The sequence below is a fragment of the Clostridioides sp. LIBA-6822 genome (assembly GCF_056688955.1).
In genome coordinates this window covers 1423773-1481443 of sequence record NZ_CP196995.1, presented here as the reverse complement: position 1 = coordinate 1481443, position 57671 = coordinate 1423773, and the positions used below count along the sequence as shown (strand labels likewise).

Sequence of the window (57671 nt, the reverse complement as noted above, 5' to 3'; positions counted from 1 at the left end):
CTTCTTCACTGCCAATAGTTACATCTTTTATTACTACAAATAGTAAATCTCTATATGATATTACTGTACCATTAGTTATTACAGTTCCTTTCTCTCCAATAAATTCAACTTCTCCATTTGACTCAGTTCCCAACTTTCTATATACACCAAACTCATTGACTCTTTTATCAAGAAATTGGTTATATGTGTCTTGTATAAAAGCCATTTTATGTATTTTAGAAAGTTCTATATACATTTTTGCAAGTTCTAGATTATTTCCAGATACCATGTTGTTTATAAAAGAACCCTCACCTTTATAAATATCAAGCTTGATATTTTCAAGAGTTCTATTTTTTATTACTTCATATGTCTGGTCACTATACATTTAATTCCACCTCCCCATAGATAGTGGATACTTTTACATTTGCACTTAATATATCTCTGTTAAAGTTAGAACTTTTTACATTTACTTCTAATATATATGGATTTATTAAAAGAGCTTCTTTTATAAACCTGCTAGCTTCACTTTCTGTAAGACCTTTTGTATACTTTTGTCCTATAAGTTCTGAAAGCTCTGTACCATACTCTAAAGAGTATATTTCATGTTCATACCTATTTGTTTTTATGCACTTGTATATCCAAACTTTTAAAGCTTCTTTTTTCTCAACTATTTTAAAATCACTTTTTTCTAAAATAGGTTCATCTTTTTCAAAATCCCATGCCACTTCATGAAATATTGGCAATTCTTCTGTTTTAGGTAAGATATAATCTTCTGGTACACCTATAAAAGGGAATATTGTACTCATTATAAGCTCACCAACTTACTTACAATAGCAAATTTCTCGCCTATTCTAAACATTATTACTGTGTCTCCAGATTCAAAAGTATCTATAAAGGGATTTTTTATTTCATGTTTATGTTCTTGACTTGTTTCTGTATCAAATAATTCTATCTGTCTATCAAGCATCCAACTATCTATTAAGATATCTTCTTTTTCTAATATAATGTTATTTGTTTCTATTTTTAAATCTGGTAATTTACTTTTAACTTTTCCAATAAAAAAAGAAGGTTGATTATGATACTTTCCTTCTTCTCTTATTATTCCTATAAATTCATTAATCGGATTTGCCATTATATCACCACCTTTTTATAAATACCTTCTAGCTGTTACATAATTTTTATTGTAATAGCTACCATTTAGGCTAGATACTTTAACCACATCACCAGTCTTTGGCGAGTGAATAAACTCTCCATTACCTATAAATATACCAACATGATTTATTGTACCTTTAGGCCCTTCACTAGAAAAGAAAACTAAATCTCCTGGTTGTAAGTTTTTCTTTTCAACTGATTTTCCTAAACGACCTTGTTCTCTAGATACTCTAGGTATCTTTATTCCCAATGCATTTTTATAACACCATTGAGTAAACCCGCTACAGTCAAATGTATTTGGGCCAGTAGCTCCCCAAACATACTTACATCCTTTTTTAGAAAATGCAAGATTTATTAATTGTTTAGCTTTTCCAGTTATATTAGATGAAGAACTTCCACCAATAATTATTTTTCCATTTTCCTTAAAATTATCAGATTCTTTTTGGTTACCAAATAAAATGTCTATATGATATTTTCCATTTTTCTCTATGATTATTTTTGGTCCATTATCATTTACTGTGTAAATTCCATCACGGTTTTTAGTACCTATTATTTGTATCTTATCTCCATATTTTAACCTTGGATGTTTAGAAAGAAAGTCTTTACTATAATGAGGTTGGTCATAGACATCTACCATAGGTGCTGCACAAGTTTTTTTAGATGGGTCTAATTTTTTTTCTCTACAATCTGTCTCTCCACCTTCTGCTTTGGTAGGACAATAACCTGTAAATACAGCTGAGAATTCTGTTCCTCCTGTATAATCATCTCCTCCTAAATTACTTTCTTCCTTAGGTTCATCCTGTCCTGCTGACTTTTCATCCATAAGATTTTGAAAGTTAAGTTCAAGTTCAATTTGATATTCTCCATTTTGCCATGTATGTTTATCTGTATCTATATAAAACAATCCTACAAGCTTCGTATAAGAGTCTTTAACTTTTACACCTCTTCCAGTTCTACAACTTACATTTCCATAACCTCTAAGAGAACAGCTTTTTTCTATCCCTTTAAATTCACTATCCACATCTACATCTTGATTTTCCTGTTGCTGAATTACTTTTTGCATTATTACATTTACTTCTTTAAAAACTTCATTATCTATTTTTTCACTAATTTTACTTCCATATTGGTCTACTACTACCACCTTATTTTTTACATTTTCCATACTTTCTGAAAAAGTAGTATTTATAATATTAAATCCCTCTTCAAACATAACACTTAAAGTTATAGCCCCTTTTTCAATAACATTAAACTTGTCTAAATTAGCTTCTATCATGTATTTTTTCTTAGTTTTCTTACTTGCTTCTGTATATGCACTCATTATGGTATCATAACCAGTTACACCTATAAACATCTTTGTGTACTTGACATTGGTTTTTACTATTGTTCCAACTGCAAGTCTATTTTCAGCAAACACTTGCTTTGCTATATCTTCAACCAACTTGTCTTTAAAATTACATGATACTTCACTTTGTGTAAGTAAAAATCCCATGTCTTTAGATACAAAACTAATTTCATTACTACTTGAATCTTTAGACCTATTAATTATCATTCCTCTAAATAGTTCTTTCTCATCTACATAGAAACAAATCGTACTAGCTATTGGTATATCTATCTGTTGAAAATTTACATCAAAAGAAGATTGGATTATTGAAAATTCTAGTGTTCTTGATGGAGATTTATAATCACCTGACCAAGAGACTTTATCTACTATATCAGTGATATCATAGATACTTCCATTTTTTATGTGTACCCAAATTTTAATAATAAAAAATCACCTGCCTTTTCATTTAACTCTGTCAGCAGTTATTTATAACTTATTATCCATAATAGTTATTGTTTTGGAGTTACTTTTGGTATTTTTATCCTTTTATATTCCTTTAAATCTAATGTAAAATATACATCTCTAGTTCCATCTTTTTCTTCATAACTAAAACCCTCAATTATGACTTCCATATTTATATTGGTTTCTGTAATTGTAAATCTTAGTATAAAGCCTTCCTTCATCCATTTTTCAATCTTATTTACACAGTCATAAGGTGATGGAAAACCTGTATAACCACAAAAAGTATAGTCTTTATTTGGAAAAAAACTAGATATTGAAATACTTTTAAGAGCTACACCTCCAAAAGTGGCTATTTCACCTATTTTGAGTATACTAGAGGAATTTACAGCAGCTTTTCCATTAATACTAAAAGATGATGGAAATACTGGAAATCTAAATCTATCTTCTGCTTGTCTAAGCCACATTTCCATTATAATACCCCTCCTAATTGTGCTATTTTTATACTTGAAACTAATTTTGAGGTAACTTTTTCTATATCAGCTTCTTCTCTAATTACTATTGTGTCAGCTAATTTTGCTATACTTATGTTTCCACCACTTTTTCCACTTCTATATTGATTTGCTTCTTGTTTAGTTAATACCATCTCACCCTCATGAAGTCTTGTTTGGTAATTATTGTAAGGTACATAGTTTAATCCAAATGCTTTTCCAAACAATGAATTTATATCAGGATTTGTACCTGAATCATGAGCTAATCCACTATCCATTCCTTCTTCTTTATATTTATTTCTTCTTTCTGTAACATATTTACCTATTTTAGCTGTTATAGGACTTTCATTTATGGACTTAACCATCTTCTTCCATAAATCACAAATTAAATTTATAAAATCAGATAAGTTTTTTAATGCATCAAGAAAAGAGTCTAAAAGTGGTTCTAAAAACTTCCATGCCTCTTCTAAAATTGGACCTAATGTTTCCCATACGGTTTTCCATACATTGCCCATAGTTTCAATAAAATAATTTATTTGTGGTGCATGCTCTCCTAAAAAAGTAAAAATTCTTGTAATAATAGGGCTAACAGCCTCAACTACAGGTCCTATTAATTGAAATGCTGTAGTTACTATTGTCCCAAATATACTTATTAAACCTTGTGCAATTGGTGATTTATTGTTTATGTTATCTAATAAATTGTTTACTAAATTTACTACTGGAAATAATGAATCTATCAATGCAGTAAAGTCAATATTTTGCATTAACATACTTCCTGTATTAACAATTGCTTTTGGTGCATTTCCTATCATCATTGCTGCATTATTTTCAAAACTTTCTTGTTTATTTTCAGCTAACATTTTACGTTTTTCAAGTTCACTAGAAAGTCGGTATTGAGTAGAATCAGGAAGTGATTTTTCACGCTTCATACTTCTAAATTTCATTTGTTCATCTTTGTTAGCAGTAATTCCTATACCATTTACTACATTACCTATCTTTGGGGCCATTCTTTTAGTAACATTAGTTAAACTTTTTAAACCACTCTCGATAAAACTTTGTATTTTTTTTATTCCTTGCCCCAAAATGGCGTCAAAGGGTCTAACAAGATTCTTTAAACCATTATTAATACTTGTCTGAGCAGCCGATATTATACCTGGTATTGTTCCACTCATTTTTTTAGCTAATCCCATTTGCTTTATACTTATACCATCTAATGCTTCATCAAAAGTTTTATAATTTTCTCCTACCAAAGTATTAAGAGATTCCATATTTCCTTTTGCTGCACTTAAGAAAGCTGCTGATACATCTTGCTCACTACTTGTATTCATATTTAAAGCTCTAACATCTACCATAGCCTGAGTTATATCTTTTTCTTTTTTCCCACCAGTAATATTACTAATCATTTTAGCTTTAGTTCCCATTGAAACAACATCTTCGGGATCAAAAGGTGTATCATTTGCTATCTTTAATAAATCATTATAATAAGTATCAACATCTTTTTTTCTAACATTTCCAGTATTTCTCTTCATTACACTTTCTAGGACAACTTTCTGATTTTGCTCTTGACCAAGTAAGTCAACACCCTTTTTAACAGCAACATCTATAGTAGCTCCATTCGTCAAATCAGATATCTTCCCCTTTATTGAACCAAGTATGCTACTAGCCATATCCTTTACAGCTATTGCACCTGTCCACACCTTACCTGCAAATAATCTTAATTTAGGAAATACTCTACTTATAATGCCACTTGCCATATCTTTTACAGCTATTACACCTCTCCAAAGAGAACTTTTAAATAACATTAACTTAGGTAAAATTACACCTATAACACTACTTACCTTATCTTTTGCCCCTATTATGACATTCCATACTTTACCACCTTTAAGCTGTTTCAAGTATTCAATGGCTTTATTTATACCTTTCTTTACACCAGAATTTTCTATCCCTAACCTTATATTAGAAGCAGTTCTCTTTAAGAAACTTATTTTTGAATTAGTTTGTTCTATTTCATTATTTTTAACTTTAAATATTAATATAATTATAGGATTTGAATTAAATTCATTTTTCTTTTGAATCAATTTACTAAAATAATTAATAATCATAGCTATAGTTACTGCTAATCTCATAATACTACCGTTTAAACTCCCAATAGCTCCTGAAACAGCATTAATACTAGAACTTAATTTTGTTATAGTAGAACTTACACTACTAGCAGTAGCCTGAACTTTTCTTAAAGAAGAATTTAAACTGTTTACTCTACTACTTGCACTTCCAACAGAATTATTTATACTATTAGCCATTACATTAGTTGAAAGTGAAACAGCCACAGTTGCTCTCCTAAAATTATCAGTTACTGATATAATCTGATTCATTTTTGGTGTGTAATTATCTGTAAGATACATATTTATACCTTCTTCTTTTACATTCCCCACTATATATCACCTCCTGTCAAAGGACAAACTCCATATCCATGTTTCATTTTTTCAACTTCTTCCTCAATTTCCAAGGCGAAAAAAGCTTCAATAAGCTTTAATTCGCCTTTATCCATTGCATAAAAAAGGGACGGTCTAATACCTCTCTTCTTCCAATAATAATACATTATTGTAGTCTTGGTATCCGTCCCTATTAGTTTTTTACCTCTTCTATTACTGCGTTTTTACCATAACCCATAATATCTTGAAGTATTCTGTATAAGTTAGTAATTTCACCTGGCAGTAATAATTTTCTTGCCAATTCTTTTGGAGTTGGGGCCTTAAATTTCTCCATTAGCTCCTTATTTTTAAATAGAAGTTTTCCATCTAAATCACAAACACCTTCTATTACTGTAAGCATCTGCATCTCTGGTAAATCTATATCTGTTTTCATATTTTCATCAATTTTAAGACAAGTGTTTTGTATTTCCTCATCCTTACTTATTGTTAAAGCTCTACACATTACCTTAAACTCTTGACCAAATATATTAGATAATCTCTTAAGTTCAACTATCGTACTTGGTCTTTCTAAATTTTCTGTATCTGTGTTTAAAAGTAAATCTACTATATTTACATTCTTTGGTAATCCATTTTCACTCATTATTATTTACTCCTTTATCAATCAATTTCTATTAAATAACCACATGTATCAATTAACTAAACATATTTAATAACTGTCTATATTTAACAATTACCCAAGTAAAACTAAATTATATCAAGGAAGTCATATTCAGTAAATGTGAATGGAGCTTCTATCTCTCCTTTTACTCCAACTTCCCAATCAGCTAAAGTTAAATCATCAAATGCTATATTCTTTACTGCTATTCTTTCTGCCCCATAAGAATCTGGGTCATTCAATTTTGATATAGCAACAAATCTAGGTTCAGAACCTCTCTTTATCTTTTCTCCAATTAATTTGTGCATTCTTGAACTAACATGGTATAAAGTTATTGAACCTTTTCCTTTGTATCCCATATACTTTGTATCAGTACCCATTTGACCTGCTATTATAATATCTTCTTTTGTAAATTCCATCTTTGCTTGAAACTTCTTTACTTCTGCTACTTTATTCCCATCAAGCCAAAGCTCTCCCCAAGTACCACTCATTACATTTCTAGCTTCCATATTTGCCATATTAATAATCCTCCTATATCTCTATTGATAAATCTATATCTTCCATAGCATCAAGTGCCTTTATTTTCGCTTTTAAAAACACTTTAGAACCTGTATTAGCTTCTTTTATTTCCTGTAAAGTCATATAAGATAAATCTACTCCCTTTGATTTCAAGTATGATTTTTGTGCTTCAAAATCTATTTCGACAGTAGAATTAGATTCTACAAGTACAGATTTTTCTAGTTCTTCTAAATAACTTTTTATAGCCACTATCAGCAAACATTTGTTGTCATAACTGTTAGTAATCTTTCCTATATAGTCATCTATTATTACTTTTCTTATATCACTTTGTATAATATCTAAAGTATCAACTATTTTTATCTTCTGGAACATTTCTCCTTTTTCTTCTGTTAACTCAGTTAAAGAATTTACTCCTCTAGCAATTCTTATAGCCCCTGCTTCCTTAATAAGTATAAGCTCTCCTTTATTAACCTTTGATTCCGCATCAACTTTAGTCATCTTAGGTATATCAACTACATCACTAAGCTTAGTATAAGTTATTGATTGACTTAAAGGTGTTCCTGCTATAAGACCTGCCACTCTACTTGTAAACTCATCAACACTGTATTTCTTTTCTCCAACTAGTACATCTTCTGTAGTAAAATTAATTATACCTTCATGATTTCCTACAACTTTTCCTAATACAGCCTTAACTTTCACTTTATCTGTGTCTCTAAGTTTAATTATCCAATTTTTTATAGCAGTCTTATCAGCTTCTACTGCTTTTGGCATACATAGATAATTAAATTCCTTAGTCTCTAGGAAGTCTAATGCAGTTTGAATATCTGCCTCTCCCTCTATTACATAAGCTAATAACTTATTTGGAGTATTAACATTTCCCATCAAAGCCAAATTTATATATTCTTTATTTTCAGCAGATAAATCAGCTGGTATATCCTCTTTTTCATGTATCTCATTAAGACCTAGTGCCTTAGTATCTTTAAGCACCATTGCGATTATTCCTCTAGCTGAACGTTCTTTAACAGTTGTAGCTAACTCCTTAAATGATATATTGATACTTGGTAATCCTATAGCCATACTATCACTCTCCTAAATTCAAATTGATTTCTTCCATATTTTCATATACTACTTCTTCTTCATATACACTATCAAGATAGTTTAATGTGATTGAAAAGTTCAATGTATAAATTGACTCCTCTTTTTTGATACTCTGTTCTAGTTTTGTTATATTTAATTTTCTGTCTGTTACCTTTATATTTCTGTTGAATAGCTTATTTAATTCGTCTGAGACTTCATACATTCTAATACTGTTTGATTGTGACTTTGGTAAATATTTTATAGATATAATAATATCTTTGTTATTTGTATTTAACATTATAGGTGTACAAATAACTGACAATATACTTACAAAAAAACAAGACCCTTCTGAGCCTTGCACACTTTCATCATCAATAAAAACATTTTCAGTAAAGTTTTTTTTGAGAGTCTCAATAATTGTTTCTATTATTTCTTTGTATTTAAGCAAACAATCACCACTCTATCACTAAATATTTTTGCTTAATCTGATAATCTTACTATAAATGATATAAGTCATTTTTAAATACCCATCTCATTTATTCCTATCAAGTATCTTCTATATTTTTAGGTAATATTATTCTTTTCAATTCATCACCTCCTTCAATATGGATTTCTTTCACAATAACATTATCTCACATATTTTATAGCCTATTGTTGCAATAGTGTATATAAAGTGTTTAAAATTTGTCCTGTTTTTTATAATATCTCATTTAATTTAAATATCATCTTTTTCTTTAAATTGTAACAAGAGGTTCTATCTAAATGTAACTTCATAGAAATATAAGTCATATTGTTTTTTGTCTTACTATTGTAGAAAAGATTAAAAAACTCCGTTTCCATATCATTTAGGCATGTTAGAGCATTTTCTATCTTTTCTTTTTCTATTTCTATATCTTCTTTTTCCATCTTTAATTTTCTTAATCGCTCTTCTTTTTTTATAACTTCATTTTCAACAGAAGAACTTATATTATATGTAGCACTAATCTTTTCTGTATACACCATTGCTCCACACCCAGCGTATTCATTTTCACATCTTTTTATATCCAAATTAATGTTCTTTATCTTTATATCCAAATACTTATAATTATGTAATCTTTCATCTGTTTCTTTAAATAATATATCTTTTTTGTTTTCCATAGTATTTCTCCTTTTTTATATGCTTATATTAGCTTTAAATTCATAATAATCTCTTTAATGTACAGTTTTTACTAATCTCATAACTTTCAAGAACATATTGTTCTATAATTACATAAAAAAAACTTCATCTATATTTTGTTCTAAAATATTAGAAATTTTTTTAGCCATAAGAAGTCCAGGATTTTTTATACCTCTTTCTATTTGAGATATATAGTCATTTGTAATACCTGCTTTTCTAGCAAGTTGAATTTGTGTCATACCTTTACATTTTCTATAATATTTCAAATTGTTTTTAAACATAATTTTCATACCTCCACCACTTTTAAGAATATTTTGTTCTTCTATATCCATATTATATAGAATTATTTGTTCTTTATCAATAGATTTTAGAAAAAAATATTCTTTTTATACTTTCATAGTTTTATTTTTTAGAACAATTTGTTATAATCTATACATAAGGTGGTGTTATAATGTTTGCCAAAAGATTAAGAGAACTTAGAAAGGAATTTGGATTGACTCAAAGAGAACTTGGTGAAAAAGTAGGAGTTTCCCAAAGAGTCTTAGGATACTATGAAACAGAAAACAGATTTCCTGATGAACACATTTTAAATAAGTTGGCTGATGTGTTTAATGTATCAGTTGATTACCTTCTTGGAAGAACCTTAGTTAAAGAAAATATTGATACAGTAGCTGCACATAGAAAAAATCCACATGAAGAATTGCCTGAAGAGGCACAAGAACAACTTAATGATTATATAGAATTTTTACTAAATAAATATAAAAAAAAATAAACCATATGATGAGCAGTCTATTTTCTGCTCCTTTAATATAATTTCAAAGCAAACATACATTCTATTTTAGGGGGATTTTTATGAATAATTTGGATAAACTCTTTGAATTAGCATCTCAGGAAGAGATAATAATTCATTATACTACTTATATTGCAGGTGATTTAGAAGGACTCTATATAAATAAACATGGTATGAAAATCATATCATTACTCAGTAATTTAAAACAAAATACAAAAAAACTTACATCTATCTTGGCCGAGGAGCTTGGGCATCATTTCACCAGTCTTGGATACTATGTGTCTTCTTATAACGATTATTATACAAAAATCATTATAGACAAATGTGAAAATAAGGCTTTAAAATGGGCTTGTGAATTCTTAATTACTGAAGAAGATATAATAAATATAATTAATTCTGGTATCACTTGCGTTTACGAAATGGCAGATATACTTAATGTTGATATTAATTTTTTTCAAAAAAGACTAGAATTCTTATCATTAAAAAAACAATCTTTATCACTTGGAAGTAATAAATATCTAATATTAACCAACTTGCCATATTTCTACATATTTGATCCAATTTCATAATAAAAATGGTAGTATTTTCAATTGACCTAACAGTAAAATCTATATATTTATTTTAACAAATTTTGGTTTCTATAAATTCAATATTAATATATAATAATGGTATCACATTATTTAAAATTCTAAAAATAAATACATGCTTTTGTTAAGAAAGGTTGTTTGATGAATGTATAAAGAAAAGTTGTTTGATAATTATTTTAAGTTCTTAGCATTATTTTTTTGGCCAATTATGTGGTATAAGTGGATAGTAATTTCAAATGGAACTATTGAAAATATATTATTTACTGTATACGCAATTGTAGCAATTATTTTCATCATTTTATATTCAGTGTTTATGATAAAATATAAGGACGTTACACAAATAGATTTCTTTTACAGAATAAGTACTCTACTTGCTTTTATATTTACTCTTTTCAGCTTTTTAATATATCCTAAAAGTTTATCTTTCCTATATCTAAAGATAATTTTTACTGGGGTATATTTTTATTATTCGATGGTAAAAACACTTAAATTTAAACATGAAGAAGGTGTAGTAGGTATTATGAGCTCACTTTTATTGATTGTAATAACTTTGTTCTACTAAATTTAATTCTATTTGACTTAATATGGGTTTAAATGTTAGACATCTACATTGTTTTCTGATATTATTTAAGATGGTAGTTTTTATATTAATAATGAAATACACTATAAAGGAGTTAACTATTATGGAAAAAAAAGTTTTAGCAACAGTTGGAGAAAAAGAGATAACTAATATTGATATTGAAAATGCATTAAAGTCATTAGACCCTTATCAAGCTATGCAATTTAAAACTGAAGAAGGTAAAAAACATTTATTAAATGATTTAGTAAACCAAGAATTATTCTTATTAGATGCTAAAGAAGAAAAATTAAATGAAGAAGAAATATTCAAGTCAGAAATGAAAAAGATAGAAGAAAATGTATTAAAGCAATTTGCTATAAATAAAGTTTTATCTAGTGTTGATGTAACAGAAGATGAAAAAGTAGAATTCTTTGAAGCTAATAAGAGCTCTTTCTCTAAACCAGAAAGTGCAACTGCTAAACATATATTAGTAGATAGTGATGAAAAAGCTAAAGAAATACTTGCTCAAATAAAATCAGAAGAAATATCTTTTGAAGATGCCGCTGTTAAACATTCTTCTTGCCCATCTAAAGACATGGGTGGTGATTTAGGAACATTCGGTAGAGGACAAATGGTTCCTGAATTTGAAGAAGCTGTATTCTCTATGGCTAAAGGTGAAGTAAGTGAGCCAGTTAAGACTCAATTTGGATATCACATAATAAAATTAGAAGACCTTCAAGAAAGCACAGAATCTTCATTTGATGAAGCTAAAGCTGAAGTTGAAAAAAGTTTATTATACCAAAAACAAAATGAGGTTTATGGAAATAAAATAAATGCTCTTAATGCTAAATACGGAAACCTTGTAAAGTACAACGATTAATCACAAAATGATGTATAAAAAAAGCTGTCTTTTCACAATTTTTATTGTAAAAGACAGCTTCTTATATTAAAGTTTAAATTTTTAATTTCAGATTTTTATTCTTTTATTATAAAGAACACAGCTTAAAAAGTTTCAATAAAATTTTTAATTATCATTAGCTAGATTTTTGTATCCTCGTATTATCTCATAACAATAACCTATAACATCTCTTCTTTTTATTATCCCAATAAATGTGTCTTGGTCATCTATAACAGGAATAAAATTTTGATTTAAAGATTTTATAACTAAATCTTCTATATCTGCATTGATGGAAACAGGAGAATTATCCATTTTTCTATTAATATCTGTCACAGGAACATCTTCCAATCCTTTTAAGTCCAGATTTAAGTCGTTTTTTAATGTCCATAAAAAATCACCTTCTGTTATAGTTCCAATATATTTACCATCCTTACTTATTATTGGAATTGCAGAGTATTTGTGATATTCCATTTTTTCTAGGGCTTGCCTTATAGTGTAGTCTTCATATATATATGCTACTTCACTTTTTGGTGTTAGAAAGAATAATATGTTCATTACACTACCACCGTTACCGAAAAATTATAAATATTATTGAATATTTATAATGTTACTTTTTGCAGTAACTTTCTCCTTTCTTATTTTCTAAGTATTATTACATACTATACGCTGTAACAAGCGTTTTTCTTTTGGTCATTTTAATCTTGTTTATGCTTTATTAATATTTTTATATGGTCTATCAGTATCACTTATTCTCTTTTTAGCAAAATTAACTAAAAATTAATTGACTTAAACTTAGCCATAATAAATTTACTCTACAATATTAATTTTAACATATTTATCTTATTATTAATGCTTTTATTTTAATTTATTTATTAATTTATTTTGTTTACAAAAAATGAAAAAACCGCTAAACGATTAGCGGCTTATCTCTCATATTACTAGAACACTAATATATATGAATTTTTAATTATAATCTAACTACGTTAGCAGCTTGAGGACCTTTAGCTCCATCTACTACTTCAAATTCTACACTTTGTCCTTCTTCTAATGTTTTGTATCCGTCTCCAGTTATAGCTGAGAAATGTACGAAAACATCTCCTTCACCTTCTACAGATATAAATCCAAATCCTTTTTCGTTGTTAAACCATTTAACTACACCAGTTTTCATTAATAAATCCTCCTAAAAAAACACAATTATTTAGCTACTCTTTTCTGTAACCTTAGTACTACTCTATCATATATAGCTATGTTTGTCAATTATTATTATTTTTATACATTAATAATCATTTTTTTTACTTTATAATATTAAGCCATTATTCTCTTTTACACTTTATTTTTCTTTATAAATTTTTAATAATTTATCTTTATTATATGGAACCTTATAGATTTATCACTCCAGCCTAAATCCCATGGAACCAACATTCTATCAGTATTGTGACAAGTTACCAGAGGGTATCCTCTTGAATCTAGTCCTGTTACTGTTGAAACATGTGTTATTCTGCCTTTTTTCTCATATCCGACAAAATCCCCTGGACGTAGATTATAAGCTTCTTTGTATACTTCTTCATAGGAACCTTTCGCTATTAATGAACCTCTTCCACTATACAATGAATAATTTTTAAAAGCTTGTGCATTTACCCATGCTTTTGTACCTGCTCTTTCACTATAATTCCAAATTGAGTTCTTCTTGAATCTCCCACTTTCAAACATTATCTGTGATGCAAAATTCGCACAATCTCCACCTTCTGGATTATAATCTCTATAGTTTGGATTAAATTTCATACCATGTTCCTCATTAGCTGCTGCTCCACAGTATTTATGTGCATAATCTATAGCCTTCTTTTGTTCATCTGTAAGCTGTAACTCTACACCATTTTGTTGACCAATATAGTTTCTTATATCATCAGATTTTATGTTTTCTAAATTTAAAGAATCTGCAAAAGGGTCTGTATACCACTCTTTAGTTATGACATATTGATTATCCATAATTTTTACATTTAGATAATGATATGTACCTATTCTAAAGACATTTTCTTTGTCCTTTTGATTTTCATATGAATATTTATACTCAGTCGATACAGAGCAGATTATACCATATAGGTCTTTTTCTTTTTCTTTTATTTTTTTAATCTTAACTCTTGTTTTTATGTCCTTAAATTTTACTCCTTGTTTACTAGACCAATTCTCTAAATATTTCATCTTTTTTACTTCATTTTCATAAGCCCAAAGACCAAATTTTTTATCTGTCTCATAAAGACCTTTTAAAATATTTTCATTTTTCTCTAATATTGCCTTATTTCTGTAGTCAAATAAGTTTTCAAGCAATAGCTTATATTGGTCTTTTACATCATCACCTTCAACATTTGCAGATTCTATGACTTTTTCCTCCATATTTTTCATGCTTAAATCATTGACTAAAAATACACCTGCTGTAGTAGCTAAAGATAAAAATACAAATGCCATTATACCTTTGATGTACTTATTCTTATTTTTCAGCATTTTCAAAGCTACACCTCCCAAATAGTACACCTTACAAATGAAATTACAAAGAATATTCTGTCACATATAATAATTTTCATATTTGATAATTCTTTATTTTATTATGTCCAATATTAAAAATTAATTGTATTGATACACTGTTTTTTTTACAATTTTTTATTTTATAATCTACTTTTTTCTTTTTTTTATAGTAATATATATGTATATAAATATTTTGGCATCATTATAATTAATACATACTAATGGAGGGTTTTTTATGCAAAAAAAAGTCGCAGCAATTAATGACTTATCTGGAATAGGAAAATGTTCATTATCAGTTGCTATACCTATACTTTCAGCATTAAAGGTTCAATGTTGTCCATTTCCAACAGCTATACTTTCAAGTCAAACTGGTTATCCTGAATTTACTTTTTTAGATTGTACTGATGAAATGGTAAAATATTCAAATGTTTGGAAAAATTTAAAAGTCAACTTTGATAGTATATATAGTGGTTTTTTAGGTTCAAAACATCAAATTGAAATAGTGGCTAATTTTATAAATGATTATCCCAATGCTTTTATCGTAGTTGACCCTGTTATGGGTGATAATGGAGTCATGTATCCAATCTTTACAGAAGAAATGAGACAAGAAATCAAAGAACTAGTTAGACATTCAGATTTAACTACTCCTAATTTAACAGAAGCTTGTTTTTTGACTGGGAAGGATTATACCAAAAGTGATTACAATAGAGATGAACTTATATCTATTGCAAAAGCTGTATCTGATTTAGGACCTAGCAAGGTTGTTATTACTGGTATATTAGAAGAGGACAATATATTAAATTTGGCTTATGATAGAGATACTGACCATGTATTTTTTACATCAGTTAAATACAATAATTGCTCTTATAGTGGAACAGGAGATATATTCACATCTATCCTTTGTGGTATGTTAGTGAATAAACATGATTTAGGAGTGGCAGTTAATACAGCAACAGATTTTATATATAAAACTATAAATTACACATCTCAATTTGATACTGATAGAAATGATGGAGTTATGTTTGAAAACTTTTTATCAGATTTGACTAGTATATAAAATTTCAAAAAATTATCCATTTTATAAATACCTATAAACTACAAAATTTAGGTATTTACAAAATGGATATTATTTATTAAACCATTGGTATTTCAATTGTTACCATAGCACCACCAGTTTTTATAGAGTTTTCAATATGTAAAATTCCATTATGTTTTTGTACAATATTATTTACAATATATAGACCCATTCCATAATGAGATTTAGAATTTCTACTCAAATCACCTGTATAAAATTGTTCTGTAGCTTTTGACAAATCTGCTTTAGAAAAGCCACTTCCACAATCTGTAATTACAAATTTTAAGTATCTATTGCTTGTTGATACACTTATGTATAGTTTACTCTGGCTTGGTGAGTAGTCTATAGCATTTGAAATTACATTCATAATAGCTCTAAATAATAATTCTTTATCTACAGTTATATTCTTAGGCAAATCATCTTGTTTAGAAAACTCAACATTTAAGTTTTGTGTACTAGCTAATGCTTCTATTTGAATCAAGATATCTTCTATAAATTCACTTACATTAATTACTTCTTTATTTAATATATAACCAGCCTCTTTTTTTGATATGTCTATTAGTGTATTAATATATTTTTCTATTTGGGTAACACCTTTTGCTATATATTCCATGTACTCTGATAACTCTGGATTTTCATTTATTTCAATTAATAAATCAGTATTTCCATGTATAATAGTCAATGGTGTTTTTATATCATGTGCTAATGCAGATATCTGCTCCTTACGATTCTCTTCTAACATCCACTGTTTTTCTAAAGAATCTTTTAAAGCTGACTTCATTTTATCCATAGAAAAAAGAACATTATTGATTTCACAAATTTTACTAGATTCTACAACAAAATCTAAATCCTGCTGTTCTATTTTTTCTGTAGTATTTTTTAAAAGTTCCATTTCAGCATTTAATTTTTTGCCAAATAATTTTGATAGTATAATAATTTCAATAAGAAATATTATACTAAAAATAATCATTCCTAATAGTTCTGGCTTTGGTAAATATGTCCTTAAATTTGGAGAAACAAATTCTACTACTATACTATAACGTATTATACAAACTTCATTATCTCTGGACAATTTGATATAGTTTTTTGATGACTTGATCGTCCTTCTTTCAAAACCTCGCATCAAATCCCATACTTCTTTTGACTCATCTTTATTGAAAGTTCCTGAAATTACTTTGCCATTTAAAGTATACACTCCATACTCACACGACTCTGGAATTAAATCTTTAGTTACTTGTTTACTTGAAATAATCTTATCTTTATTTTCATAGATTTGTTTTTCTGTATAATTAGCAGGTAATATTATATTTAATGATAATAATATAGGAAATGATAATATCAATATAGATACTAAGACAACGGTTATAGCAAAGAATAAAGATAAATATCTTACAAAAACGGTTCTAAGTGTTACAATCTTTTTATTATTAGACTTTTTACCTACAAGTATCCTCACCACATCCTCCAAACTTTAATTAGTTTATAGTTAATTACAAACTAGCTTTTGATTTGATTATTTTTATCACTAAGCTATATTCTAACATAATAATATGAGTAAATAGTAACTTTTTTATTTTTATTCTTCAGACTTTTTACCCTCCCATTTAGAAAACCATATACATAAAATTATAAATGCTAAAATGGTTACAAATCCACATACTAATCCTATTGATTGATATTCTTTAAATGATTCAACTTTAATATATTCAATTGTCTTAGAACTTGAAAAAGATGACCAAATACTTATAAATCTAACACCCCATACACAAGGAATATAAGGCCAAATTCTAGCACCTAATCCAGTTAACAACACTGCTGAGAGTAAAGTTTCTACTATACCCACTCCAATTGAGGCTCCCTTTCCGAATCTTAAACTTAAGAATAAATGTAATATATATACAAATAAATTACTCCCAACTAAAATCAGAATTGAAATCACATAAAAATCTAATGTAAAATAAACCTCATTAGAAATACTAGATACACCAAATTTAAAACCTAATACAGATACTAGTGTTGCTCCAAAACCAAGGCATATCAATATTATATACTTACTTATAAGTGTAAGATATTTTGGATTAGATGATGTTAACATATGTTTATAACTTCCTGAATAATATTCTTGTTCAATACATAATGAACACATAATACTTGATAATAAAGGAAACGCTATTGCTATAACTTGTAAATATGCAGCTATCTTTGATATATCATCAGCACTTGAATACTTATAATATCCTAAACACAATCCCATACCTATCAAAGCAATGCAAAAGTGCATTAGTATTATAAAAGTTCGCTTTAATTTTATTAAATCAGAAAAAAAAATTCTTACTAGTTGTTCCATATTACTTCACCTCTCTATTATTAAACCAAGCATTTGTAGCTAAAGAAAGCACTATAAATAAAACAATAGATATTAACACTCCTGGCAAAATTACATTACTATTTAAAAACTCACTTCCTTCTGGTACAGGAAGTCCATTTGGTAGAATATGTAATACAGGAGCCATCAATCTTGGAGTAATTGAATAGGGGAATATATACCATATTTCTGTAGTCGAAAAAACTGCAACTCCAATCATAGTAAAAAACATGTTTATTATAATTGTAACAAACAAACCAAATTTTGAAGCTAAAAACATACAAAGAGGAATCTGCCACATAAATAATAAAACTAATAATATGGTTCCAATAATATTTTGACTTATTGAAATAACTTCCTTATATACTATCCCAACAAGAACTATACCTATCATAAAAATAATTGATGTTATAAAACAGCATATAATGCAATAAAGTATTTTTCCAGTCCAAACATCTTTTTTTTCAATTGGTAATGATAAAATACCACGATACTTCTTTTTTTCATCTTTTTGTACTATTAGGGAAGAAATCAATGTTAATGCCCCTGGAAGAAACATAGTATACCACCAATTGTAAACACCATTTTGTCCTCCACCAAATAAAAATACAATAATTATAGAAAATACTGGGGCTATCCATATCAATCTAATTCCAAAAGTTCTTTTCATTTTTTGAAATTCTGCTCTAACGAATTTTTCCATATTAATTTCCTCTCTTTCTATTTTCAGCTACTACTTTCATAAAGAGCTCTTCTAAGTTTTGCTCTTTTGATATCTTTCCTTGATAACCTATTACTCCATTAGAAATTATTCCTATTTCATCTACAACCTGTTCAACTTCAGATAAAATATGGCTTGATAAAATAACTGTAATTCCTTCCTTTGGAAAAGAACGAATCAATTCTCTAAGCTCTTCAATACCAATAGGGTCAAGACCATTTGTAGGCTCATCTAAGATTAAAAGCTTTGGGTGATTTAATAATGCAATAGCAATGCCAAGACGTTGCTTCATACCTAGAGAAAATTGACCTGAACGCTTTTTAAAAGTATCTCTTAAATCAACAATTTTTAATACTTCTTCAATACGAGAATCTGGTAGACCTAATAAAGTAGTATGAACTTTTAAATTTTCTCTTGCTGTTAAATTTTCATATATAGCAGGAGACTCAATAAGAGAACCAATATATGCTAAATCTTTTCTAGTCCATCTATGTCCCTCTAACATTATTTTTCCTGAAGTTGGATTTAAAATTCCAGTTATTATTTTTAATAAAGTAGACTTGCCAGCTCCATTTGGTCCTAATAACCCATAAATAGAATTAGGTCTAATTTTTATTGAAATATTATCAACTGCAACCTCATTCTTAAACTTTTTAGTAACTCCCCTTAACTCTAAAATATAATTACTCATGATTTTCATCCTTTCTTTTATTGAACTTGTTTACAAGAATCATTCTAAAACATAAATATAAGGATTTTATAAGGATTAAAAATTAATAAAAAAAATGATGTGTTTTTAAACACATCATTTTTTATATTAACTCTATTAATTTTCCATTATAGTATATTTCTACTTCTTCAATCCAGATACTATCATCTTCCTCTTGGATGACATTTTTTATAATATTGTTTATAGTGTATTTTATATTTTGTTCATTTAAATAATCGTCTTTCCAAGATACCCTACTTTTTTCATCTGGTTCTACTAAACTTATTTTAACGAGATTGTCTTTTTCCTTGACTTCCACTTCCATATCTAAGCCATTAAAATACTCATTTGATAATGTATCTAAGATTAATTGTAGTTTATCTTTAAGTGTACTTTCTTCATCAATCTGTAAGTATTTTACTATTTTCTCATCTTTTGAAATTATCTCTATAGGTATTTTAGTAGTAGTCTTAGGATTAATCATTTTACTAGTTGCTTCTTCTTTTACAACCTCATCCTTCTTTACAACTGCTGACTCTTTAGAGTCAACCAATTCAACTGTGCTGATGTTATAATCCATACATGCTGTACTCGATAAAGTAGTAGCAATTATTAAAAAACTTACTGCTATTTTATTCATAAGTATCCCTCTCCTAATTCTCTTTCGATACTTATTATACCATAGTATAGATTATATTTTTATACTTTTAAATCAATTTATCAATTATTATAGTAAATTATTTACAGTTCTAATCGATTTGAATTTATTTTTATAGTATATTCTTGTTCTAAATTCGACATATTTTTATTCAAAAGCCCTTTTATTTCTCTAATGTCTTTGTATTTGTTACTATGTCCTTCACCATGTTCATAATCAGACGAATCGTTACTATATTCTTCATCACTACTATACTCTTCATCATTATTGAATTCTTCGATTACTTCTTTTGACTTTATATCACAATTAAATTTATACTTATCCACTGGTAAATTAAGACTTACCTTAGAATTTGGAACTTGTATATTTAAATGCTTAGCAATTGGCAAATTAGAATATAAATTAAATTCATTATTATAATGTGAATTTCTACTTATTTTTTCATTTATATTTACATTTTCAGGTATATACTCTTCTATATTATTGATAAATACATCTTCATCTTCTGAAGATATGTCTAATGATTCTGATTCTATATTTACATTTTTGACACCTAAAATTGACTTTGTTGATAAGTCAATATTACTATTAGATATTAAATTCAAAGTTTCCAGTTTATTTACATTATTTTCTGTTATAGCTCTGCTAAAACCTCCATAAGAAGTTTTATATGTTATATTATTTGAAGCTACATTATCATATACGAATAAATATGAACTTATACTTGATGCATTTATATCTACATTATTTGGTACATATATTACAAGCTCTCTATAATCATGTGAAAACATATTATTTATAGATGTATTTAGTAATTGGTCGAAATTTTTAATCCTTTTAAGTTGATTTTCATATTTTCTTTCACCTTTTATAACTAAAGTTTTGTCTTTTAAAGTAACATTATACTTGTAAAATTCATTATTTCCTTTTGTTGTAACACGCACATCTTCACTCGCATGTTTCTTTATCGTAACATTTATATTGTCAACAGCTATATCCAACTTGTCAATATTTACTTTTTCTTGATAAAGTTTATTTTCTTTTTTAAATTCAGCTTCCTTTTCTAGCCCAAAGTTTATTAAGCTTGGCATAACTAAAATCCCTGACCAGGTTGTTCCAATTATACCTATTACCAATAAAACTGCAGCAAATATGGCAAGTTTCTTATTCATGTTTATCTTCTCCTTTCTTATCATCTATATCTTCAAGGTCCTTATACATCGCCTCAAAGTTTATATTATCATCATAGTCGTCAGTTTTTTTGATACTTTCTTCTTTTATATTATAATAGTCATCACTATATGAATCTTCATCAATATCTTTATCCAAGTCTTCTTCTCTTAAAATTTCTTTATTTCTTTTTTCCATCTTTTCATTTGCATTTATATAAATATTTTTTCTCTTTATCCAATTTATATAGCTACCTAGCAATTGTTTACCTAATTTTATAACAAACAGTAAAATTTGCCATGCAAGTATTTCAAGTCCTACAAATCCTATAGTCGCAAATATACAAAACATCGTAACATCTGGAACCATTGTTATAAACTTAATCACAAATGGAATTGATATAACAAAAGCAATCAATGTACACACCAATCCAATGGCAACAGATATAACTGCACATATAAATGCAAAAGCTGGAATAATCAAGAATAAAGATAATACTACTAATAACGCCTTTATAACTTGTCTAGATAAGCCTCCAACACTTTCTTCTATACTTGGTGTGAGTTTATCATTTATATTTTCCTTTGATTTATTGTACTTTTCTTTGGCTTCATCTTTTAAGATAGAATAGCCTTTTTTCATATCTGATTTAAATTTACTAAATTTATCATTTAAAACATCAGTATTTATTATTTTTTCCTCTTCAGTGTCTTTTTCTTTAGTTTGTAATATAAGTTCTCTTGCTATAGATTTTGGTGAGCCAAGTGATGCTATTATCTCCATGTCACTCTTTCCCTCTATAATACCATCTACAAAATACTCTTCATAATCTCTCAATATATCATTAACTTCGCTCTCAGAAAAATCTTTTTTTAGATAATCCTTTAAAATTTCAAGAAACTCAGTTTTATTCAAGTTCATTACCTCCCTCATCTTCACTTATTAAAATCTCAACAGCCTTTACAAACTCTCTCCACTCTTCCATAAGATTGGATAAGTTTTCTTTTCCTAGTGAAGTTATTCTATAGTATTTTCTAGCAGGACCTTCATTAGATTCTAGTATATATGTTTCGAAATACAAATCTTTTGTAAGTCTTCTTAGAATAGGATATATTGTTCCTTCATTTACATCTATCACTTTAGAGATATTATGTACTATTTCATATCCGTACATATCTTTTTTAGATATTAGTGCAAGTACACAAATTTCTAAAACACCCTTTCTAAATTGTGTGTTCATATACTCCATCCTTTCTTTAAATACACAGTATTGTGTTTTACAAGGTACTATGTTAAAACTTCTTATATTTTCATAATAACACAGTACTATGTTTTACACAATAGTTATTTTTAAATATTCTTGTTGATTAAATCCTTCTATAAATGTATAATACTCTAATCAGATATATTTTATGAAAGTGGTGATAAATTGGCTAAAACAAAAGAAGATAAAACGATATTAATCTTAACTGCTCAATTTGGTGCTGGCCATATAAGTGCCGCAAAAGCAGTCAAAGAATGTATTATTGAAAAATATAGTAACTACAATGTTGTTGTACAAAATTTTATAAATGCAAGTATCCCTATGATGAATAAGCCTATGGTAAAACTTTATGAAAACAATACAAAATATACTCCAGGATTATATAATTACTATTATTACTTTAAGAAATCGTTTGATTCAAGACATGATTTCTCTCATAAATTATATACACCTAAACTTTCTGAGTATATTTCTGATATAAATCCAGATTTAATTATCTCTACATTTCCACTAGCAGCAGCTTGTGTAAATAATTTTAAGATAAAAAATCCTGATATAAATATACCAACACTTACAGTTATAACAGATGTTGTAGATAGTATGGAGTGGGTTTTTGAAAACACAGATTTATATTTTGTTCCATCTCCTGAAATAAAAAACCGATTTTTTCAGAAGGGAATAAATCCAGACTCAATAAAGGTTACAGGTGTTCCTGTAGATAAGAGATTTCAAATTGAAAGTAAAGAGCTCTGTCATGATAAATATAGATTACTACTTCTTGGAGGAGGAAGAGGTCTATTCGATATAGATGAGGATTTTATGCATTGGATAGACGAATTTATTGAAGAACATATTGATTCTATAGAAATTACAATAGTTACAGGTAAAAACAAAAAATTATATGACACATTAACTTATAAAAAACCTTTAAAAAATATAAAAGTACTTGGATTTGTAAATGACATGTATAATCTGATAAAAGAATGTGACCTAATGTTAACTAAACCTGGAGGAGCAACCATATTTGAAGCTATTCAATCACAAACTCCAGTCCTTGTAAAAATGCCAAAGGTTGGACAAGAGATTGAAAACGCTAAATTTATAATAGATAAAGGTCTTGGAATGATTTATAGTGATGACTTAGACCTCAAGAATATATTTTATAAATTAGTCTCAAATGAATTTGATTCTATAATAAACTTTATGCAGAAAAATTTAGAAGAATTTAAAACAGTCATTCATCCAGATGAAATTGCTGATTATATCTCGGAATTGATAGATACTCATTACAATTAGTGTTCTATTACAAAACTTAAAATTATAAAACCAAAGGCAATCAAGTATGCTTTCGTATTTGAGATTTTACTCCAAATGACCTAATCATACTCGATTGCCTTTATAATATTAAAATCAAATTATTAATTTATCTTAGTAGATATTTTTCTTGTATTGCATATATAATTGTTGTATTTCTTCCATACTTCTCTTTAACTCTATTTGTAAATCAGAAGCAGTCTGATAATCTTTATTTTCTACAGCTTCTCTTACTCTAGTAAATAGAGACTCTCTAGTTAAAGTATCCTTCATAATGTTGAACTTCAAATCTGAAATTGAATTCCAAACCACTTCATCAAGTGCATCCATATTTTCTTTTGTGTGTATTTTTACAATGCTTCTTATCTTTTGTATTCCTGCTTCTATTATTCTAGTTTTTAATTTTTTTTGCCACTTATCTATTGCCCCAACCTTAAATGATTCTATTATACTATCAGTAAATACATCACCTTGTTTTAAAGATTTTAATTTTGAAGCATATATTTCTAAATTTTTCATATTCTCATAAACTGTAGCTGGTGGAATTCCAAATCTTGCATTTCTTTCTTCTAAGCTATAATGCTCAAATACATCATTTTCATCTCTATATGCTCTATCCTTTTCTAAATAGAAGCCTTCTTCACCTACATTTTTAGACAATTCTTTTTCAAGTTCTTTTGTGCTAAGACCACTCTTAGCTGCTGCTTTTATACCATCTAACATTGTTTGATAACATCCTGCTATTACTAAATACGTGTTAGATAGAGGACTTGGTGATCTTAATTCAAATCTTACAGTCTTTGGATTTTTCATGTCTCTTATTAATCCAACAAGTACTGACCTATTTCTTGATGGAATCTCATAACTATGACCTAAAGATGTAACTATACATACAGGTGCCTCAAATCCAGGAACTAATCTATTAAATCCATCATTAGAAGCTGTTACAATTGGATTTAACACTTCATAATTATAAAGAAGTCCCATAAGAGCTCCATATCCTAATTCACTTAGATAGTCTTCTCTTAAATCTTTTGGAGCAAATAGGTTTTTGATACTTCCATCTTTTAGCCTTGCACTTACTCCTACATGTGTATGCCCACCACTTCCTGCAACTCCATGAATTGGTTTTGCTTTAAATGTAACTTCTAGTCCATGTGATGTAAATACATCTTCTATAACGTCTCTTACTAATAACTCATTATCTGCTGCTTGTAGTGGTGTAGAAAACTTCCAAGAAACCTCTAGTTGCTCCATAGCATGGTTTGTTCTTCCATCTATACTAATAGAACTTTGTATCCCTCCAACCTCTTTATGAGCCATTTCAGGGCTTACACCTAGTTTTTGAAGTATTATTAAACTTTGCTCTAGGCAAGTTCTTATAATACCATGAGTTCTTTTCCAGTATTGCTCTTTTAGGCTTTGTGATACATATAATTTCTCTAGGTCTGCTTTATCCTCAGGAGTATTAACCCAAAACTCAAGCTCTGTAGCTGCTGTCAACATTATTTCTTCTATATCATCTATTGAATCTATTCCTATGTTATTTAGCACATGTGGGTATTCTTTAAATATCTCAAACATAGATTTTTTGAAATACTTATCTGCTTTTTGAAGTACTCCTCTTGAACATACTTTTTTATTATCATGTATTAAAAATGCAGGTATCTTTAATGTTCCAACAGGTAAACCAACTTCTTCGTCTATATATTCCATATTGTAATCTACATACCAATGACAACTTTTATCTGGCATTAAATCAACTTTTGCATTATTTAATGTCGCTATATTATAAAGTTCAACACTTGAACCATCAGTCTGTATAGCTGATTCTAAAAATTTATCTATATCTTCTAAAAATATTTCTACAGGAATCTTTTCGTCTGTTGCATTTCCTCCTAAGTCAACCCCCATTAATGAAACAAATCTTATATTTTTATTGTTTTTTAGGATTTCTCTTATTTCTTCATTAGTATGTTTATCTTTCTCTATTACATATAATAGACTATCCATTTTTTCACTCTCCCATAATTTTTATGTAAATTTTATTTTGTTAAATACAAGATAAAATTCATTTTTGCTTACATTTATGAATTTTTCTTGCAAAATATTCGTGTTTTATTCGTGTTTTTATTTATATTATTATATATCAAGTACAAAAAGTTCGCAATATTTTTTATTGGAAAAAATATTCTCCATACAATAGTTTAACATTTTTATAAATATGGGGTATACTAAAATAAAAGTATTTTTGTTTAAAAATTTAATTTGTCTTATAATATAATCTATAATAGCAATAATAATAAAATTTAGGAGATAAACTTTATGGAATACATAATTTTCGATTTGGAATTTAATCAAGGATTTGATAGAAAGCTTAACAAGACTATATCCAATGAAAAGTGTCCTTTTGAAATCATACAAATAGGAGCAATTAAATTGGATTCTAAATTTAATATAATAGATACATTTAATAGTTATGTGAAACCTACAATATACAAAGAAATACATCCTTTTATTAGTCGTATGACTAATATTAAAGATTCTGACTTTAATTGTTCACCTACTTTTCCTGAAGTTTACAACAATTTCACAGAATTTATATCATCGCAAGACCCTATATTATGCGTATGGGGCTCTGGAGATTTAAAGGAATTGTACAGGAATATTAATTACCATAAGCTAGCATCAAATACCTTACCTAAGTCTTATATTAATATTCAACAACATGCATCTAAATATTTCGATAATCCAGCAGGAAAAAGTATTGGATTACAAAATGCTATTTCCTTATTACAACTCGATGAAAAAATGTCTTATCACAATGCTTTAAATGATGCATATTATACTGCTAAGGTCTTTATTAAGATATACAATCCAAGTATAGTACCAGATATATATATGTATACAAACATCAGACCTAAAACTATAAAATATTCCAGTAAAAAGAGAATTGATTATGATAAGTTATTTGATGAATTTAAGAAAATTTTAAATCGTGAATTGACTAAGGACGAGAAAAAAATCATTAACTTAGCTTATAACATGGGAAAAACAAATCAATTTGCATTAGAAAATGCCACTCAAAGAAAAAACAAATAAAGCTTACTTAGGTTAAAAATAGGCATGTAGATTAAAATATAATTATTTTTAAATGTATATCTACAGCCCAATTTTTATCCTGATTAATCTTTATTTTATCTCTAATTCAACTGGACAATGGTCTGAACCTAATACTTCGGTGTGAATATCTGCACTTATCAATTTATCTTCTAATTTCTTAGATGCACAAAAATAATCGATTCTCCATCCTGCATTATTTTTTCTTGCATTAAATCTATATGACCACCAACTATAGACACCTTCTTTATCAGGATTAAAGTATCTATATGTGTCTATAAATCCACTATCTAATAGTTTAGAGAATTTTTCTCTTTCTTCTTTCGTAAAACCTGCATTTTTCGTATTATTTTTAGGATTTTTTAAATCTATTTCAGTATGAGCAACATTCATATCTCCACATACAATTACAGGCTTATGATTGTCTAATTTAACTAAATAGTCTATGAAGTCATCTTCCCATCTAGTTCTATATTCTAATCTTTTCAACTCAGATTGAGAATTTGGTGTATATACAGTGATAAAATAAAAATCTTCAAACTCCAGAGTTATGACTCTACCTTCTTTGTCATGTTCTTCTATATTTATTCCATACATTACTTTTAAAGGCTCTTTTTTTGTAAATATAGCAGTACCTGAATACCCTTTTCTCTCAGCATAATTCCAGTATTGAAAATACCCTGGTAAATCTAACTCTATTTGTCCTTCTTGTAATTTAGTTTCTTGTAAGCAAAATATATCTGCATCAACTTCTTTGAAAAAGTCTAAAAATCCTTTCCCAACACAAGCTCTTATTCCATTGACATTCCATGATATAAATTTCATATTATACTCCTCATCTAAACAGTAAATTTCTTTTAATTTTTCATTTGTTTTTGTTTTTGTTTTTGTTTTAACAATTTAACACTATAACTTTATCTAAAAATTACTATTTACTTAATACCTTAAAAATATATATTTTAATCAATTTTTAATTTTTTTGCTAACTCTTCAGGGATTATTGAAGAAACATACATGTTTGTTCCAAGTTCAAATCCTCCAAAATTATATTTTCTTGGGATTATATGCATATGAACATTAAAATATGATTTTGTTTCAATATTTGTTGGATGAGTATGAACACATAAGTTAAATGGCATATATCCATTGATATTATATAGTTTTTTAAATAACTTTTCAAATATCATAGAGAGTTCTTTTACATTATTATCATTTAACTCATCAAATTTTATTTTATCTTTAAATATTACTCTTACTTCTCCGCTATATTTAGTTGCATATGGAATAAGTACTATAAAAGCTTCTCCATTATAAACAACTCTTGTATTTAAATTTATTTCATTTTCGATTAAATCATCATACAAAGAGCTATTATTACTATCATAATACTCTTTTGAAACTAGTAACTCATTTGTAATCTCAGGAGGAATAAAAGACATAGACAATATCTGAGCATGTGGATGCATTAAAGATGCACCAGCTTTTCTCAAGAAATTTTTAAAGATACTAACATACTCTACTCTGTCATCTTTCGACATTTCTCTAAACCTATCTCTATACATAAAAAAAACATCTTCAAATTCTTTTTGATTCATGTTATAAAAATTACTATTATGTTTATCACTCTCTATCATTACTTCATGAACACCATATACATCTCTTGCCACATCATCAATTATAGGAAATTTATTATAAATAGACTTCACAAGCCATCCTTCTTCACCCTCTATTTCAAATAATGTATCAGTTGCATAAGACTCATTTCCCTTACAAAATGGGCATCCTTCTTCATATCCATTGCTTTCTTCATCTTCATTTGGTATATCTGCTGTATCCAAAGGTCTTTTTAATCTATCAGTAGCAAATATAACAACATCATTAGTAATTGGATCTATTCTTAATTCTTTCATAATTAACACCTCTTAGTTAATAGCCTTTAATATAATTATATGATATTTATCGTATCTGTTAAATAAATTTATAATATTTTTTATAAATTTACATATTTATCATTATATATTTTTGTCTATAAGTAAAAGATTATAACAAAAATATTACTGCCAATATATCAAAGCATTATCTTACAATAAATCAATTTACTAATACATAATTTATTGGCATGGACATAGGTATTTCACTGTAATTTGTTAAAAGTTTATTTTAGAGCTATATTAATTTTTTTTGATGATTTTTACCTATAAGTATGTTATTATTATCTTGTAAAGATGTCTTGTATTCAAACATACAATTTACATAATACAATATACGTATTTAAATTAAATAGGGGGTATTAAAATGAATTATTCAAACAGAGTTAGTGCAATGCAGGCCTCTCCAATCAGAAAACTTGTTCCATTTGCACAAGCAGCAAAAGATAGAGGAATCAAAGTATATCACTTAAACATAGGACAACCAGACATAAAAACTCCTAAAGGGTTTTTTGATGCTGTTAAAAACTTTGATAGTGAAGTCTTAGAATATGCTACATCAGAAGGTATTCCAGAATTATTAGAAGCACTTCAAAATTACTATAAAACTTATGATATGAATTTTGAAAAAGATGAATTGCTAGTAACTAATGGTGGTAGTGAAGCTTTACTTTTCACTATGATGGCAGTTTGTGACCCAGGTGACAATCTATTAGTTCCAGAGCCATTCTATACTAACTACAATGGATTTGGTCAATGTGTAAACGTAGAAGTTAATGCTGTTACAACAAAAGCAGAAAACGGTTTCCACCTTCCATCTAAAGAAGAAATAATGTCTAAAGTAGATGATAAAACTAAAGCTATAATTCTTTCTAATCCAGGAAATCCAACTGGTGCAATCTATACAAAAGAAGAACTTAATATCCTAGCTGAAATAGCTAAAGAAAAAGATTTATGGATAATAGCAGATGAAGTTTACAGAGAGTTTGTTTATGATGGACTTGAGTACACTAGCTGTGGTAATTTAGAAGGTGTACAAGATAGAGTTATAATAATAGACAGTGTTTCTAAGAGATACAGTGCTTGTGGTGCTAGAATAGGTTCTATAGCTTGTAAAAATAAAGGTCTTATAGCTCAAATACTTAAATTATGTCAAGGAAGACTTTGTGTTCCTACATTAGAGCAAATAGGAGCTGTTGAATTATACAAAACTCCAGTTTCTTATTTCAAAGAAGTTAATGAAGAATACAAAAAAAGAAGAGATGTATTATACAATGAATTAATGAAAGTTGATGGTGTTATATGTAAAAAACCAACTGGTGCTTTCTATATAGTTGCTAAATTACCAGTTGAAAATGCAGAAGATTTCACAATCTGGATGTTAAAAGAATTCAACAAAAACAATGAAACAGTTATGGTTTGCCCTGCTGAAGGATTCTATGCTACTCCAGGTTTAGGACGTGACGAAATAAGATTAGCTTACATCCTAAATGAAACTGACCTTCATAGAGCTGCTACATTATTAAAAGAAGGTTTAGAGCAATATGTAGCTTTACACAAATAAATTCTTAAAATATTAATTTATATAAATTTAATGATATAAAATATCCCCTTTTCATATATTATTTGAAAAGGGGATATTTTTTCTATTTAAATTCTTCTTTATTTAATATATATTGAAGAGTATTTATTGCCTCTAAATACTTTTTTCTATCTTCTTCAGTCAATTTAGAAAGCTTTTCTCCTAGACCATCACTCAATTTATCCATAAAATCAGAAGCTATCTTGCCTCCTTCTTCAGTAATATCAATTAGATACTTTCTTCTATCAACTAAGTCTCTTTCTCTTGTTACATATTTCTTATCAGTTAAATCATCAACCATACTAGTTAAACTGCCTTTTTCTATATTTAACTTAGAGCATAAATCAGTCATGCTTATTACTCCATAGTTTTTTATAAATACTAATGCTCTTAATTGTGTTTTATTTACATTATAGTCTGGTGCAAATTTTTTTAGGTCTTCTAAGTATAGGCTCGAATAAATCTTAGGAAATGTTTTTACTAGAAAGCTTATGGTATCTTTTACTACGTAGTTCATACAATCACCTCGGTTGTTTTAAAATTTATTAAATTATCTAAATAACTTTATTTCAGTTTACATTAAAAATATTGCAAGTACAATAGTTTTTGCTGAATGTTTAAATTTAATTAGTAATCTTATTATTTTGTTTATTTTTATTTATATTATTCTTATTAAACACTATTTATATAGCTATTTTCTTTAATTCATGGTATAGTAAATAAGGAAGAACTCTTCATAGCGATGGAGAGCAGACGCTAGCCCATTAAAATGGCTATCTTATTTATAAATAAGATAGCCATTTTTAATTATATTTTATCTGTATACTTCTATACTCTCAAATCTACATCTATTTTTCCTAAATCTTCTTTATAATCTTTTATAGCTGGTTCTATAACTTCGTTTGCAAACTCTACAACCTGCTCTGGTGCTCTACCTATAAAGTTTTTTGGGTCCATTATAGACAATATTTCTTCTTTGCTCATTTTAAATGAATCATCATTAATTATAAGCTCAATTAGATTATTATCCTTACCTTCATGTTTAACCCTATATGCAGCTTTCATAGAATATTCTCTTATTATCTCATGTAATTCCTGTCTATCTCCACCTCTTTTTACAGCTTCCATAAGTATTGTTTCTGTAGCCATAAAGGGAAGTTCCTCATTTACGCGTTTATTTATCATATTCTCGTATACTACTAAACCATCAGTTACATTTATACCTATCTCAAGTATTGCATCTGCTGCCATAAAGGCTTGAGGTATAGCTAATCTCTTATTAGCTGAATCATCTAATGTTCTCTCTAGCCATTGAGTAGCTTGTACCATTGCAGGGCTTAAAGACTCAGAAATTATATATTTAGATAAAGATGCTATTCTCTCACTTCTCATTGGATTTCTCTTATAAGCCATTGCTGATGAACCTATTTGATTTTTTTCAAATGGCTCTTCTAATTCTTTTAAACTTTGTAAAAGTCTTATATCATTAGTCATCTTATGCATACTTTGAGCTATTCCTGACAATATACTTATCACTTGATAGTCTAATTTTCTAGTATATGTTTGCCCACTTACTGCATAAGAAGAATTATATCCCATCTTTTTACAGATTTTCTTATCTAACTCTTTTACTTTTTCATGGTCTCCTTCAAATAAGCTTAAAAAACTTGCTTGAGTACCAGTAGTTCCTTTAACTCCTCTTAATTTCATATTATCAATTCTATAGTTCAAATCTTCCAAATCAAGTATTAAGTCTTGAGCCCATAAACAAGCTCTTTTACCTACTGTTGTAAGCTGTGCTGCTTGAAAATGTGTAAATCCAAGAGCTGGCATGTCCTTATACTTAAGTGCAAATTCTTTTAAATTGTTTATTAAGTTGACAAGTTTTACTCTTAGAAGTTTTAACGCTTCATTCATTTGTATAACATCTGTATTGTCTCCAACATATGCAGATGTCGCTCCTAAATGTATTATTCCTTTTGCCTTTTCACATTGTAAACCATACGCTTTTACATGAGACATTACATCATGTCTTACTTCTTTTTCTATTTTTCTAGCTTCATCAAAATTTATATTATCTATATTAGCTCTTAGCTCATCTAATTGTTCTTCAGTTATATTTATTCCTAACTCATGCTCACCTTCTGCAAGAGCAACCCATAATCTTCTCCATGTAGAAAATTTAAATTGTGGAGAAAATATATAACTCATATCCTTGCTACAATATCTGTCTGTAAGTGGATTTGAATACGTAGTGTATTTATTATCTATCATTATATTAGCACCTTCCTTAAATCTTTTGTCATGTAATTAGTGTGTACATATTAGTACATAAATAATTATATATAATTTTACGAACTATAACAAGACTTTTTTATTTTTCGTTCATATTTACATATAATATTTTTTATTTATTACTATTTTTTATTTATGTCTAAATTATCTTTTTCAATTAAGTAATCCACTATCTCACTATCAACAAAGTTTAATACATATTTATATCTAATTGCATAGTATTTGTCACTCCAACCAAGTTGATTTTTTACATCACTCTCATCCGCCCCAAGTCTTAAACTTATTGCTGCAAATGAATGTCTAAAGTCTCTTGCTGAATATTGAGAAAGCCCTGCTAAATCTAAAGCTTTTTTGACTATAAGTCTGACATTTCTATCCGTTATAGAATTACTCTTTTGAGTTGTAAAAATAAAGTCATCACTAGGTATTATTACCTCTGGAAGTCCAGAATAATTCCTATAGTCTTCTAAAAGTTTAAAGAAGTATGGATGTAACTTAACTACTCTCTCTTTTCTTCCTTTACCTAGTCTCACGTACGAGTTATCGTTTTCATCTACCATAAGGTCTTTCCACTTCAAGCTAACTAATTCATTTAATAAACACCCAGTAGTAACTAGACAGACTATTATTACCCTATCTCTTATATTTAATTTTGGTAAAATACCTATAAGCTTATTTATTTCTTGTATGCTTAGGACATCATCTTTTGTTTTTATTCTTGTTACTGTTGGTTTCTCTACATATCTAAATTGATTTATATCTATATATCCCTCTTTCTTTAAGAAGTTATAAAAACTATGTAAATAACTATATATCTTTTCACAAGTTGATTTTGCATATTTTGTCTGTATATAGTCTACAAAATTTTTACAATCTTCTTTTGTAACATAAATCAATTCTTTCCCTTTTAAGAACTCTTTAAACAGTATAACCTTTGATAAATAATCGTGTTTTGTGTTTGGGTTTAATTTTGTAGAAAAAACATTAAAGGTTTCGTACTCATAATCATCTAGTATTTTTGTGCTATACATAATAACTCCTTTCCTTCTCATAAAATAAAATGGTTATACTTTTACTATACCATATATTTCCCCTTCAAATATACCCCTTATTCAATAGATAGGTTTTAACTTCACTTTGTTAAATTATGAAGGTTTTATGAAAATATCAATCTTCCATTGTGCACTACACAGTACTATGGTATTATAAGTTAGTAAAAGGTGGCATTTTTTTGTTAAAATCTGAATAAAATATGCTACTATAAATTTGTATTGGAGGTATTTTGGTTTGGAAACATTTAGTTTGCTTGAAGTTTTTAAGGCAGTCATTTTAGGAATAGTTCAAGGAATCACAGAATGGCTACCAGTAAGTAGTACAGGGCATATGATATTAGTTGATGAGTTTATAAAATTGAATTTTTCAGATACATTTATAAGTACATTTTTGGTTGTAATTCAATTTGGTTCAATATTAGCGGTACTTGTTATATTTTTTAAAAAGTTAAACCCTTTTGATAGCTCAAAGAATATTAAACAGAAAAAAGAAACAGTTCGCTTATGGCTTAAGGTTATAATTGCAGTTATACCATCTGGAGTTATTGGAATACTGTTTGAAGACGATATAGATAGATTATTCTTCAATTCAACAGTAGTTGCTATTGCTCTTATTGTGTATGGTATAATAATGATAGGGCTTGAAAAGAGAAATAAAAGACCTAAGTATAAAGATTTTTCGCAAGTTACATATAAGTTAGCTCTTTGTATAGGATTATTCCAATGTCTAGCTCTTATACCAGGTACATCTAGATCTGGTTCAACTATAATAGGTGCAGTGTTGCTTGGTGCTTCTAGATATGTAGCAGCAGAATTTTCATTCTTCTTAGCTATCCCTACAATGCTTGGAGCTAGTGCATTGAAGCTTCTAAAAGCTGGATTTGGATTTAGTGGATTTGAATGGCTTATTTTAGGTGTTGGTTCTGTAGTAGCATTTATTGTTTCAATTGTAGTTATTAAATTTTTTATGGACTATATCAAAAAACATGACTTCAAAGTATTTGGTTATTATAGAATAGTCTTGGGTATAATTGTTCTTGCTTATTTCTTTCTATTCTAATTTATTCTAATTTAAAGACAAATGATAAGGAGAAAAGTTATGAGTGTTAAAAAAGAAATATTTGATTGGGCTAAGTCAATAGCTATGGCTATTGTACTTGCATTTGTAATTCTACAATTTATAAGACCTTCTATCGTCAGTGGAGAATCAATGTATCCCACTTTAGACGATAAAGACTATCTAATCTTAAATAGAATATCTTACAAGGTTGGTAAACCTGAGAAAGGTGATATTGTTGTTTTTAAAACCAATTTAGTTGATGGAGATACAGGAAAGAAAAAAGACTTAATAAAAAGAGTTATAGCTACTGAAGGTGACAGTATAAAAATATCAAACTCCAAGGTATATGTAAATGGAAAATTATTAAATGAACCATATATACACAATAATTATACTTCTGGAGATATAGATACAGTTGTTCCAAAAGGTAAGCTATTTGCAATGGGAGATAATAGAGAAAACAGTAATGACAGTAGATTTCCTGATGTAGGTATGGTTGATGAGGATGAAATTCTTGGTAAGGTTATGGTAAGACTATTACCTTTTGATAATATTGGAAAAGTAGATTAGAAAAATAAGAGACTGGATTGGTAAAATTCATTTTACACATCTCAGTCTCTTTTAATTTACTTATATAAAAAATACATTCTTTTACTAGCTCTCTTTTGATTCTGTGATAATTCTTATTATATCACTTGCATCTTCATTAAAAGTCGTTACTATGCTTAAATAATCAGTTGCTCTACTCATAGCTAAATAAACCTTATTCAAATCTCCTACAAAGTCATTTACTTGGTAATCTTGCTCTGTATCATTTATAGTTTGATTATATAACATTTCTAACTCACATATTATCACTGCTTTATATTCTAAATTCTTTATAGAATATATATTTGCTATTGTAGTTCCTACCTTCTTACTTATATTTGTTAGGTTATCTTCTGCACATATATAAGGAATTTTTGCTTCTTCCAATGCTTTTTTTAGCATGTATTGGAAGTAAATAGTTTTTCCACTTTTTAATTTTTTCTTATTGTAAGGATATACAATAGCAACTTCAGAATAATCAAGACCTTTTTTACTTATTAAGTACTCAATTTCCCATATTACAGAACTTATTTGGTCATCAAGGTCACTTACCTTTATTATATCAACAGACTTATTACCACTTCTAAGTGCTTCAGTATTAAAAAAAGTATTAAACTTTGTACTTGGCCTTAATTCATTAATATATGAGTTAGAATTATTTGAAAATTTATTCGTAAAATCGACAATCTCTTTGGCTTGTCTATAATTTTTACTTAGAATAATCTTATCATCAAACTCTATACTGCTATATAAGGTTTTAAATATATTTAATCTATTAGAGATATTCAAAGAATTACAAGAACATACATTAAATATAAATTTTGTTTTATATAAAAACTCTCTTATAAAATCTATCTCATAATCTAAAAAGCTTTCTGCTTCATCAACAAAAATAGCTTTGAACATATTTTTATTTTTTATAATGTTCTGTGCTTGTTTTACTAGATTATTAAAAGTTTTTTCATAATCATTTTTTAACATGTTATAGTCTACAATTAAGTTGTATTTTTTAGCGAGTTTAAATATAAAAGAACTAAATGTATGGACTTCTAAATTATTATTATCTTTATACAATAGCTCTATTCTTTCTCGAAGCTCATTGCATAATTGCTTTGTATGTGTAAATATGATTAATTTATGATGTGGATATACTTTTGCTAGTTTTATAGCTCTTGAAAGCATAATTGCTGTCTTTCCTATACCGGAACCACCTTCAATAAGTGTATTCCCGTATTTAATAGAAATAGCATCTTTAATTTGAACCTCTTCCATCATAGTTGCTGTATACTTATAGTCATCATTATAGAAAGAAATCTTTTTAAATTTTTCATTTAGATGTAGTTTATCATTTATTATATAGTACTCTGAACATATATCTAATAAAAATAAATTTAAATTTATTTCATCATTTTTTTCACTAAGATATTCCTCTAGTGAACCTTTATTCATTATATCCTGAAGCTTATTTTTATCTATTATATTATTATTAACAAATTCTCCAAACTCATATGCTTCTTCTACTTCAACATATGGCATAATGTAAACGTAATTATAGCTTATATTTCTATTCTTTTGTCCCATTTTTAGTTTCAAAAGCTCATATTCCTCATTCATAACTTCAAGTAACTCTTCTTCCAAAATAAAAAATATATCTTCTGTTGTATCCATAAATTTTATAAATAAAATTTTTCCATCTTTAACATACAACAAATCAGTATTTATTCCTTTAAAAGGAGTAACTTTTGGCACTACTTTAACGTCCTCATTGATATCTTCGTAAAATAGTTTCTCGAATTCCTTCAATTTTAGGGCGTCTAACTGAGAGTTTATATTTATGTATTGGCTCACTTACATTACCTCCTTCTGTTATACTTAATTATACCATTTTGAACTATATTTTTATATATACTTTTTATAGGCAAATTTAGTAAATAAATTCAAAATAAATACAAATAAATACAAAACTATTAAAGAAAATCTACAATAAATATAAATATTTATTGTTATAAAATATTTTTTGTAAATAACAAATTGATAAATTTCATAATTAATTTTTAAAATAATAGGTAAAATCTTTAAAATAGCGAATTTTATCGTCTATGAACACAGAAGTTTAGCATAAAAAATTTAAGAACCTGCTAAAAAACAATCTATTTTATTAGCAGGTTTTATTTATAGTAGTTACATATGGCTACTATTATATTAAATTTTATATTTTACTGTGATATTCAATTTTTATCTTCTGATATAAGATTAAGACTTGATATATCTGTATAAATCGCATAAAAAACAGGATAACGATTTTGATATAACTCGTTCACAAACTTACCTTGCATTCTTACAGGAAAAATATGACCATCTGTATGGCAAAAACGGAAAACTACTTCAAAAGTTTCTCTTTTAGAAATTGCTTCTTCCAATGTATCGATTACTATTTGCAAATCATCTTGTAATACTGGTGAAAGAACATTAAAGTCTTTAGATGAAACAGATTGTGCAGAATATCCAGTGAATTCAAGCATCTTTTGATTAAAATAAAGTAATTTTAAATTTTCCATGCATGCAAATTTGACAACACCATCAGTAGCCATTTCTAATAATACCTTTACATCTCTAGGGTCTATGTGAAATGACATACTATCAATAGAATCATCTGAAAATACATGATAAGAATTTTTCCCATGACTTTTTGCATAATAAAGTGCTTGGTCTGCTTTTTCATATAACTCAGAATATACATAACCATGTTCAGGATACATTGCTACACCAATACTACATGTAATAGAAAAATCCATGTGCCCAGCAAATCTTTTTTGATTAATTTTAGAGCAAAAACGCTCTAATTTCTCTATAAGTACATAGTTATTAGTGCTAAAGTTTTTTATCAATACTACAAACTCATCTCCACCAATACGACCTACAATATCATCCTCACGAAATTGAGATTTCAATTCCAATGCAAACTCACTTATAACAAAATCTCCAAATGCATGGCCATACTTATCATTTACATTTTTAAAATCATCAATATCAAATATTAGAAAAACATGTTCTGAATCTTGATTATTTTTGTTTTCTAAAAATGAGCTAATAAATTCTTCTATTACACCCTTATTGTAAAGTCCAGTAAGAGAATCGCGTTGTGAACGTTCAAGGAGCAACAATTCTCTATTTTTCTCTTCGTCTATATTTTTACGATAAGATATCATACGAACAGATTCATCTGATGTCCAAAAGAAAATTCGTGCATTAATTCTAATCCAGTGATAATTTTTCTCATCGGTCTTAATTAAAAAATCATAGCTCATATTATTAATTCCGCTATTATAACACTTAATAACATTTTCTGGTAAGAATGTATCTAAGTAATCCTGTGCATACTCTTCTTTGATTTGTTCTTTAGCAATTGTATGTAGTGCTTCATCATATGGTGTATCAAGCCCTAAACCAAACTCATGAAAATATCTATTTGAATCTTCACAGCCAGCTCTATTATTAGTAACATCAATCTCAAAAATATTTTCATAAAGTTCGTCAGTAGATTGACTTAGCATCTTTTGATATTCTAATTTCTGTGAAACACTAAGCTTCATAATTTGACTTTTATACTTCTTAAGGACACGTGTAATTGTAAAAAGTACAAATATTATAATCAAAATTATAACTGCAATTCCTTTTAGAAATTGTGTTTGAAGTTGCTTACTCATTATAGTCAAATCATTTTCTAAAACAAGGTGCCATTTTAAACTGGGTATATATTGATATACAATGTAAGTTTTTGATTTTGCAGATGAATGCCAAAAACTCCTTTGCTCTTTTTTATTGTTTAATATTAAGTTTTTTGAATCAGATAAATCACTACTAGAATTTTCAAAGAAATTTATATGCTCATAACCAGTTTTGTCTGATGTTAATTGTACAACGCCTTTATCATCAATTAAACATGCTACAACATCAAATTTGTCATCATATTCTTTAAGCAAGCTTTGTAATGAATTAACCTTTAATCCAACGCCTATAATTCCCATAGTTGACCCATCATCATCTTTTATCTTACAGTTTACAAATACTGTAATACTATTATTACTTGCTTCATCATTATCAACATTTAATGAATATTCATCATTATTCTTTAAGAAATTATAATACCATTGATTTTCTGAATTCTTAACACTAAGATTTCTATCAAGCCCATTAAAATGATAATAATTATTCGTTTTGGTTGATACTAGAAAAACAGAATCATATGAGTATTTATTTCTGTATGCATTTAAGTAATCTTGTAACTTATAAATAAATTCCTCATCATTTATATGTTCTTTCTCTCCATCTAAAAAGTTTTTCAGTAAGCTATCATTTGCCATGGTAAGAGATACATTTATAGGTTCTGAAAGGAGTTTATCTATCTGATAATAAATACCTTCAGCGGCCAATGTAGATACATGCTCAATATCATTTTTAAAAATATTGGTATTAGATTGGTAGCCAATTACAGAAGTAGCTACAAAACCAAGAGTAATAATAATACAAACAATAGCATTTGTATGTAAAAGTGTATTTTTTTTCATAATATCTTCCCTCTTTAACCCTCATTTTGGCTTCATTGTATTTTCACCTTCTTTAAATATAATTATTTCAAGTAGTAAACTCTTTAAAACTTTAAATTTTTTATATTAATCTATTACTTTTTCTAAAACAACAGTAATATACAGATACATCATCTAAAAATATATGTTAAAACACTCAAATCATTCTACTAATATAAATGAATTATATGAGTTTTATTATCAATATATATTAATATAATAGATAAAGCACATCTAAAGCACATCATTAAAATTAAAATTCTAAAAAGATTTATATTTTTTCACAATAAATTATTTATCTTTCACAATAACACTGATTAAAAGTTTTTTGATATAACATTCCTGTAGTCAGTTCTGCCCAACTATAATTTGTCATATACTCTCCAGCATATGTATTAACTGCCATCATATCCCATCTCAACATATTGTAATAATCGCATTCAAATTCTGTAATATCTACTGCTATACTATTCCATTTTTTAATTATTATATGTTCAATCTTTGCATCTTTCATAGTTTTCATCATATTTGATATTACTGTTTGTGTTTGATTTTGTAACGAGCGGTTATATTCCTTATCTTCCCAAAGTACTGCTGCTATTTCAGCTATAGTTGCACTTGCTCCTTTTCTATCTACTAAATAAGCAAGTAATTCTTTTGATTTTGCTCTAGTAAATATTAAGGGTTTTTTATCTACAAATACCTCAAAATTGCCAAATGTATGAATAAAAACACTATTTTTTGATTTCAAAGTAATGGGTGTACGTAAATTTTCTATTTCTTTCTTTATTCTTTCTACTGTTACAGGCTTAAGAAGATAGCCACTAGCATGTATTGAAAAAGCATCTACTGCATATTCTGAGTAACCAGTTACAAATATAATATTTATATTTGGCAAAATATCTTTAGCTAGTAGTGCAAACTCTAACCCATTCATGCCATACATCTCAATATCAAGAAATGCAATATCTACATGATGTTCTTTTAAGTAATCTAATGCAGATTGAGGTTCATCAAAAAGAGTAATTCCTTCAATCCCAGAAATATTTTCCAACTTTTCATTCATATTCTTAAGAGCAATTGGCTCATCATCTACAACAATTATATTCATAAATTGACTCCTTTCCAATAGGTATGATTATTGTCACTATTGTCCCTTTTCCTATACAACTTTCTATAGTTAAACTTCCATTACACTGTGTCTTTAATCGCCTTTTTACATTTTTAATCCCAACATGACTTTTTCCATCATTCATTTTTTCGAGTGCTTTAAATCCTACCCCATCATCTTTTATAACAATATAAATATTTTCTTTATCTTTTGAAGTTGATACTACGATTGTTCCTCCTTCTTTCTTCTTTGTAATGCCATGTCGTATCGCATTTTCAACAATTGGTTGTATGGTGAGAACAGGAATAGAAAAATCTGTAGCAAGGAGTTCATACTTAATTTTTATACGCTCTCCAAAACGTAATAACTCTATACATAAATAATTTTTTAAATGAGATAATTCCTTATCAAATGGAATTAATTTTTTTTGTGTAAGAGAATCCATATTTCCACGGAGATAAGAAGAAAATTTCTCTATTGCTTCAAATGCCATATTAGAATCATGTTTACACAAATACTGAATAGTATTAAGTGCATTATACAAAAAATGTGGTTGTATTTGACTAAGCATTATAGAAATCCGATTTTCCATTAATTCATTCTCCAATTTCTTTTGAAGTTTCTCTTTTCTTTTTATAGAAAACATAATATGTCCAATTTGAAATACAATAGTAGTTAAAAAACCTACACAAAAAAAAGGTAAATCTTGAATATATATAGTATAATAATTTACTATTTCCATAATACCACCAATAACTACTGGTAAATATGCAAACAGTGCTATTTTGGCATCAATATCTCTATGTAATACAATTTCTATAACTAGACATCCTATACCAAGTAGTACAATTAAAATACAAATCATATTTTGCACTATAAGGAATTCATGTAAATCATATATTCGTAATACTTGGAGAATAACACAAAGTAATATGCTAGTCATTAGCCCATATGCACCTATATTTATAACTTTCAATCTCCATCCAGTTAAGTAAGTAGCTAGATAGAGAATGTAGAAAGTAGGAAGAAAAAATTGTGTCAGTAACTCCAAAATACTAACCAGAGTTGGAGATTGAATGATAAAGGTTAGCACATTAAAATCTGCTAGACACCAAATTCCTCCAGCTATAGCAAACCATGATAATAAAAAAATCTGACGTGTTAGGTCACTTTTCAAAAAAAATAAAATAATACTTGCAATTAAACCAAATAGTCCAAAAGATATTGTTAACATAGTGAACATAAGACCAAGCTTGTTTTCATGAAGCACGCTAACAATTAAGTCTCCTTTAGAACCAATCTGCATTTCCTGAACCTCCCATGACTAAAGTCACAGGGTTCCTGCTTCATAGAATTTTGCATACTAAAATATGTCTTACAAACTCTCCACAAGCTATCCCCATAGTTCCTACGGTTTTTACATAAGTTATCTATTTTAAACTCTTATTAGTTTTAATCCTTCTTTTAGTATATTTATACTTGCATTTATATCTCTATCGTGAGTTACATTACAACAAGGACAAATCCATTCTCTTATACTTAAATTCTTCATTTCCTCGTTTTTGTACCCACATTTATTGCATATTTGTGAACTTGCAAAGAATTTACCTACCTTTACAATTTGTCTACCATACCAATTAGCCTTATATTCTAATTGACGAATAAATTCTGACCATGACACATCAGAAATTAAGCGAGATAGTTTACGATTTTTAGTCATATTCTTTACTTTTAAATCTTCTATGCAAATAATATCATTCTCTCGTATTAATTTAGTAGATAGTTTTTGTAGAAAATCCTTCCTTTGATTAGCTATATGTTCTTGAAGTCTTGCAACTTTTAACCTTGCTTTATTTCTATTTAAACTACCAATTGTTTTTCTCGATAGTTCTCTTTGTAATTTTGCAAGTTTGTTTAATGACTTCTTAAGATACTTAGGATTTTCTATAAATTGTCCACAACTTGAGATACAAAATTCTTTAATTCCTAAATCTAAACCTATCTGATTATTAGTATTTTCAAATGCTTCAATGTCTATATCAGTACAACATAATGATACATAATATTTACCACTTGGTTCTTTGGATATAGTAGCATTAAGTATTCTCCCTTGAGGTACTTGTTTATCCCTTACTTTAACCATACCAAGTTTAGGTAATTTTATATATTGACCAAGGTGCATAATATTTCCATTTGTAAAGTTAGTTCTATATGAAAATCTATTAGTTTTCTTTGATTTAAATTTAGGAAATCCTGTATTTTCTTTAAAGAATTTTTTATATGCGTTTTCTAAATCTTTTAAGGTGTTTTGTAGTGAAAATTTGTCAGGTTCTTTAAGCCACTTTAATTCTTTTTTTAAGTTGGTCAAATCAGAACTACACTGTTTATAAGTAAAAGTTTCTTTATTGTTTTCATAAACTTCTATTTTTTTAGCAAGATACTTATTATATACAAATCTACAACATCCAAAAGTTTTGTTAATTAACTCTTGCTGTTTTTTATTTGGATACATTCTAAACTTATAAGCTTTTTCCACTACTATCACCTCACTTTAATTGTTTTTTATGATTATTAATATACATATCCGAGTAACTTCTATTTTTCATCACCCATTATAATATTAACAAACGTAATTATTTAAAACAATTATTTGGAAGGTTTTTATATTTATTTTTAAATAACATATTTAAGAACCGTAAGTCCTAACTTTTATCATTTTTGAGGTTGTCGTTCACATAAGTTCGCTACTACCTATGCAGTTCTCTTATGAACTTCTTACACTTTCATGCAAGCACAGACTATATCTTATCCTTCGGCATTATCCGTTAAGGTCTACCCACTTCCACTACCGATAGCTTGTAGTGTACTTCCCTCAAGAGGAATAGTCGTTGAAGTTTCTCCTATTCGGAGTTTACCTGCTGATTGCCCATTTTAAAGTACTTAGGGTTTAACCTTATACCATCTAACCAATTTTTTCTACTTTCGTAACTTTCACACTTAGGTTTATTTCATCCTTATGTTTTAGTTTGGTTAGCTTTAGGGGTTTCCAGCAATTCAAGTAGTATTGGATAGGTTCTCTCCTATCTCTACATATAAGTTTCCCTATACGCTGACTACTTTAGCTACTAACTCATGATTAAAGTCACAAGTGTGTGTAGCTATTTTTTAATCAAAAAAACATACTAATTGTAATGCTCTACCACTAGAGTACACTCGTTGTATGGTTATTTCTACTAAGTCATTGGTTGATATGCCACTTGATTTGAATCCTGTCCACAGATGCCCTGTAGACCTAGTCAGTGTATTACTTAAATTTATTCTATCAGTAGAAAATACTTCCTTATCGGATACACGAATATTAACGTTCAAGTGACTGATATGTAATAAAAGAGTTTGCCCTACTGGAATATCTCTACTAAAATGACCACGTAAATAAATAGACTCTTTTCTTATATTCTTAAGTGAGTCTACATCAATAAAAGGTTTAAATTCCATTGATTTAGGTATTTGATACTCTCCAATAAATGAAACAGGAGTAAGATTACTTTTAAAATTTGAATTATTATCTGCTCTTGAAGCACAAATAAGTAGTAATATCACTGACAAAGTTAATATTATTGGTAAATAAAATGTATTACACCTAAATGTTTTCTTTCCCACAATAGCTTCCTCCATAAAATACATACTAATTTTATTATATATTTAAATATATGATAAAATTATATAATTTAAAAACATTTATTTAAATATAATATATTATTTTATCCCTTCATTATATCAAACAAACTCAAATAATTATATAAACAATACATATATAAAAATTTATTTTATCAATGCTTTATAATCAATATTTTTTTTCATTATATTAATTCCATATAATGGTAAATTAGTTTTTTTCAATTAAAAAGCCACAAGATATATTATCATATCTTGTGGCAAATCTAAATTTTTAAAAATATTTTTATTATTATTTAGATATTATTTCTTTTACTTTGCATACTCTATAGCTCTTGTTTCTCTTATTATACTTACTTTTATTTGTCCAGGATACTCAAGTTCATCCTCTATTTTCTTAGTCATATCTCTAGCTAATAAGTGTATTTCTTCATCATTTATAGCCTCTGGTTTTACCATTATTCTGATTTCTCTACCAGCTTGTATAGCAAATGATTTTTCTACACCTTCATATGAATTAGCTATTTCCTCTAGCTTTTCAAGTCTCTTGATATAAGCTTCTAAAGTTTCTCTTCTAGCACCAGGTCTAGCAGCTGATATTGCATCTGCTGCTGTAACTAATACAGCTTCTACAGTCTGAGGCTCGTAATCTCCATGATGAGTACTCATTGCATGTATAACTTCTTTAGACTCTTTATAACGTCTAAGTAAATCCATACCTATTTCAACATGCGTACCTTCCATTTCATGGTCTACAGCCTTACCTATATCATGTAATAAGCCTGCTCTTTTTGCTAATCTAATATCTGCTCCTATTTCAGCAGCCATTATGCCAGCTATATGAGCAACTTCTATAGAGTGTTTAAGAACATTTTGTCCATAACTAGTTCTATAGTTAAGTCTACCTAATAATCTTATTAGTTCTGGATGAATTCCATGTACACTAGTTTCAAATGCAGCTTGTTCACCATATTCTTTTATAATATTGTCAACTTCTTTTCTTGCCTTTTCAACCATTTCTTCAATTCTAGCTGGATGTATTCTTCCATCTGCTATTAGTTTTTCTAGAGCAATCCTTGCAATCTCTCTTCTTATTGGATCAAAGCCTGATAAAATTACAGCTTCTGGAGTGTCATCTATTATAAGGTCTATACCTGTTAAAGTTTCTAAAGTCCTTATATTTCTACCTTCTCTACCAATTATTCTACCTTTCATTTCATCATTAGGTAAGTTTACTACTGTTACAGTAGTTTCAGCTACGTGATCTGCTGCACATTTTTGAATTGCATATCCTATAATTTCTCTTGATTTCTTATCAGCTTCTTCTTTAGCTTGACTTTCTATCTCTTTTATCATTATAGACATTTCACGTCTTACATCTCTCTCTGCATTTGTTAAAATTATTTCTTTAGCCTTATCAGAAGTAATTCCTGATATACTTTCTAATTTTTCCAATTGCTGAGATTTTATTACTTCAACTTCTTCTTCTTTCTTTTCAACTACCTTTAATTTTTCACTTAGGTTTAATTCTTTAGATTCTAAATTTTGTAATTTTCTATCTAAGACTTCTTCTTTTTGTACTACTCTTTTTTCATACTTTTGTACTTCTGTTCTTCTTTCTCTGTTTTCTCTTTCAGCTTCTGTTCTCCACTTATGGATCTCTTCTTTAGCTTCTAATAATTTTTCTTTTTGTACTGTTTCTGAGTCGTGGTGTGCTTTATCTATTATTTCTTTGGCCAAGTTTTCAGCTTGTCCAAGTTTTGCTTCAGATATATTCTTTCTAACAAAATATCCAGCTATAATACCAACAGCTGCACCTATTACAATAATTACTACACTATCTATGACATCCACCTCCTTCGTTAATAATCCCAAAATGTCATCACTATGATTAAAAAATATTCCTAATAATTAAAATTAAATTTAGATATTTTATCCTCACTTAATTTTATAATTTTTTCAACATTGTGTCAAGCTAATAGGGAGCGTGGCATGTCTTTAATTACTAGTTATTTTTTTGTATTTTTACTTCTTCTTCTACAATTTCTTTTGATACTGAGTTACTTGATTCTTCACTTTCTCCAGTTAAGTTGTAAAATGTTCTAACTTTCTCGTCTATTTCATTAGTTAAATCTAAATTATCTTCCAAGAATTTTTTAACATTTTCTCTTCCTTGTCCAAGTTTAGTATCATTGTAACTATACCATGAACCTGATTTTTTAACTATATCTACATCAGCAGCTATATCCAGAAGGTCTCCAATTTTTGAAATACCCTCTCCATACATTATATCAAATTCAGCTTGTTTAAATGGTGGTGCTACTTTGTTTTTAACAACTTTGACTCTCGTTCTACTTCCTATGACTTTGTCACCTTGTTTTATTGTATCTATTTTTCTAACATCCAGTCTAACTGATGAGTAAAACTTTAGTGCACGTCCTCCAGTAGTAGTTTCTGGATTTCCAAACATTATCCCTACTTTCTCTCTTAACTGGTTTATAAATATAGCAACACAATTTGATTTTTTGATTGAACCAGTTAACTTTCTAAGTGCTTGAGACATAAGTCTAGCTTGTAAACCTACATGAGAATCACCCATATCTCCATCTATTTCAGCTTTTGGAACTAATGCTGCTACTGAGTCTATTACTATTATATCTATCGCTCCACTTCTTATTAATGCCTCTGCTATTTCTAAAGCTTGTTCACCTGTATCTGGTTGAGATATTATTAGGTTATCAACATCCACACCCAATGCTTTTGCATATACTGGGTCAAGTGCATGTTCTGCATCTATAAATGCGGCTATTCCGCCCTCTTTTTGAGCTGATGCTACACAACTAAGTGCGACAGTAGTTTTACCAGAAGATTCTGGTCCATATACTTCAACTATTCTCCCTCTAGGTAGACCTCCTATACCAATAGCTATATCTAAACCAATTGCTCCTGTTGATATAACATCTATAGACATAGACGTTGCTTCTCCCAATTTCATTACTGAACCTTTACCAAAATCTTTTTCAATTTTACCTAAAGCTTCATTCAACGCTTTTAATTTTTCTTGATCTACACTCATCTCTATACCATCCCTTCATTTATCTACAAACATTTGTTCTCTTGTTATATATTAATTATATAACATAAATCAAACCTAGTCAATTTAAAAACGCTACTAATGATTATATTTTTATTCATTACATTTTATTTATAAACCATTATTAATAATTATATACACAAAAGAAAATATTCTTAAAATGAAAAGAGGTATACTATAATAGTATACCCTTTTTTACATTTTTAAAATTTTAAGTTTTTATTTTTTATTAATTAAATAATTAATTTTTATTTAGAGGACATAAAAAGCTCTTTATTTTTATATAGGTATTCCCATCCAGAATATAAGGTAAGTAGAGTTGCTATAAGTATGAGAATTCCACCTATATTTAATATTAATCCACTCTCAAACTGAGCCCCTAATAATAAAAATACTATTGACACCATCTGAGTTATCGTTTTAAGTTTTCCACTGTTGCCAGCTGCTATTACTTTTCCATCAGCTGCTGCTATAGCCCTTAATATGCTGACCGTAAGCTCCCTAGCTACTATTATAATTACCATCCAACTACTTACAAGATGGTCTTCTATCATACATGTAAGTGCTGAAATAACTAATAGCTTATCTGCTAATGGGTCCATAAACTTTCCAAAGTCAGTAACTAAGTTGTATTTTCTAGCTATTTTTCCATCTAACGCATCAGTAATTGAAGCTATTATAAAAATAATACAAGCTATTAAAAACTTATTTGGTACATTGAGTAACATAATTAAAACAAATATTGGTATTAAAAAGATTCTAAACAAAGTTAATTTGTTAGGCAAGTTCATATAAAACATCTCCCATTAAATCGTATTCCATTGCATCATTTATTTGAACACTTACGAATTCTCCTATTTCAAGATTATCTACACTTTTTACATACACTATGCTGTCAATTTCTTCCGCATCACCCTGTGTTCTTCCTGTATATACATTATCTTCTATCTGTTCTTCTATCAATACATCATATGTCTTTCCTATTTTTTGCTCATTGAGTTCTTCAGATATTTTTTGTTGAATCATCATTAAAGTATCTCTTCTTTGTATCTTTACTTCTTCATCTATATGATTAGGTAATCTATCTGCTGGTGTATCTTCTTCCCTTGAATATGCAAATGCGCCAAGTCTATCAAACTTAACTTCTTTTACGAAGTCCACAAGTTGTTTAAAGTCGTCTTCTGTTTCACCAGGAAATCCTACTATTATCGTTGTTCTAAGTATTGCATCTGGTATATTGCTTCTTATAAGATTAATTTTATTTAATATATCTTCTTTACTAGTTTTTCTATTCATTAATTTTAAAATATTATTACTTGCATGTTGAATTGGCATGTCAAAGTAACTACATATATTATCATGCTTTTTTATAACTTGTACTAATTCTTCTGTTATAGATTCTGGATATGAATACATAACTCTTATCCACTTAAATCCATCTATTTTTGCAAGTTCTTCTAAAAGTTCTGGCAATTTTTCTTTTCCATATAAATCAAAACCATATTTTGTTGTATCTTGCGCTATAACTACAAGTTCTTTTACTCCAGATTCAGCTAGTTTATTAGCTTCTTTAATTATATCTTCAAATTTTCTACTTCTATATTTACCTCTTAATTTTGGTATTATACAATAAGTACAATTATTAGAACATCCTTCTCCAATTTTTAAATATGCCATATAACTAGGTGTAGATAGGTATCTTGGTAAATCTTCATTAAACACAAACTCTATATCATCAAGACTTACAATTTGATGTTTTTCACTTAATTCTTTAAGTATCTCATCTATGTTCTGATAGCTTCCTGTACCTACTATAGCATCTATTTCTGGAATTTCAGCTTTTAATTCTTCAGAATATCTTTGTGCCAAACACCCTGTTACTATCAGTAACTTTAAGTTTCCAGTTTGTTTTAATTCAGCAAATTCTATTATTGTATCTATTGATTCTTGTTTAGCTGATTCTATAAACCCACATGTGTTTACTATGATTACATCAGCTTCTTCAAAATCTCCAATTAATTTATAGCCTTTTTTATTTAAAATTCCCATCATTATTTCTGCATCCACTAAATTTTTTGAGCATCCTAATGATTCTAATGCTATTTTTAACATTCCTTATCTCCTTCCAATATACTCTCATATAAGTCTATAACATCTTCTAAAGCTTTTTGTGTATCATTAAAACTTATAACTTTATTGTACTTATATTTCTCTACTGAATGCATATAAAGTGGGTCGTAGTATTCTAAAAGGTATCTTTTTACAAGCTCTTTATATTTACCTGCTTCTAATAATTCAATATAATCATCTACTACTTTATGACCCAATCTTTTTCTAAATTTATTTATACATTCTTTTAAGACCTCTATATTATCCTTATCATAAATATAGTCTCTACAAAGTCTATTAACTCTATTTTCAATATTACATTCTAATAGTATATGATGCCCTTCTCGTATCATTGCATCAAAAATCTCATTTGGAACTGTGACACTTCCAACTCGTTTACTTTCACTTTCAACAAATATATAATTCTTCTTTGAGAAAAATATACTTTCAAACAACTTAGTTTCAAAATTCTTTTGAGATGGTGGCTTTTTATCAAATGTTATAAAACCAAAAGTAGAACCACTATTTTTAGCTATACCTTCCAAATCTAGTACATCTATTCCTTTTTCCTCTAATAGATGTAATAAATCAGTCTTTCCTACCCCAGTCAATCCATGAACAGATACAAAGTTTTTTGTATCCATTACATTCCTTAAATATTCTAAAACAAAGTTTCTATATGCCTTATATCCACCTTCAAGTTGATATACATTTACACCTAATGAGGATAATACATTTACTATACTTCCACTTCTCATACCACCTCTTGCACAATATATAACGATATTATCATAATTTGTTGCAAGATTTGCTGCTTGTAGATATATATCTTTTAACTTATACGAGACATAGTCAAAACCCTTTTGTATTGCTTCATGTTTTCCTTGCATTTTGTAGATTGTTCCAACTTCATTATGCTCATTATTTTTAAAAATAGGCATATTAATTGCATTTAATATATGGTCTTCTTCATATTCACCTTCTGTTCTTACATCTACAAATATTACTTTATCTAGCTTAAGTGCTTCTTCTATTTTTATAACTGACAATTCTATTCACCTTCTAAATTCTGCAAATCTTGTTTGCTTATTAATACCTTTCTTGGTTTACTTCCCTCGCTTGCTCCAATTATTCCTCTTTCTTCCATAGAATCTATAAGTCTAGCTGCTCTATTAAATCCTATTTTAAACCTTCTTTGTAACATAGAAGCAGATGCTTGACCACTCTCCACGACAAATTCTATGGCTTCACTCAAGAATTCATCCTCATCGCTACTCTTTGAAGTATTAACCTTAGATATAGTTTCAATTATATCTTCTTCGTATTTTATTCCATCTTTAACCTGACTTTTTACGAAATCAATTACTTTTTCTGACTCACTCTCTGATATGAATGCACCTTGAAGTCTAACTGGCTTTGCTGCTCCAAGTGGGTAAAACAACATATCTCCTTTACCTAGAAGTTTCTCTGCACCACCCATATCAAGTATTGTTCTTGAATCAGTTTGAGATGATACTGCAAATGCTATTCTAGATGGTATATTAGCTTTTATAACTCCTGTTATAACGTCAACAGATGGTCTTTGAGTTGCTACAATCAAGTGCATTCCAGCAGCTCTTGCCATTTGAGCTAGTCTACAAATATAGTCTTCTACATCATTTGCACTTGCCATCATTAAGTCTGCCAACTCGTCTATTATTATTACTATTTTAGGTAATTTTTCTTCTGATTTTTCATTATAGCTTGTTACATCCTTTACTTGAGCATCTGCAAATAGTTTATATCTTCTATTCATCTCAGTAACTGCCCAGTTTAAAGCATTGGCTGCCTTTTTAGGGTCAGTAACTACTGGTATTAGTAGATGTGGAATTCCATTATAATTTGCAAGTTCAACCACTTTTGGGTCTATTAATAGTAATTTTACTTCATCAGGATTTGCTTTATATAATATACTACTTATTAATGTGTTTACGCATACACTCTTCCCTGAACCTGTAGAACCAGCTATTAGTAAGTGTGGCATCTTACCTATATCTCCAATTATAATTTTACCTGCTACATCTTTTCCAAGTCCCATTGCAAGAGGAGAATTAAAACTATTGAATTCTTCACTTTCTAGAACTTCTCTTACTCCAACCATTTGAGCCTCTTCATTTGGAACTTCTATTCCAATTGCACTTTTCCCAGGAATCGGTGCTTCAATTCTTATGCTTTTAGCTGCTAGGCTTAAAGCTATATCATCAGTTAAATTTACAATTTTACTTACTTTAACACCAGGGCTTGGCTGTATCTCATATCTCGTTATAGTAGGTCCAACTGTAACTTGATTAATTTTCGCTTCTACTCCAAAATCCGATAGTGTCTTTTCTAAAAGAGAAGCATTTTTTAATACTTTCTTTTTACCATTTTCATCAGATTTCTTGTTTACTTTATTTAAAAGCTCAATACTAGGCTTTTTGTAGTTTGAATAATCCTCATTAACTGCCTCTGCTATAATGCTCATAGGTTGAGTTTTTTCTATATTCAAGTTAGGTTTGTTTATATCAACTTTTTTTTCTGGTTTAGTATCTACAACTGGACTTTCATTTGTAGCTTTTTGTAATTCTTTTAAAACATCTAACTCTGGCATACTTTGAGTACCTTCTAATATTTCTAAATACTCGTCTTCTGCTTTATTAAATCCAACTATTTTGATAGTCTTATCATCTACACCATCAGTATTCTCTTCTTCAAAATATTCTTCTTCTTCATCCTCATTATTACTACCTTTTGACATTAACCCTTTAAAGAATCCTGGCTTCTTATTTATAGTAGTATCATCTACTTCGTCAGTCATCATATCTATTGCAGATTTCTTCATATTTGCAATTTTATCTTTAAATGTTAAATTGCTATCTTTTGATGCTTTAGATTTTGATTTTGCATTGGATACCAAGTCTTTTATAGAAATATTAAATATAAACATGATAGAAAGTATAAGGGCAAATATGCTTATTAACCATCCACCTGCTATACCAAATATTTTACTCATATAATAAGCAATCGTAGTTGCTATCAAGCCACTACCTTGTCCACTTACACCCATTTTCATAATATCATCAAACATGTTACCTTTTAGTGGGCTATCCACAGGAAGAGTTCCTGCATTTAATAATCCATAAAATACAAATATAAATAAAATAATTATGTAGTATAATTTAGTCTTTCTTAGCCTATATATATATTCATTTCCATCAAAAAATCCTAAAAGTCCTGTTATGATTACTATAAATGGTATTGCTATAGAAAGCCCTCCAAATAGTCCTTTAAAAAGATTCTGCATTAACACAGGTATCCATCCCATAGAGTTAGAATTTAAACTATATAATAAAAATACACCTACAAATATTGTTATTAAATTATGATATTCTGCGTTAAAACTTAAGGTATTTACCTTCTTTTTTTTCTTCTTTTTCGTGGCCATTAATATCACTCCTTATTTTTAGCAAGTTTTACCCCTTCACAGCAAAAAGTGCTAATGCCTTAACACTAACACTCCTACTTTATTACATCATTATATCATAAATTTTATTATTTAAACAAACTTTAATCATTATTTTTTTCTTCATCAGATTCTTTTATAAGCTCTTTTAATTTTTTAAGAGCTTCCTTCAATCCTCCAACTTCATCTATAAGCCCATAATCTACTGCTTCTTTTCCTATTAATACACTACCGACATCACTTATAAGCTCATCTTTTTCATGCATAAGTTTCTCAAGTACATCTTTTTTAATATTTGAGGTTCTTATTATAAATTGAATTATTCTATCTTGCATCTTTTTAAAATACTCAAAAGTTTCATTTATACCAATCACAAGACCAGTAGTTCTCACAGGATGTATAATCATGGTTGCTGTTGGTGCTATAAATGAGTAATCTCCTGCTGTAGCAAGAGGAACACCTATACTATGGCTTCCACCTAAAACAAGAGTAACTACTTTTTTAGATGTACTGTTTAAAAGTTCTGCAATAGCTAGACCTGCCTCAATATCTCCTCCAACAGTGTTTAAAACTACTAGTACTCCTTTAATATCATTACTTTCCTCAATTGAGTATAACATTGGAATTATATGTTCATATTTTGTAGCTTTTTTTTGAGGATTTCCTATAAAATGTCCTTCAATTTCTCCAATTATGGTTATACACTGAGTATCCTTAGAGGGTTGAAGTGGCATTTCATTAGTCCCAAATTGCTTTATACATTCTCTTTCTTCACAACTAGATTCTCTTCTACAACTATCTTTATCAAATGTTTCATTATCTTCTCTATAATCTTTCATAAAAAAACTCCTATCAAAATCATATTTAACTTAGTTTTACCAAATAAATCAAATATATTAAGATATACATAAAATTATTAAAATTTGAATAAAAATAATTGTATTATAGTATTTATTTTACATAAAATTGTTGATGTATTGCATGTACTGCTGTGTGCATATCTTCTTCACTAACTAAACAAGATATAGTCATATTTGAGTCTGATGTTTGTAAAAGAGATACTCCTGCCTTTGATAAGCCTCTAACTACCTTTGACATGATACCAGACATTTCATCTGCGATTCTTGAACATATCAATGTAACTTTAGCACAATCTCTATTTACTTCATAATCTAATTCAAATTTATCTAGTATCTCTTTTAATGCTTTTATATCAGCATCTTCAATAACAAATGCTTTTTCTGATATAAAGAAGTTTATCATATCTATATTTATAAGTTTATTTTCTATCTCATTTAATACTTCTGTAAACACTTCTTCTGCTGATTTAATCTTAACTTGCGCTACACTATCTTTATTTGCAACAGCAACGTTAAAGTCTTTTTCTTGTTCATATTCTATATTTTCTTCTAAGTGTCTACATAAAGAACCTATTTTTGTCCCTTCAAAACTTGGGTTCATTGTATTTTTTATAGCTAAAGTTATATTTCCACTTTTAGCTAATTGTACTGCTCTTGGGTGTATTACCTTTGCACCTTTGTCAGCCATTTGGAATACTTCTTCATAATCTATAAAACTTAATACTTTAGCATTTGGTTCTACTCTAGGGTCTGCTGTCATTATACCATCTACATCAGTATAAATTTCAACTGTTTCACATTCCAAAGCTTTACCAATAGCAACTGCTGACGTATCACTTCCTCCTCTTCCAAGAGTAGTTATTTCTCCATCATCTGTTACACCTTGGAATCCAGCTATAACTACAACTTTCCCATTATCTAAAGCTCTTTTTACTTTCTTAGGATTTATATATTTTATTTTTGCATTAGAATATTCATCACTTGTAATTATACCTGCTTGTTGACCAGTAAAGAAAACAGATTCTATACCTTGTGCATTCAATAAATTAGCAAGAATTGTTCCTGATATTATTTCACCACAAGACATTATTAAATCAAGTTCCCTTTTATTTGGTTCATCGTTTACTGCACTACACAAGTTTATAAGTGTGTCTGTTGCATATGGAGCTCCTTTTCTACCCATTGCTGAAACTACTAGTACTAATTGTAATTCTTCATCATTCTCTTTGTATGCTTTTACTATTTTACATACTTCATTCATTTTTTCATATGATTCTACTGATGTCCCACCAAACTTTTGCACTAAAATACTCATTTTTTCCTCCTAAATATATCCCTCATATTCTATAATTATCATGTCATTACCTATTTTTTTTACATTTCTCCATGGTACTTCTAAAAATGACTTATCTTTTCTTCTGGCAAAAAAACCTTTTTCTTTTGGAATTAAAAGCGCTAATATACCGCCTGTAGTTTCATCTAGTATAAGGTCACATTCTCCAATGACCCCCAATCTTTCTCCTGTGACCAAGTTAACTATTTCCTTACCTGCTATTTCAGATAAATTCATATTTTATTACCTCCAGAGATTTACTTTTTAAGATATCAATCCAAATGTAGAATATTTTCTACATCTCTTCCAACTATACATGTACCAATATTTTCGATATTGAATACCTTATCAACAACTTTCTTTACTAAATTGATATCAACATTATTTATACATTCAAGTATTTCATCTGTAGTTTTTACTTTTTTACTAAGTAACATAGATTTACCAGTAGACATCATTCTACTGCTAGTACTTTCTAAATCCAATATATAATTGCCTTTTAATTGTTCCTTACTTTCATATATTTCTTTTTCTGTAAGATAGTTTTTCCTTATGTTTTCAATTTCCTCTTTTATTAAATTATAAACATCTTGCAGATTTTCTGTACTCATACTTGCAAATATGCCTAATTCTCCACATTTTCTGTATAATGTCTGTGATGAGTATATGGAATATACTAAACCTTTTTCCTCCCTTATTTTCTGAAAAAGTCTTGAGCTTATACTTCCACCAAAGATATTATTTACTACTGCCATTGAATATACTTCGTCATCATTTTCAAATGGAATACCTTTTAAGCACATAGCTAAGTTTACCTGTTCAGTATCTTTATTTTTTGATATAAAACAAGGATTGAATTTAGCCTCGTTTATTTCTATATTCAATTTTTTCTTTTCCCAGTGTCCAAATTTCGATTTGATTTTATCTACCATATCATCAAAATTAAAGTTTCCAGCTATAGAAATAACAGCGTTATTTGGAATATAATACTTGTTTAAGTATTCTAACATTGATTCCCTAGTTATATTGTATAGAGAATCTTTTGTCCCAATTATATTCATTCCTAAACCATCATTAGCATATATATTTTCTACTAATAAATCATAAGATAAGTCATCTGGAGAATCTTCGTACATCTTAAGTTCTTCCAATATTATAAGTCTTTCCTTATCTATATCATTTTTATCAAATTTAGAATTTAGTATCATATCACTTAATACATCAATTCCTGTATCTATATGCTCATCTATTAATTTTACATAATAACATGTACATTCTTTACTTGTAAATGCATTTATTTGCCCACCCAAATTGTCTATTGAACTAGCAATCTCCTTTGATGTTCTGTTTTTGGTTCCTTTAAACATCATATGCTCTATAAAATGAGAAGTTCCACTCACCTGTGCTTCTTCTATCCTAGAGCCTGCATTTATCCAAATACCTAATGTTATTGACTTTAGATATGGTATTTCTTCACCAATTATTGTAAGCCCATTTTCCAGTATTTTTGTCTTATACATTACATTCTCCTAAAAATTTATTCTTTGTTTTATATTGGATTATTGAAAACACTATATTTTAATTATATTTATTTTTATATGTATTACATTATAAGTCAGTCTTTTAATTAATTCAACTACAACTTATACAATCTTAATCAAATATTTACACTTTGTCTATTTAAAAACATCACTGAGTTTACCTGGTTTTAATCCTTTCTCCCTTACAATTGCTATAATATCATCTATACATTTTGTCGTTGCATCGGTTGGGTGCATTAAGATTATACTATTATCTTTAATATCTTTTTTCTTCATTCTATCAATTATTACTTCTGGTTGGTCTTTATACTTCCAGTCTATAGTGTCAGCATCCCATTTTATTGAGGTATATCCTAATGCTTTAGCTGCTTTTACTGTCTCTGGA

The 57671-nt window shown here is 28.2% G+C and carries 55 protein-coding genes (2 of these 55 cut by a window edge); 9 read left to right on the top strand and 46 right to left on the bottom strand.

Annotated elements, in window-relative coordinates:
- From ACTG48_RS07150 to ACTG48_RS07095, 12 genes are all read right to left on the bottom strand, one after another.
- Window positions 1-364, bottom strand: the 5' portion of a protein-coding gene (locus ACTG48_RS07150) for a baseplate J/gp47 family protein (protein WP_479918442.1). The gene continues 689 nt to the left of window position 1, outside the view; only the first 364 of its 1053 coding nucleotides appear in the window; its start codon is at window positions 362-364; its stop codon lies off the left edge, out of view.
- The gene (locus tag ACTG48_RS07145; RefSeq protein WP_479918441.1) at window positions 357-785 is read right to left on the bottom strand and encodes a DUF2634 domain-containing protein; all 429 of its coding nucleotides are present in this window, start codon (window positions 783-785) and stop codon (window positions 357-359) included. Before ACTG48_RS07145 ends, ACTG48_RS07150 begins: the two co-directional genes overlap by 8 nt.
- Window positions 785-1111 (bottom strand): DUF2577 family protein, encoded by a 327-nt coding sequence (locus ACTG48_RS07140; protein WP_054276343.1) that lies wholly within the window; start codon window positions 1109-1111, stop codon window positions 785-787. Before ACTG48_RS07140 ends, ACTG48_RS07145 begins: the two co-directional genes overlap by 1 nt.
- Window positions 1112-1126: 15 nt before the next feature.
- Complete coding sequence (locus ACTG48_RS07135) at window positions 1127-2842, bottom strand: XkdQ/YqbQ family protein (protein WP_479918778.1); 1716 nt, start codon at window positions 2840-2842, stop codon at window positions 1127-1129.
- Window positions 2843-2961: 119 nt separating this feature from the next.
- Window positions 2962-3384, bottom strand: a complete 423-nt coding sequence (locus tag ACTG48_RS07130) for a hypothetical protein (RefSeq protein ID WP_479918440.1) — start codon at window positions 3382-3384, stop codon at window positions 2962-2964.
- Window positions 3384-5834: a hypothetical protein gene (locus ACTG48_RS07125; RefSeq protein ID WP_479918439.1), complete on the bottom strand. Its 2451-nt coding sequence runs from the start codon at window positions 5832-5834 to the stop codon at window positions 3384-3386. The genes ACTG48_RS07130 and ACTG48_RS07125 overlap by 1 nt, the downstream gene beginning before the upstream one ends.
- 193 nt (window positions 5835-6027) lie before the next feature.
- Complete coding sequence (locus tag ACTG48_RS07120; protein ID WP_479918438.1) at window positions 6028-6474, bottom strand: phage tail assembly chaperone; 447 nt, start codon at window positions 6472-6474, stop codon at window positions 6028-6030.
- A 104-nt stretch (window positions 6475-6578) separates the two neighbouring features.
- Window positions 6579-7007, bottom strand: coding sequence for a phage tail tube protein (locus tag ACTG48_RS07115; RefSeq protein ID WP_003419646.1), 429 nt, complete (start codon window positions 7005-7007; stop codon window positions 6579-6581).
- Between the two features lie 13 nt (window positions 7008-7020).
- Window positions 7021-8085 carry a phage tail sheath subtilisin-like domain-containing protein gene (locus ACTG48_RS07110; protein WP_479918437.1) on the bottom strand — a complete coding sequence of 355 codons (1065 nt, stop codon included), beginning with the start codon at window positions 8083-8085 and terminating at the stop codon, window positions 7021-7023.
- Between the two features lie 4 nt (window positions 8086-8089).
- On the bottom strand, window positions 8090-8533 hold the full coding sequence (locus ACTG48_RS07105; RefSeq protein ID WP_479918436.1) for a phage tail terminator family protein: 444 nt from the start codon (window positions 8531-8533) through the stop codon (window positions 8090-8092).
- 248 nt (window positions 8534-8781) lie between these two features.
- Window positions 8782-9222: a hypothetical protein gene (locus tag ACTG48_RS07100; protein WP_479918435.1), complete on the bottom strand. Its 441-nt coding sequence runs from the start codon at window positions 9220-9222 to the stop codon at window positions 8782-8784.
- Window positions 9223-9330: 108 nt separating this feature from the next.
- Entirely contained in the window at window positions 9331-9573 is a 243-nt protein-coding gene (locus ACTG48_RS07095; RefSeq protein WP_479918434.1) for a helix-turn-helix transcriptional regulator, read from the bottom strand.
- Window positions 9574-9692: 119 nt separating this feature from the next.
- On the opposite strand from ACTG48_RS07095, the gene ACTG48_RS07090 reads away from it, so the two are divergent.
- The 3 genes from ACTG48_RS07090 (at window position 9693) to ACTG48_RS07080 (ending at window position 12057) form a co-directional block, all read left to right on the top strand.
- Window positions 9693-10013 (top strand): XRE family transcriptional regulator, encoded by a 321-nt coding sequence (locus tag ACTG48_RS07090; protein ID WP_003428185.1) that lies wholly within the window; start codon window positions 9693-9695, stop codon window positions 10011-10013.
- A gap of 80 nt (window positions 10014-10093) precedes the next feature.
- Window positions 10094-10600 (top strand): ImmA/IrrE family metallo-endopeptidase, encoded by a 507-nt coding sequence (locus ACTG48_RS07085; protein WP_021384113.1) that lies wholly within the window; start codon window positions 10094-10096, stop codon window positions 10598-10600.
- A gap of 701 nt (window positions 10601-11301) precedes the next feature.
- A complete protein-coding gene (locus ACTG48_RS07080) occupies window positions 11302-12057 on the top strand; it encodes a peptidylprolyl isomerase (RefSeq protein ID WP_479918433.1) in 756 nt (251 codons plus the stop codon).
- A 144-nt stretch (window positions 12058-12201) separates the two neighbouring features.
- On the opposite strand, the gene ACTG48_RS07075 is transcribed toward ACTG48_RS07080, so the two are convergent.
- The 3 genes from ACTG48_RS07075 to ACTG48_RS07065 all read right to left on the bottom strand — a co-directional run bounded on the left by ACTG48_RS07075 (window position 12202) and on the right by ACTG48_RS07065 (window position 14574).
- The gene (locus tag ACTG48_RS07075) at window positions 12202-12630 is read right to left on the bottom strand and encodes a CBS domain-containing protein (protein WP_021384091.1); all 429 of its coding nucleotides are present in this window, start codon (window positions 12628-12630) and stop codon (window positions 12202-12204) included.
- 412 nt (window positions 12631-13042) lie between these two features.
- Window positions 13043-13243 carry a cold-shock protein gene (locus tag ACTG48_RS07070; RefSeq protein WP_003419624.1) on the bottom strand — a complete coding sequence of 67 codons (201 nt, stop codon included), beginning with the start codon at window positions 13241-13243 and terminating at the stop codon, window positions 13043-13045.
- A 182-nt stretch (window positions 13244-13425) separates the two neighbouring features.
- On the bottom strand, window positions 13426-14574 hold the full coding sequence (locus ACTG48_RS07065) for an amidase domain-containing protein (RefSeq protein WP_044213125.1): 1149 nt from the start codon (window positions 14572-14574) through the stop codon (window positions 13426-13428).
- A 256-nt stretch (window positions 14575-14830) separates the two neighbouring features.
- Between ACTG48_RS07065 and ACTG48_RS07060 the strand changes: the two genes are divergently transcribed.
- On the top strand, window positions 14831-15652 hold the full coding sequence (locus tag ACTG48_RS07060; protein WP_479918432.1) for a pyridoxamine kinase: 822 nt from the start codon (window positions 14831-14833) through the stop codon (window positions 15650-15652).
- A 76-nt stretch (window positions 15653-15728) separates the two neighbouring features.
- Here ACTG48_RS07060 and ACTG48_RS07055 read toward each other — a convergent pair whose 3' ends face one another.
- The 8 genes from ACTG48_RS07055 to ACTG48_RS07020 form a co-directional block, all read right to left on the bottom strand.
- Complete coding sequence (locus ACTG48_RS07055; protein ID WP_479918777.1) at window positions 15729-17120, bottom strand: sensor histidine kinase; 1392 nt, start codon at window positions 17118-17120, stop codon at window positions 15729-15731.
- Window positions 17121-17246: 126 nt separating this feature from the next.
- Complete coding sequence (locus tag ACTG48_RS07050; protein WP_167640035.1) at window positions 17247-18017, bottom strand: lantibiotic immunity ABC transporter MutG family permease subunit; 771 nt, start codon at window positions 18015-18017, stop codon at window positions 17247-17249.
- Between the two features lies 1 nt (window position 18018).
- Window positions 18019-18738, bottom strand: coding sequence for a lantibiotic immunity ABC transporter MutE/EpiE family permease subunit (locus tag ACTG48_RS07045; protein WP_479918431.1), 720 nt, complete (start codon window positions 18736-18738; stop codon window positions 18019-18021).
- A 1-nt stretch (window position 18739) separates the two neighbouring features.
- Complete coding sequence (locus ACTG48_RS07040) at window positions 18740-19447, bottom strand: lantibiotic protection ABC transporter ATP-binding protein (protein ID WP_479918430.1); 708 nt, start codon at window positions 19445-19447, stop codon at window positions 18740-18742.
- Between the two features lie 121 nt (window positions 19448-19568).
- Window positions 19569-20105, bottom strand: a complete 537-nt coding sequence (locus tag ACTG48_RS07035) for a hypothetical protein (protein WP_021384093.1) — start codon at window positions 20103-20105, stop codon at window positions 19569-19571.
- A 101-nt stretch (window positions 20106-20206) separates the two neighbouring features.
- Entirely contained in the window at window positions 20207-21295 is a 1089-nt protein-coding gene (locus tag ACTG48_RS07030; RefSeq protein WP_479918429.1) for a DUF4097 family beta strand repeat-containing protein, read from the bottom strand.
- The gene (locus ACTG48_RS07025) at window positions 21288-22214 is read right to left on the bottom strand and encodes an HAAS signaling domain-containing protein (protein WP_044213103.1); all 927 of its coding nucleotides are present in this window, start codon (window positions 22212-22214) and stop codon (window positions 21288-21290) included. Before ACTG48_RS07025 ends, ACTG48_RS07030 begins: the two co-directional genes overlap by 8 nt.
- Window positions 22201-22533: a PadR family transcriptional regulator gene (locus ACTG48_RS07020; RefSeq protein ID WP_009889116.1), complete on the bottom strand. Its 333-nt coding sequence runs from the start codon at window positions 22531-22533 to the stop codon at window positions 22201-22203. Before ACTG48_RS07020 ends, ACTG48_RS07025 begins: the two co-directional genes overlap by 14 nt.
- A gap of 189 nt (window positions 22534-22722) precedes the next feature.
- Between ACTG48_RS07020 and ACTG48_RS07015 the strand changes: the two genes are divergently transcribed.
- Window positions 22723-23853, top strand: a complete 1131-nt coding sequence (locus ACTG48_RS07015) for an MGDG synthase family glycosyltransferase (RefSeq protein WP_479918428.1) — start codon at window positions 22723-22725, stop codon at window positions 23851-23853.
- A 132-nt stretch (window positions 23854-23985) separates the two neighbouring features.
- Here the strand turns inward: ACTG48_RS07015 and ACTG48_RS07010 are convergent, their stop codons facing one another.
- Window positions 23986-25884, bottom strand: coding sequence for a type I glutamate--ammonia ligase (locus tag ACTG48_RS07010; protein ID WP_479918427.1), 1899 nt, complete (start codon window positions 25882-25884; stop codon window positions 23986-23988).
- A gap of 312 nt (window positions 25885-26196) precedes the next feature.
- Between ACTG48_RS07010 and ACTG48_RS07005 the strand changes: the two genes are divergently transcribed.
- On the top strand, window positions 26197-26973 hold the full coding sequence (locus ACTG48_RS07005) for a 3'-5' exonuclease (protein WP_479918426.1): 777 nt from the start codon (window positions 26197-26199) through the stop codon (window positions 26971-26973).
- Window positions 26974-27063: 90 nt separating this feature from the next.
- Here ACTG48_RS07005 and ACTG48_RS07000 read toward each other — a convergent pair whose 3' ends face one another.
- Together ACTG48_RS07000 and galT are read right to left on the bottom strand one after the other, a co-directional pair.
- Window positions 27064-27816 (bottom strand): exodeoxyribonuclease III, encoded by a 753-nt coding sequence (locus ACTG48_RS07000; protein WP_479918425.1) that lies wholly within the window; start codon window positions 27814-27816, stop codon window positions 27064-27066.
- 134 nt (window positions 27817-27950) lie between these two features.
- The gene (galT, locus tag ACTG48_RS06995; protein ID WP_479918424.1) at window positions 27951-28901 is read right to left on the bottom strand and encodes a galactose-1-phosphate uridylyltransferase; all 951 of its coding nucleotides are present in this window, start codon (window positions 28899-28901) and stop codon (window positions 27951-27953) included.
- A gap of 385 nt (window positions 28902-29286) precedes the next feature.
- Here galT and ACTG48_RS06990 point away from each other — a divergent pair, with 385 nt between their 5' ends.
- Window positions 29287-30483 carry a pyridoxal phosphate-dependent aminotransferase gene (locus ACTG48_RS06990; protein ID WP_021384092.1) on the top strand — a complete coding sequence of 399 codons (1197 nt, stop codon included), beginning with the start codon at window positions 29287-29289 and terminating at the stop codon, window positions 30481-30483.
- 82 nt (window positions 30484-30565) lie between these two features.
- Here ACTG48_RS06990 and ACTG48_RS06985 read toward each other — a convergent pair whose 3' ends face one another.
- The 3 genes from ACTG48_RS06985 to ACTG48_RS06975 all read right to left on the bottom strand — a co-directional run bounded on the left by ACTG48_RS06985 (window position 30566) and on the right by ACTG48_RS06975 (window position 33827).
- Window positions 30566-31018, bottom strand: a complete 453-nt coding sequence (locus ACTG48_RS06985; protein WP_021384084.1) for a MarR family winged helix-turn-helix transcriptional regulator — start codon at window positions 31016-31018, stop codon at window positions 30566-30568.
- Between the two features lie 311 nt (window positions 31019-31329).
- Entirely contained in the window at window positions 31330-32775 is a 1446-nt protein-coding gene (purB, locus tag ACTG48_RS06980; RefSeq protein ID WP_021384089.1) for an adenylosuccinate lyase, read from the bottom strand.
- 143 nt (window positions 32776-32918) lie between these two features.
- Window positions 32919-33827: a tyrosine-type recombinase/integrase gene (locus ACTG48_RS06975; protein ID WP_479918423.1), complete on the bottom strand. Its 909-nt coding sequence runs from the start codon at window positions 33825-33827 to the stop codon at window positions 32919-32921.
- Between the two features lie 256 nt (window positions 33828-34083).
- On the opposite strand from ACTG48_RS06975, the gene ACTG48_RS06970 reads away from it, so the two are divergent.
- Window positions 34084-34908 carry an undecaprenyl-diphosphate phosphatase gene (locus ACTG48_RS06970; RefSeq protein WP_044213099.1) on the top strand — a complete coding sequence of 275 codons (825 nt, stop codon included), beginning with the start codon at window positions 34084-34086 and terminating at the stop codon, window positions 34906-34908.
- 39 nt (window positions 34909-34947) lie between these two features.
- A complete protein-coding gene (gene lepB / locus ACTG48_RS06965) occupies window positions 34948-35478 on the top strand; it encodes a signal peptidase I (RefSeq protein ID WP_021384074.1) in 531 nt (176 codons plus the stop codon).
- A gap of 84 nt (window positions 35479-35562) precedes the next feature.
- On the opposite strand, the gene ACTG48_RS06960 is transcribed toward lepB, so the two are convergent.
- The 17 genes from ACTG48_RS06960 to ACTG48_RS06880 form a co-directional block, all read right to left on the bottom strand.
- Entirely contained in the window at window positions 35563-37344 is a 1782-nt protein-coding gene (locus ACTG48_RS06960) for a UvrD-helicase domain-containing protein (protein ID WP_044213098.1), read from the bottom strand.
- A 380-nt stretch (window positions 37345-37724) separates the two neighbouring features.
- On the bottom strand, window positions 37725-40064 hold the full coding sequence (locus ACTG48_RS06955) for a sensor domain-containing diguanylate cyclase (RefSeq protein ID WP_021384073.1): 2340 nt from the start codon (window positions 40062-40064) through the stop codon (window positions 37725-37727).
- A gap of 313 nt (window positions 40065-40377) precedes the next feature.
- Window positions 40378-41193 (bottom strand): response regulator, encoded by an 816-nt coding sequence (locus ACTG48_RS06950; RefSeq protein WP_021384108.1) that lies wholly within the window; start codon window positions 41191-41193, stop codon window positions 40378-40380.
- On the bottom strand, window positions 41171-42499 hold the full coding sequence (locus tag ACTG48_RS06945; RefSeq protein WP_479918422.1) for a sensor histidine kinase: 1329 nt from the start codon (window positions 42497-42499) through the stop codon (window positions 41171-41173). The genes ACTG48_RS06950 and ACTG48_RS06945 overlap by 23 nt, the downstream gene beginning before the upstream one ends.
- A gap of 129 nt (window positions 42500-42628) precedes the next feature.
- On the bottom strand, window positions 42629-43738 hold the full coding sequence (gene tnpB, locus ACTG48_RS06940; RefSeq protein ID WP_479918421.1) for an IS200/IS605 family element RNA-guided endonuclease TnpB: 1110 nt from the start codon (window positions 43736-43738) through the stop codon (window positions 42629-42631).
- A 620-nt stretch (window positions 43739-44358) separates the two neighbouring features.
- The gene (locus ACTG48_RS06935; protein WP_479918420.1) at window positions 44359-44853 is read right to left on the bottom strand and encodes a hypothetical protein; all 495 of its coding nucleotides are present in this window, start codon (window positions 44851-44853) and stop codon (window positions 44359-44361) included.
- A gap of 327 nt (window positions 44854-45180) precedes the next feature.
- Complete coding sequence (gene rny, locus ACTG48_RS06930; protein WP_021384070.1) at window positions 45181-46722, bottom strand: ribonuclease Y; 1542 nt, start codon at window positions 46720-46722, stop codon at window positions 45181-45183.
- A gap of 151 nt (window positions 46723-46873) precedes the next feature.
- Window positions 46874-47944: a recombinase RecA gene (gene recA / locus ACTG48_RS06925; RefSeq protein WP_021384069.1), complete on the bottom strand. Its 1071-nt coding sequence runs from the start codon at window positions 47942-47944 to the stop codon at window positions 46874-46876.
- Between the two features lie 266 nt (window positions 47945-48210).
- Window positions 48211-48753 (bottom strand): CDP-diacylglycerol--glycerol-3-phosphate 3-phosphatidyltransferase, encoded by a 543-nt coding sequence (gene pgsA / locus ACTG48_RS06920; RefSeq protein WP_479918419.1) that lies wholly within the window; start codon window positions 48751-48753, stop codon window positions 48211-48213.
- Complete coding sequence (gene rimO / locus ACTG48_RS06915) at window positions 48740-50074, bottom strand: 30S ribosomal protein S12 methylthiotransferase RimO (RefSeq protein ID WP_021384015.1); 1335 nt, start codon at window positions 50072-50074, stop codon at window positions 48740-48742. The genes pgsA and rimO overlap by 14 nt, the downstream gene beginning before the upstream one ends.
- Window positions 50068-51120, bottom strand: coding sequence for a tRNA 2-selenouridine(34) synthase MnmH (mnmH, locus tag ACTG48_RS06910; protein WP_479918418.1), 1053 nt, complete (start codon window positions 51118-51120; stop codon window positions 50068-50070). Before mnmH ends, rimO begins: the two co-directional genes overlap by 7 nt.
- A gap of 2 nt (window positions 51121-51122) precedes the next feature.
- Window positions 51123-53534, bottom strand: coding sequence for an FtsK/SpoIIIE family DNA translocase (locus ACTG48_RS06905; protein WP_479918417.1), 2412 nt, complete (start codon window positions 53532-53534; stop codon window positions 51123-51125).
- Between the two features lie 122 nt (window positions 53535-53656).
- Window positions 53657-54391 carry a ClpP family protease gene (locus ACTG48_RS06900; RefSeq protein WP_021384022.1) on the bottom strand — a complete coding sequence of 245 codons (735 nt, stop codon included), beginning with the start codon at window positions 54389-54391 and terminating at the stop codon, window positions 53657-53659.
- A 112-nt stretch (window positions 54392-54503) separates the two neighbouring features.
- Window positions 54504-55727, bottom strand: a complete 1224-nt coding sequence (gene dapG, locus ACTG48_RS06895; RefSeq protein ID WP_479918416.1) for an aspartate kinase — start codon at window positions 55725-55727, stop codon at window positions 54504-54506.
- A 9-nt stretch (window positions 55728-55736) separates the two neighbouring features.
- Complete coding sequence (locus tag ACTG48_RS06890; RefSeq protein ID WP_003419503.1) at window positions 55737-55982, bottom strand: YlmC/YmxH family sporulation protein; 246 nt, start codon at window positions 55980-55982, stop codon at window positions 55737-55739.
- Between the two features lie 35 nt (window positions 55983-56017).
- Entirely contained in the window at window positions 56018-57265 is a 1248-nt protein-coding gene (locus ACTG48_RS06885) for a M16 family metallopeptidase (protein WP_021384000.1), read from the bottom strand.
- Window positions 57266-57421: 156 nt separating this feature from the next.
- Window positions 57422-57671, bottom strand: partial view of a polysaccharide deacetylase family protein gene (locus ACTG48_RS06880; protein ID WP_021384066.1) — the 3' end only. Its footprint extends 494 nt past the window's final position; only the last 250 of its 744 coding nucleotides appear in the window; its start codon lies beyond the right edge, outside the window — the gene reads right to left on this strand; it ends in the stop codon at window positions 57422-57424.

Coding starts and splice junctions, on each gene's coding strand:
- ACTG48_RS07000 (WP_479918425.1), bottom strand. CDS start 27,816: ATGAAATTTATATCATGGAATGTCAATGGAATAAGAGCTTGTGTTGGG.
- ACTG48_RS06975 (WP_479918423.1), bottom strand. CDS start 33,827: ATGTATAGCACAAAAATACTAGATGATTATGAGTACGAAACCTTTAAT.
- purB (WP_021384089.1), bottom strand. CDS start 32,775: ATGATAGATAATAAATACACTACGTATTCAAATCCACTTACAGACAGA.
- ACTG48_RS07100 (WP_479918435.1), bottom strand. CDS start 9,222: ATGGAAAACAAAAAAGATATATTATTTAAAGAAACAGATGAAAGATTA.
- ACTG48_RS06990 (WP_021384092.1), top strand. CDS start 29,287: ATGAATTATTCAAACAGAGTTAGTGCAATGCAGGCCTCTCCAATCAGA.
- ACTG48_RS07020 (WP_009889116.1), bottom strand. CDS start 22,533: ATGAACACACAATTTAGAAAGGGTGTTTTAGAAATTTGTGTACTTGCA.
- ACTG48_RS07030 (WP_479918429.1), bottom strand. CDS start 21,295: ATGAATAAGAAACTTGCCATATTTGCTGCAGTTTTATTGGTAATAGGT.
- ACTG48_RS07115 (WP_003419646.1), bottom strand. CDS start 7,007: ATGGCAAATATGGAAGCTAGAAATGTAATGAGTGGTACTTGGGGAGAG.
- galT (WP_479918424.1), bottom strand. CDS start 28,901: ATGAAAGAATTAAGAATAGATCCAATTACTAATGATGTTGTTATATTT.
- ACTG48_RS07140 (WP_054276343.1), bottom strand. CDS start 1,111: ATGGCAAATCCGATTAATGAATTTATAGGAATAATAAGAGAAGAAGGA.
- ACTG48_RS07080 (WP_479918433.1), top strand. CDS start 11,302: ATGGAAAAAAAAGTTTTAGCAACAGTTGGAGAAAAAGAGATAACTAAT.
- ACTG48_RS07010 (WP_479918427.1), bottom strand. CDS start 25,884: ATGGATAGTCTATTATATGTAATAGAGAAAGATAAACATACTAATGAA.
- dapG (WP_479918416.1), bottom strand. CDS start 55,727: ATGAGTATTTTAGTGCAAAAGTTTGGTGGGACATCAGTAGAATCATAT.
- ACTG48_RS07045 (WP_479918431.1), bottom strand. CDS start 18,738: ATGGAAAAATTCGTTAGAGCAGAATTTCAAAAAATGAAAAGAACTTTT.
- ACTG48_RS07040 (WP_479918430.1), bottom strand. CDS start 19,447: ATGAGTAATTATATTTTAGAGTTAAGGGGAGTTACTAAAAAGTTTAAG.
- ACTG48_RS07085 (WP_021384113.1), top strand. CDS start 10,094: ATGAATAATTTGGATAAACTCTTTGAATTAGCATCTCAGGAAGAGATA.
- ACTG48_RS06885 (WP_021384000.1), bottom strand. CDS start 57,265: ATGTATAAGACAAAAATACTGGAAAATGGGCTTACAATAATTGGTGAA.
- ACTG48_RS07110 (WP_479918437.1), bottom strand. CDS start 8,085: ATGGCTATAGGATTACCAAGTATCAATATATCATTTAAGGAGTTAGCT.
- pgsA (WP_479918419.1), bottom strand. CDS start 48,753: ATGAACTTGCCTAACAAATTAACTTTGTTTAGAATCTTTTTAATACCA.
- ACTG48_RS06950 (WP_021384108.1), bottom strand. CDS start 41,193: ATGAATATAATTGTTGTAGATGATGAGCCAATTGCTCTTAAGAATATG.
- ACTG48_RS07050 (WP_167640035.1), bottom strand. CDS start 18,017: ATGGAACAACTAGTAAGAATTTTTTTTTCTGATTTAATAAAATTAAAG.
- ACTG48_RS06985 (WP_021384084.1), bottom strand. CDS start 31,018: ATGAACTACGTAGTAAAAGATACCATAAGCTTTCTAGTAAAAACATTT.
- ACTG48_RS06905 (WP_479918417.1), bottom strand. CDS start 53,534: ATGGCCACGAAAAAGAAGAAAAAAAAGAAGGTAAATACCTTAAGTTTT.
- ACTG48_RS07145 (WP_479918441.1), bottom strand. CDS start 785: ATGAGTACAATATTCCCTTTTATAGGTGTACCAGAAGATTATATCTTA.
- ACTG48_RS07005 (WP_479918426.1), top strand. CDS start 26,197: ATGGAATACATAATTTTCGATTTGGAATTTAATCAAGGATTTGATAGA.
- ACTG48_RS07060 (WP_479918432.1), top strand. CDS start 14,831: ATGCAAAAAAAAGTCGCAGCAATTAATGACTTATCTGGAATAGGAAAA.
- ACTG48_RS07025 (WP_044213103.1), bottom strand. CDS start 22,214: ATGAACTTGAATAAAACTGAGTTTCTTGAAATTTTAAAGGATTATCTA.
- ACTG48_RS06900 (WP_021384022.1), bottom strand. CDS start 54,391: ATGAAAGATTATAGAGAAGATAATGAAACATTTGATAAAGATAGTTGT.
- rimO (WP_021384015.1), bottom strand. CDS start 50,074: ATGTTAAAAATAGCATTAGAATCATTAGGATGCTCAAAAAATTTAGTG.
- ACTG48_RS07130 (WP_479918440.1), bottom strand. CDS start 3,384: ATGGAAATGTGGCTTAGACAAGCAGAAGATAGATTTAGATTTCCAGTA.
- ACTG48_RS07090 (WP_003428185.1), top strand. CDS start 9,693: ATGTTTGCCAAAAGATTAAGAGAACTTAGAAAGGAATTTGGATTGACT.
- ACTG48_RS07075 (WP_021384091.1), bottom strand. CDS start 12,630: ATGAACATATTATTCTTTCTAACACCAAAAAGTGAAGTAGCATATATA.
- ACTG48_RS06945 (WP_479918422.1), bottom strand. CDS start 42,499: ATGCAGATTGGTTCTAAAGGAGACTTAATTGTTAGCGTGCTTCATGAA.
- ACTG48_RS07120 (WP_479918438.1), bottom strand. CDS start 6,474: ATGAGTGAAAATGGATTACCAAAGAATGTAAATATAGTAGATTTACTT.
- ACTG48_RS07095 (WP_479918434.1), bottom strand. CDS start 9,573: ATGGATATAGAAGAACAAAATATTCTTAAAAGTGGTGGAGGTATGAAA.
- recA (WP_021384069.1), bottom strand. CDS start 47,944: ATGAGTGTAGATCAAGAAAAATTAAAAGCGTTGAATGAAGCTTTAGGT.
- ACTG48_RS07070 (WP_003419624.1), bottom strand. CDS start 13,243: ATGAAAACTGGTGTAGTTAAATGGTTTAACAACGAAAAAGGATTTGGA.
- ACTG48_RS07065 (WP_044213125.1), bottom strand. CDS start 14,574: ATGCTGAAAAATAAGAATAAGTACATCAAAGGTATAATGGCATTTGTA.
- lepB (WP_021384074.1), top strand. CDS start 34,948: ATGAGTGTTAAAAAAGAAATATTTGATTGGGCTAAGTCAATAGCTATG.
- ACTG48_RS07035 (WP_021384093.1), bottom strand. CDS start 20,105: ATGAATAAAATAGCAGTAAGTTTTTTAATAATTGCTACTACTTTATCG.
- ACTG48_RS06955 (WP_021384073.1), bottom strand. CDS start 40,064: ATGAAAAAAAATACACTTTTACATACAAATGCTATTGTTTGTATTATT.
- ACTG48_RS06890 (WP_003419503.1), bottom strand. CDS start 55,982: ATGAATTTATCTGAAATAGCAGGTAAGGAAATAGTTAACTTGGTCACA.